At 62.5% G+C, this 57,091-nt stretch carries 53 protein-coding genes (2 of these 53 running past the window's edge); 28 read left to right on the forward strand and 25 right to left on the reverse strand.

All coding sequences use genetic code 11. The annotated features are described in order from the left end of the window. The 4 genes from EM6_RS07690 to EM6_RS07705 all read left to right on the forward strand — a co-directional run. Positions 1 to 628, forward strand: the 3' portion of a protein-coding gene (locus EM6_RS07690; RefSeq protein WP_126421610.1) for an electron transfer flavoprotein subunit alpha/FixB family protein. The gene continues 305 nt to the left of window position 1, outside the view; 628 of the gene's 933 nt are visible here — the last part of the coding sequence; its start codon lies beyond the left edge, outside the window; the stop codon is at positions 626 to 628. Between the two features lie 260 nt (positions 629 to 888). Next, positions 889 to 1,767 (forward strand): 3-hydroxybutyryl-CoA dehydrogenase, encoded by an 879-nt coding sequence (locus EM6_RS07695; protein ID WP_126421612.1) that lies wholly within the window; start codon positions 889 to 891, stop codon positions 1,765 to 1,767. A gap of 7 nt (positions 1,768 to 1,774) precedes the next feature. Further along, on the forward strand, positions 1,775 to 2,233 hold the full coding sequence (locus EM6_RS07700) for a hypothetical protein (RefSeq protein ID WP_126421614.1): 459 nt from the start codon (positions 1,775 to 1,777) through the stop codon (positions 2,231 to 2,233). Then, a complete protein-coding gene (locus EM6_RS07705) occupies positions 2,230 to 3,408 on the forward strand; it encodes a DUF418 domain-containing protein (RefSeq protein ID WP_126421616.1) in 1,179 nt (392 codons plus the stop codon). The genes EM6_RS07700 and EM6_RS07705 overlap by 4 nt, the downstream gene beginning before the upstream one ends. Before the next feature lie 21 nt (positions 3,409 to 3,429). Here the strand turns inward: EM6_RS07705 and EM6_RS07710 are convergent, their stop codons facing one another. The 7 genes from EM6_RS07710 to EM6_RS07740 all read right to left on the reverse strand — a co-directional run bounded on the left by EM6_RS07710 (position 3,430) and on the right by EM6_RS07740 (position 15,465). Next, on the reverse strand, positions 3,430 to 4,263 hold the full coding sequence (locus EM6_RS07710; RefSeq protein ID WP_126421618.1) for a chorismate mutase: 834 nt from the start codon (positions 4,261 to 4,263) through the stop codon (positions 3,430 to 3,432). Between the two features lie 234 nt (positions 4,264 to 4,497). After that, a complete protein-coding gene (locus EM6_RS07715; protein WP_126421620.1) occupies positions 4,498 to 5,550 on the reverse strand; it encodes a DUF2125 domain-containing protein in 1,053 nt (350 codons plus the stop codon). Positions 5,551 to 5,709: 159 nt separating this feature from the next. Beyond that, positions 5,710 to 7,383 carry a 2-isopropylmalate synthase gene (gene leuA, locus EM6_RS07720; RefSeq protein WP_197723567.1) on the reverse strand — a complete coding sequence of 558 codons (1,674 nt, stop codon included), beginning with the start codon at positions 7,381 to 7,383 and terminating at the stop codon, positions 5,710 to 5,712. 200 nt (positions 7,384 to 7,583) lie between these two features. After that, positions 7,584 to 10,490 carry an ATP-dependent DNA helicase gene (locus tag EM6_RS07725; RefSeq protein ID WP_420000738.1) on the reverse strand — a complete coding sequence of 969 codons (2,907 nt, stop codon included), beginning with the start codon at positions 10,488 to 10,490 and terminating at the stop codon, positions 7,584 to 7,586. 71 nt (positions 10,491 to 10,561) lie between these two features. Further along, complete coding sequence (locus tag EM6_RS07730) at positions 10,562 to 11,383, reverse strand: TIGR02186 family protein (protein ID WP_126421622.1); 822 nt, start codon at positions 11,381 to 11,383, stop codon at positions 10,562 to 10,564. A gap of 9 nt (positions 11,384 to 11,392) precedes the next feature. Next, positions 11,393 to 12,313 carry a sulfite exporter TauE/SafE family protein gene (locus EM6_RS07735; protein ID WP_126421624.1) on the reverse strand — a complete coding sequence of 307 codons (921 nt, stop codon included), beginning with the start codon at positions 12,311 to 12,313 and terminating at the stop codon, positions 11,393 to 11,395. 89 nt (positions 12,314 to 12,402) lie between these two features. Continuing rightward, positions 12,403 to 15,465, reverse strand: coding sequence for a tetratricopeptide repeat protein (locus EM6_RS07740; protein ID WP_126421626.1), 3,063 nt, complete (start codon positions 15,463 to 15,465; stop codon positions 12,403 to 12,405). Between the two features lie 209 nt (positions 15,466 to 15,674). On the opposite strand from EM6_RS07740, the gene EM6_RS07745 reads away from it, so the two are divergent. Continuing rightward, complete coding sequence (locus EM6_RS07745; protein WP_126421628.1) at positions 15,675 to 15,908, forward strand: hypothetical protein; 234 nt, start codon at positions 15,675 to 15,677, stop codon at positions 15,906 to 15,908. 218 nt (positions 15,909 to 16,126) lie between these two features. Here EM6_RS07745 and EM6_RS07750 read toward each other — a convergent pair whose 3' ends face one another. Beyond that, a complete protein-coding gene (locus EM6_RS07750; RefSeq protein WP_126421630.1) occupies positions 16,127 to 16,957 on the reverse strand; it encodes a hypothetical protein in 831 nt (276 codons plus the stop codon). A 338-nt stretch (positions 16,958 to 17,295) separates the two neighbouring features. On the opposite strand from EM6_RS07750, the gene EM6_RS07755 reads away from it, so the two are divergent. Further along, the gene (locus tag EM6_RS07755) at positions 17,296 to 17,868 is read left to right on the forward strand and encodes a PAS domain-containing protein (protein WP_126421632.1); all 573 of its coding nucleotides are present in this window, start codon (positions 17,296 to 17,298) and stop codon (positions 17,866 to 17,868) included. Between the two features lie 14 nt (positions 17,869 to 17,882). On the opposite strand, the gene EM6_RS07760 is transcribed toward EM6_RS07755, so the two are convergent. Beyond that, on the reverse strand, positions 17,883 to 18,821 hold the full coding sequence (locus EM6_RS07760) for an IS110 family transposase (protein ID WP_126421634.1): 939 nt from the start codon (positions 18,819 to 18,821) through the stop codon (positions 17,883 to 17,885). A gap of 381 nt (positions 18,822 to 19,202) precedes the next feature. Between EM6_RS07760 and ppk2 the strand changes: the two genes are divergently transcribed. Next, positions 19,203 to 19,961: a polyphosphate kinase 2 gene (gene ppk2 / locus EM6_RS07765; RefSeq protein WP_126421636.1), complete on the forward strand. Its 759-nt coding sequence runs from the start codon at positions 19,203 to 19,205 to the stop codon at positions 19,959 to 19,961. A 158-nt stretch (positions 19,962 to 20,119) separates the two neighbouring features. On the opposite strand, the gene EM6_RS07770 is transcribed toward ppk2, so the two are convergent. From EM6_RS07770 to EM6_RS07780, 3 genes are read right to left on the reverse strand one after another with little or no spacing between them, the layout of a single operon-like run. Beyond that, entirely contained in the window at positions 20,120 to 20,329 is a 210-nt protein-coding gene (locus tag EM6_RS07770) for a hypothetical protein (protein ID WP_126421638.1), read from the reverse strand. A 12-nt stretch (positions 20,330 to 20,341) separates the two neighbouring features. Next, positions 20,342 to 21,640, reverse strand: coding sequence for an isocitrate lyase (aceA, locus tag EM6_RS07775; RefSeq protein ID WP_126421640.1), 1,299 nt, complete (start codon positions 21,638 to 21,640; stop codon positions 20,342 to 20,344). Next, a complete protein-coding gene (locus EM6_RS07780) occupies positions 21,637 to 21,816 on the reverse strand; it encodes a hypothetical protein (protein ID WP_126421642.1) in 180 nt (59 codons plus the stop codon). Before EM6_RS07780 ends, aceA begins: the two co-directional genes overlap by 4 nt. Positions 21,817 to 22,014: 198 nt before the next feature. Between EM6_RS07780 and EM6_RS07785 the strand changes: the two genes are divergently transcribed. Then, on the forward strand, positions 22,015 to 23,448 hold the full coding sequence (locus tag EM6_RS07785) for a helix-turn-helix domain-containing protein (protein ID WP_126421644.1): 1,434 nt from the start codon (positions 22,015 to 22,017) through the stop codon (positions 23,446 to 23,448). 42 nt (positions 23,449 to 23,490) lie between these two features. On the opposite strand, the gene araD1 is transcribed toward EM6_RS07785, so the two are convergent. Continuing rightward, positions 23,491 to 24,513 carry an AraD1 family protein gene (gene araD1 / locus EM6_RS07790; protein ID WP_126421646.1) on the reverse strand — a complete coding sequence of 341 codons (1,023 nt, stop codon included), beginning with the start codon at positions 24,511 to 24,513 and terminating at the stop codon, positions 23,491 to 23,493. Between the two features lie 315 nt (positions 24,514 to 24,828). On the opposite strand from araD1, the gene EM6_RS07795 reads away from it, so the two are divergent. Further along, entirely contained in the window at positions 24,829 to 25,614 is a 786-nt protein-coding gene (locus EM6_RS07795) for a FadR/GntR family transcriptional regulator (RefSeq protein WP_126421648.1), read from the forward strand. 112 nt (positions 25,615 to 25,726) lie between these two features. Here EM6_RS07795 and mtgA read toward each other — a convergent pair whose 3' ends face one another. From mtgA to EM6_RS07810, 3 genes are all read right to left on the reverse strand, one after another. Next, entirely contained in the window at positions 25,727 to 26,422 is a 696-nt protein-coding gene (gene mtgA / locus EM6_RS07800) for a monofunctional biosynthetic peptidoglycan transglycosylase (protein WP_126421650.1), read from the reverse strand. Between the two features lie 124 nt (positions 26,423 to 26,546). Continuing rightward, entirely contained in the window at positions 26,547 to 27,533 is a 987-nt protein-coding gene (locus EM6_RS07805) for a WD40 repeat domain-containing protein (RefSeq protein WP_126421652.1), read from the reverse strand. Positions 27,534 to 27,737: 204 nt separating this feature from the next. Continuing rightward, on the reverse strand, positions 27,738 to 28,904 hold the full coding sequence (locus EM6_RS07810) for a CobW family GTP-binding protein (RefSeq protein ID WP_126421654.1): 1,167 nt from the start codon (positions 28,902 to 28,904) through the stop codon (positions 27,738 to 27,740). A gap of 265 nt (positions 28,905 to 29,169) precedes the next feature. Here EM6_RS07810 and rplU point away from each other — a divergent pair, with 265 nt between their 5' ends. The 7 genes from rplU (at position 29,170) to rlmH (ending at position 34,192) form a co-directional block, all read left to right on the forward strand. Beyond that, positions 29,170 to 29,688: a 50S ribosomal protein L21 gene (gene rplU / locus EM6_RS07815; protein ID WP_126421656.1), complete on the forward strand. Its 519-nt coding sequence runs from the start codon at positions 29,170 to 29,172 to the stop codon at positions 29,686 to 29,688. A 26-nt stretch (positions 29,689 to 29,714) separates the two neighbouring features. Next, positions 29,715 to 29,984 carry a 50S ribosomal protein L27 gene (rpmA, locus tag EM6_RS07820; RefSeq protein ID WP_126421658.1) on the forward strand — a complete coding sequence of 90 codons (270 nt, stop codon included), beginning with the start codon at positions 29,715 to 29,717 and terminating at the stop codon, positions 29,982 to 29,984. A gap of 549 nt (positions 29,985 to 30,533) precedes the next feature. Then, positions 30,534 to 31,166 (forward strand): GNAT family N-acetyltransferase, encoded by a 633-nt coding sequence (locus EM6_RS07825; protein WP_172961163.1) that lies wholly within the window; start codon positions 30,534 to 30,536, stop codon positions 31,164 to 31,166. Positions 31,167 to 31,297: 131 nt separating this feature from the next. Then, positions 31,298 to 32,350 carry a GTPase ObgE gene (gene obgE / locus EM6_RS07830; protein WP_126421662.1) on the forward strand — a complete coding sequence of 351 codons (1,053 nt, stop codon included), beginning with the start codon at positions 31,298 to 31,300 and terminating at the stop codon, positions 32,348 to 32,350. A 74-nt stretch (positions 32,351 to 32,424) separates the two neighbouring features. Beyond that, a complete protein-coding gene (locus EM6_RS07835) occupies positions 32,425 to 33,099 on the forward strand; it encodes a nicotinate-nucleotide adenylyltransferase (protein ID WP_126421664.1) in 675 nt (224 codons plus the stop codon). A 144-nt stretch (positions 33,100 to 33,243) separates the two neighbouring features. Continuing rightward, complete coding sequence (rsfS, locus tag EM6_RS07840) at positions 33,244 to 33,612, forward strand: ribosome silencing factor (protein WP_041658436.1); 369 nt, start codon at positions 33,244 to 33,246, stop codon at positions 33,610 to 33,612. Positions 33,613 to 33,700: 88 nt separating this feature from the next. Further along, complete coding sequence (gene rlmH / locus EM6_RS07845) at positions 33,701 to 34,192, forward strand: 23S rRNA (pseudouridine(1915)-N(3))-methyltransferase RlmH (protein WP_126421666.1); 492 nt, start codon at positions 33,701 to 33,703, stop codon at positions 34,190 to 34,192. On the opposite strand, the gene EM6_RS07850 is transcribed toward rlmH, so the two are convergent. Next, positions 34,189 to 34,977 carry a hypothetical protein gene (locus EM6_RS07850; protein ID WP_126421669.1) on the reverse strand — a complete coding sequence of 263 codons (789 nt, stop codon included), beginning with the start codon at positions 34,975 to 34,977 and terminating at the stop codon, positions 34,189 to 34,191. The two genes, rlmH and EM6_RS07850, sit on opposite strands and share 4 nt — an antisense overlap. A gap of 1 nt (position 34,978) precedes the next feature. Continuing rightward, positions 34,979 to 35,263 (reverse strand): HPr family phosphocarrier protein, encoded by a 285-nt coding sequence (locus EM6_RS07855; protein WP_126421671.1) that lies wholly within the window; start codon positions 35,261 to 35,263, stop codon positions 34,979 to 34,981. Positions 35,264 to 35,519: 256 nt separating this feature from the next. On the opposite strand from EM6_RS07855, the gene EM6_RS07860 reads away from it, so the two are divergent. The 3 genes from EM6_RS07860 (at position 35,520) to EM6_RS07870 (ending at position 38,636) form a co-directional block, all read left to right on the forward strand. After that, complete coding sequence (locus EM6_RS07860; protein ID WP_126421673.1) at positions 35,520 to 35,978, forward strand: YaiI/YqxD family protein; 459 nt, start codon at positions 35,520 to 35,522, stop codon at positions 35,976 to 35,978. 89 nt (positions 35,979 to 36,067) lie between these two features. Continuing rightward, on the forward strand, positions 36,068 to 36,634 hold the full coding sequence (locus EM6_RS07865) for a hypothetical protein (protein ID WP_126421675.1): 567 nt from the start codon (positions 36,068 to 36,070) through the stop codon (positions 36,632 to 36,634). A gap of 106 nt (positions 36,635 to 36,740) precedes the next feature. After that, positions 36,741 to 38,636, forward strand: coding sequence for a M2 family metallopeptidase (locus EM6_RS07870; RefSeq protein ID WP_126422962.1), 1,896 nt, complete (start codon positions 36,741 to 36,743; stop codon positions 38,634 to 38,636). Between the two features lie 45 nt (positions 38,637 to 38,681). Here EM6_RS07870 and EM6_RS07875 read toward each other — a convergent pair whose 3' ends face one another. Continuing rightward, complete coding sequence (locus EM6_RS07875; RefSeq protein WP_126421677.1) at positions 38,682 to 39,683, reverse strand: isopenicillin N synthase family dioxygenase; 1,002 nt, start codon at positions 39,681 to 39,683, stop codon at positions 38,682 to 38,684. 279 nt (positions 39,684 to 39,962) lie between these two features. Between EM6_RS07875 and EM6_RS07880 the strand changes: the two genes are divergently transcribed. The 6 genes from EM6_RS07880 to pseI all read left to right on the forward strand — a co-directional run bounded on the left by EM6_RS07880 (position 39,963) and on the right by pseI (position 46,970). Beyond that, positions 39,963 to 41,705 (forward strand): S1C family serine protease, encoded by a 1,743-nt coding sequence (locus EM6_RS07880; protein WP_232037024.1) that lies wholly within the window; start codon positions 39,963 to 39,965, stop codon positions 41,703 to 41,705. Positions 41,706 to 41,884: 179 nt separating this feature from the next. Then, complete coding sequence (locus EM6_RS07885) at positions 41,885 to 42,553, forward strand: OmpA family protein (RefSeq protein ID WP_126421679.1); 669 nt, start codon at positions 41,885 to 41,887, stop codon at positions 42,551 to 42,553. A 57-nt stretch (positions 42,554 to 42,610) separates the two neighbouring features. Next, entirely contained in the window at positions 42,611 to 43,423 is an 813-nt protein-coding gene (locus EM6_RS07890; protein ID WP_126421681.1) for a WecB/TagA/CpsF family glycosyltransferase, read from the forward strand. 29 nt (positions 43,424 to 43,452) lie between these two features. Next, positions 43,453 to 44,499, forward strand: coding sequence for a UDP-N-acetylglucosamine 4,6-dehydratase (inverting) (gene pseB / locus EM6_RS07895; RefSeq protein WP_126421683.1), 1,047 nt, complete (start codon positions 43,453 to 43,455; stop codon positions 44,497 to 44,499). After that, entirely contained in the window at positions 44,496 to 45,689 is a 1,194-nt protein-coding gene (pseC, locus tag EM6_RS07900; protein WP_126421685.1) for a UDP-4-amino-4,6-dideoxy-N-acetyl-beta-L-altrosamine transaminase, read from the forward strand. Before pseB ends, pseC begins: the two co-directional genes overlap by 4 nt. Positions 45,690 to 45,908: 219 nt before the next feature. Beyond that, positions 45,909 to 46,970, forward strand: coding sequence for a pseudaminic acid synthase (gene pseI, locus EM6_RS07905; protein ID WP_126421687.1), 1,062 nt, complete (start codon positions 45,909 to 45,911; stop codon positions 46,968 to 46,970). Positions 46,971 to 47,008: 38 nt separating this feature from the next. On the opposite strand, the gene EM6_RS07910 is transcribed toward pseI, so the two are convergent. Beyond that, on the reverse strand, positions 47,009 to 47,455 hold the full coding sequence (locus EM6_RS07910) for a hypothetical protein (protein WP_126421689.1): 447 nt from the start codon (positions 47,453 to 47,455) through the stop codon (positions 47,009 to 47,011). 256 nt (positions 47,456 to 47,711) lie between these two features. Between EM6_RS07910 and EM6_RS07915 the strand changes: the two genes are divergently transcribed. Both EM6_RS07915 and EM6_RS07920 read left to right on the forward strand, forming a co-directional pair. Next, positions 47,712 to 49,886: an FdhF/YdeP family oxidoreductase gene (locus tag EM6_RS07915; RefSeq protein WP_126421691.1), complete on the forward strand. Its 2,175-nt coding sequence runs from the start codon at positions 47,712 to 47,714 to the stop codon at positions 49,884 to 49,886. A 69-nt stretch (positions 49,887 to 49,955) separates the two neighbouring features. Further along, on the forward strand, positions 49,956 to 50,783 hold the full coding sequence (locus EM6_RS07920) for an alpha/beta hydrolase (protein WP_232037025.1): 828 nt from the start codon (positions 49,956 to 49,958) through the stop codon (positions 50,781 to 50,783). On the opposite strand, the gene EM6_RS07925 is transcribed toward EM6_RS07920, so the two are convergent. The 4 genes from EM6_RS07925 to moaA form a co-directional block, all read right to left on the reverse strand. Beyond that, positions 50,772 to 51,947 (reverse strand): Yip1 family protein, encoded by a 1,176-nt coding sequence (locus tag EM6_RS07925; protein ID WP_172961164.1) that lies wholly within the window; start codon positions 51,945 to 51,947, stop codon positions 50,772 to 50,774. The genes EM6_RS07920 and EM6_RS07925 overlap by 12 nt on opposite strands. Before the next feature lie 70 nt (positions 51,948 to 52,017). Next, positions 52,018 to 53,241, reverse strand: a complete 1,224-nt coding sequence (gene glp / locus EM6_RS07930; protein WP_126421697.1) for a gephyrin-like molybdotransferase Glp — start codon at positions 53,239 to 53,241, stop codon at positions 52,018 to 52,020. Then, positions 53,238 to 53,804 carry a molybdenum cofactor biosynthesis protein B gene (moaB, locus tag EM6_RS07935; RefSeq protein WP_126421699.1) on the reverse strand — a complete coding sequence of 189 codons (567 nt, stop codon included), beginning with the start codon at positions 53,802 to 53,804 and terminating at the stop codon, positions 53,238 to 53,240. The genes glp and moaB overlap by 4 nt, the downstream gene beginning before the upstream one ends. A gap of 1 nt (position 53,805) precedes the next feature. Beyond that, positions 53,806 to 54,819: a GTP 3',8-cyclase MoaA gene (moaA, locus tag EM6_RS07940; RefSeq protein ID WP_126421701.1), complete on the reverse strand. Its 1,014-nt coding sequence runs from the start codon at positions 54,817 to 54,819 to the stop codon at positions 53,806 to 53,808. Between the two features lie 255 nt (positions 54,820 to 55,074). Here moaA and EM6_RS07945 point away from each other — a divergent pair, with 255 nt between their 5' ends. Beyond that, the gene (locus EM6_RS07945; protein ID WP_126421703.1) at positions 55,075 to 56,685 is read left to right on the forward strand and encodes a carboxylesterase/lipase family protein; all 1,611 of its coding nucleotides are present in this window, start codon (positions 55,075 to 55,077) and stop codon (positions 56,683 to 56,685) included. A gap of 46 nt (positions 56,686 to 56,731) precedes the next feature. Here the strand turns inward: EM6_RS07945 and EM6_RS07950 are convergent, their stop codons facing one another. After that, positions 56,732 to 57,091: the 3' portion of a GNAT family N-acetyltransferase gene (locus EM6_RS07950; protein ID WP_126421705.1), read on the reverse strand. 66 nt of this gene lie beyond the right edge of the window; 360 of the gene's 426 nt are visible here — the last part of the coding sequence; its start codon lies beyond the right edge, outside the window; the stop codon is at positions 56,732 to 56,734.

Below are 57,091 nucleotides of genomic sequence, written 5' to 3' on the forward strand. Positions count from 1 at the left end.
CGCCGCGCTCGACGTTTCGATCATTTCCGACGTCATCGAAGTGGTGGCGGGCGACACCTTCGTGCACCCCATCTATGCGGGTAATGCGCTGGAAACCGTTAAGACAGTGGACGCCAAGAAGGTGTTGACCGTGCGTCCGACGGCCTTTGCGCCGGTGGCGGCGACAGGTGGTTCGGCGGCGGTCGAAGCCGTGGCCGTTCCGGCGGTGACGCTGAAAACGCGCTTTGTGTCGGACGAAAAGGTCGTCTCGGATCGTCCCGAACTGGGTGCGGCCAAGGTGGTGGTGTCCGGTGGCCGGGCGCTAGGTTCGGCCGATGAGTTCAAGGCCGTGCTGGAGCCCCTGGCCGACAAGCTGGGGGCCGCGGTTGGCGCCTCGCGCGCAGCGGTCGATGCAGGCTATGCCCCCAATGACTATCAGGTGGGGCAAACCGGTAAGGTCGTGGCGCCTGAGCTCTACATCGCCGTCGGTATTTCGGGCGCTATCCAGCACCTGGCCGGTATGAAGGACTCCAAGGTCATCGTCGCCATCAACAAGGACCCGGAAGCCCCGATCTTTCAGGTCGCCGATTTCGGTCTGGTCGAAGATTACAAGACCGCCGTCCCGGCTCTGGTCAAGGCGCTGGGTTAAACGCTGTTCTATACCTCCCTGGCTATGCCGGGGAGGGGGACCGCACGAGCCTGCGAAGCCGGTGAGATGTGGTGGTGGGGTTTCTTTTTTGAACTTCGTCACTGTGTAAAGGGACGTATAGCCAGATACCCCACCACCACGCCTTTCAGGCGCGGTCCCCCTCCCCAACAAGTTGGGGAGGTATAATTTTTTCTGGGCCCTTGATTACCCGGTGGGGCGGTTTAAGCTCCTGCCCTAATAACAAGTACCGCGGGTTCAAAATGACAGAGATCAAAGTCGTCGGCGTTATCGGGGCAGGGCAGATGGGGTCGGGCATTGCGCAGGTGTGCGCGCAGGCAGGCTACGACGTCTTCCTCTACGATCAGCAGGCCGCCGCCATCGCCAAGGCGATCGAAAAGATCAACAAGGGCATCGCCCGGTCGGTCGAAAAGGGCGTCATCACGGCTGAGACAGGCGCCAATGCGGTCAAGCTGGTCAAGCCGGCGGCTATGGCCTCGGAACTGGCCGACTGCGATCTGGTCATCGAGGCGGCGACCGAAAACGAAGACATCAAGAAGGCCATCTTCCAATCGGTGTCCGAACACCTGAAACCCGAAGCCATTCTGGCGTCGAACACCTCATCCATCTCGATCACGCGACTGGCCACGGCTTCGGATCGTCCGACGCGCTTTATCGGCCTGCACTTCATGAACCCGGTGCCGATCATGAAGCTGGTCGAAATCATCCGCGGCATCGCCACCGAGACCGACACCTATGAGGCGGCAGTGCGCTTTGCCGAAAGCCTCGACAAGATCACCGCCAATGCGCAGGACTATCCGGCCTTTATCGTCAACCGCATCCTGATCCCGATGATCAACGAAGCCATCTACACCCTGTACGAAGGGGTGGGGACGGTCGAAGCCATCGACACGGCCATGAAGCTGGGGGCCAATCACCCGATGGGGCCGCTGGAGCTGGGCGATTTTATCGGTCTGGATACGGTGCTGGCCATCATGAACGTGTTGTATGACGGCCTGTCGGATTCCAAGTACCGCCCCTGCCCGCTGCTGGTGAAGTATGTTGAGGCCGGCTGGTATGGTCGTAAGACCGGGCGCGGCTTCTATGACTATCGCGGCGAAAAGCCGGTTCCGACAAGGTAGGTTTCGCGTGCTCACGGCCCGCCGCCCGCTGTTCCTGTGGTTTAGTCTGGCGCTGCTGGCGGCGGCGATCCTGCACGCCTGCGTGTGGTTCGCGGCGCGCGTCTTTGCGGCGCAGGGCCTTCTGGCCGCCAGTGAAGGCGCGCGTCAGATGGGCCTGTCCCTGTTCTGGATGGTGTGCGCGACGTCCCTGTGGCTCATTCAGGGGCCGAAGAACCGCCTGCACGCGGTCGGCCATGTGATCGGCTGCGCCTTCCTTGTCTGCTCCTTGGGGTCGGTCATGGCCTTCAGCAACCTGACCCTCAGCCAGAATTTCGAACTGAGTTTCAGCAATCTGCTGGTCTTTGCGCTGGTGGCCGTGCCGATGGTCGCCAGTCAGGTCCTGCTGGCCGTGCCGTCCGCCGTCGTGTTCCAACTGATCCTGCTCAAGAGCCCGCCGCAGGTCGCAGCCGAGGCCCCCGCCGCATGAGTGCCAAGCGCTATCCCGCCCTTGACTATATTCGCGGGTTCGCGCTGCTGGGCATATTGATCGTCAATGCCCCGGCCTTTGGCTGGCCGCTGGAGGTCTATATGAACCCGGCGCGTGCCACGATCCCGTTGAGCGACCCCGACCGTCAGGCGTGGTGGGTCATCCATACCTTTTTCGAGTCGAAATGCCTGACCCTGTTTGCCATGCTGTTTGGCATCAGCCTGTTTCTGGTCGGGCAAAAAGACGACCCGGCGACTCCGGTGACGCAGACCGTGCGCTTTCGGCGTCTGGTCTGGCTGGCCCTGATCGGCGTCGGCCACGGCGCGGCCATCTGGGTCGGCGATATCCTGCTGATGTATGCCCTGTGCGGCCTGTTCTATATCCTGACCGTTCGCACGCCGCATCTGTTGCGCTGGGGGATTTTCGCCTGGGCTCTTGGCGGCCTTATGGTGGTGGGGGCCGGGTTTATCCTGAGCTTTGTGCCGCGTGAGCAACTGGGCGAGGCCCTCAGCGGCAGTGACGGCCTGAGCTTTGCCGAAACGATCCGCCTGATGCAGGGGACGTTTGCCCAATCCCTGCACGCCAATTTCGTCATGTGGGCGATGAGCATATTCTCTCAGATCGCCGTCTTTGCGCCCAAGGTCATCGGCCTGATGATGATTGGTCTGGGCCTGTTCAAGGTGGGCTATTTCGAGGCGCGCCGCACCCTGTGGCATCTGTTGGCGATCATTATAGGCACGGTGGCGCTGGGGGTCATAGGCTGGCAAAACCTGATCATCCTGCGCGAAAACTTCCCCGAGCCGGAAATCTATGGCTCGCACCGCGCGGCGGCGGAGTTCCTCAGTCTCTTCGTCAGTCTCGGCTATGCCAGCGCCCTGATGCTGCTGAGCCGCCTGCCGGTGGCGAAGGGCGTGACCGCCCTGCTGAGCCCGGTGGGACGCATGGCCTTTACCAACTATCTCAGCCAGTCGCTGATCATGACGGCGATCTTCTATGGCGGGCGTGGGCTGGGCCTCTACGGGCAAGTATCGCTGTCGCAGATGGTGCCGATTGTGGCCAGCATCTGGGTGTTTCAGATCGTGGTCAGCAGTCTTTGGCTGCGCGCGTTCCGCTATGGCCCGTTTGAATGGGTGTGGCGCTGCCTCAGCCACGGGCGCTGGGTGGCCCTTCGCTGAACTCCGTTTCCGCACGTCGCTCTAAATCCGCGGCGACGTTCCGATCACGCCGGACAGCGACCCCAGCGCCTTTTCGGCCTTGGGGTCGAGGCGGCTATCATCTTCCTGCACAAACCCGGACAGGCCAAACAGCTTCATCCCGCCGGTCGAGCCCAGCCATTCGGCGGCCAGCCCGCGTTGCCCCAGAAGCTCGGTCAGGACGGCTTCGGACAGACGGCTGTCCGTCACCCAGTAACTGACGTCATCGCCCGTCGGTTCGGGTTTCAGGGCGGCAATGGCAAAGCCCTTCGGGCGTTCCGGTGTGCGTTCCGGCAGGGCGCAGATGACCCGCACCTGCGGCTCGGCCAGCAGGCGCGCCCACCAGGCGCCCGCGCGCGGATCAAGGCTCAGGATACCGATATGGCGGGGGTCGCGGGCGGCGGCGATGACCTGCACCGGCTCGGCCAGACCGGCCTCAGAGGGGGCGGCGCCAAAGCGTTCGCGGCTCCATTTGACCAGTTGCGCCGACGAGTCACCCGCCCAAAAATCAAGGTGAAGACCACCCTGATCCTCACCTTGAATGCGCAGCGATTCCGAGATCAGTTCGCGCCAAATAGCGACCACGGCCGCATCCGAAGCGGCCACGCGCGGCTTACCCGTCAGCTTGCGCAGCAGCATGGCTTCGCGGTCAGGGCGCAGCAAGCAGGCATTGGCGTCACCGCCTTCGCGCACCTTGGCCGCTGCAATGTCACGCGCCAACGCCGAACGCTCATCGACCAAACGCAGAAGCTCGGCATCAATCGCGTCGATCCGTAGTCGCAACTCAGTCAGCGACAGGGGTGACGGTGGGGTTTGCGCGCGGGCATTGAGGGCCAAGCTCGGTCTCCGTGACCCGGTGACGGCATTGCCGGTGGGGTCTTTTCAAAACTATACACAGCCGTCCCTTTGGTTTCCAAAGATACCAAAGTGTAGCTCTGCCAATTACAGTACAAAACGATATTTTTTACAATATAAAGCGGAATGATTTCTCATGGAAGCATTCCGCTCAAGCCGCCATTGAGGCGGCGGCCAAGGTGGCGGAGACCGCACCCGGCGAGGGGCAAAAAAAGTCTAGCGAATAACCGGTGCCGCCGCCACGCGCAGCGGCCCGACATAGACCCCACCCTCACGGAAGACGAAATCGAGCTTCACCGGCTTGTCCGCCGTCATTTTTGTGCCGACAAAGGCGCGCGCCAGCGGTTCGTATTCCGCCGAGATCAGCCCCGCCCCCAGCAGAAACGCAAACGGGTCGCCCGTGCCCTTGACCTCCAGCCCCAAAGGCCCGCTGAGCGCCAGATTGGGGTCGAGCAACAGGGCCTCGGAGCGGCCAAACACCTCAAGCTCCCCCACATGCAGAGAGGCCTGTACCTGACGCACGGCCCCGCCGGCCTCGCGCCAGCCGTTCAGATCGCCACGGAATTTGGAGGCCTGCGCCATGCGCCCCTGAAAGGCCATGTCGAAATTCTGCCCCTGCCCCAGCCGCCCCAGCAGGCTCTGCGGATGCGCCTGAGCGCCCGACGCGCGCCAGATGAAATCGACCGTATCCACCCCGTCCTTCGTCGGCGTCACGCGCCCTTCAAGGCGCTGGGCGCTTTGCAGGACGAAGGGGTGTTCGGGTTTCGACGGCGTGAAGGTGGCGTTCAGCCCCTCAAGGCCAATGGTCTGTAACGGCTGCGTCCAGCCCGACACGCTGACGCGCAGGGCGTCACCGGTGACGGCGACCTGCCCCAGATCGCTCTGATCCGCCCCCTGCCCGCGATAGAGCGTCAGGCCTTTGGTGGCGACAAACATCCATTTGTCGAGCGCGAAGGCCGAGGCCTCGGCCTCCAGCGCCGGAACCGCCAGCCCCTTGCCATTGGGCGCGATCAGCCGCACGTCTTTGAGCTGAAGGAACATGCGGAAGGGATAACCCTGCACCCGGAACGGCGCGTGGGCGACTTGATAGCCTTTTGACGTCAGAGTCTTCGCCTGCTCGGCCAGCCGGGTTTCAATCTGATGCGCCGTGTAAAACCAGTAGCCGCTCCACAGCAGCGCCGCGATCAGGAACAGCCCGATAGGCAGGAACAGACCCAGCCGCGAGTGCTTATTTTTGGGTTTGGCAACGTCAACCTGATTTTCGGCCATGAGGGCTCCGTTCAACCCCCTCTCCCTTGAGGGAGAGGGCTGGGGTGAGGGGGAAACCGGCGCGGGGAAGCCCCCTCACCCGGCCCTTACGGGCCTCCCTCTCCCTCAAGGGAGAGGGGGTCTTACCTGTTAACCCAAACTTACAAGGCCTGAGGCGTTTTACAAGGCATTCGCCGCCGAAAGGATCGCCTTGACCGAGGCCGTGGCGCTATCAACGTCCATGCCGACACCGAAGACCTTACGATCATCGGCGGTACGGCATTCGACATAGGCCACGGCCTTAGCGTCCGTACCCCGGCTCAGCGCGTGTTCGTGATAGTCGAGCACCTCGATCCCCAGCGCATAGGCGGCATTCAGCGCATCGACGGCGGCGGCCATCAGGCCATTTCCGCGCCCGGTGACCGGAGTTTCGATGCCGTCATGGATGATGCGCCCGGCAAACAGGCGATCAACCCCCGCCCGGCGCGCCCCGGAGTCGATATATTCGACCAGCTCGTATTTCGGTGTGCCCTTGAGGTAGTAGGCGTCCTCAAAGGCGTGCCAGATGTCGGCCGCCTGCATCTCCTTGCCCGTGGCATCGGCGATTTCCTGCACCTTGCGCGAAAAATCGACCTGAAGGCGACGCGGCAGTTTCAGCCCCTTGTCCTGCTCCAGAATCCAGGCGATGCCGCCCTTGCCCGACTGTGAGTTGACGCGGATGACGGCCTCATAGCTTTCGCCCAGATCGGCCGGGTCGATGGGCAGGTAGGGCATTTCCCACACGCCGTCATTGCGCGTCTCATGCACCGCAAAGCCCTTCTTGATGGCGTCCTGATGCGAGCCGGAAAAGGCCGTGAAGACCAGTTCACCGGCGTAAGGGTGGCGCGGGTGCACGGGGATATTGTTGCAGTGGATGACCGTATTGACCACCGAGCGGATGTCCGAAAAATCAAGCTCAGGGCTTACCCCTTGCGTATAGAGATTGAGCGCCAGCGTCACCAGATCGACATTGCCCGTGCGCTCGCCATTGCCAAACAGGCAGCCTTCGATGCGGTCGGCCCCGGCCAGAATCCCCAGCTCCGCCGCCGCAATGCCCGTGCCCCGGTCGTTGTGCGGATGCAGCGAGATGATGGCCGACGAGCGGCGCGTCAACTGACGGCAGAACCATTCGATCTGATCGGCATAGATGTTGGGCGACGAGACTTCGACCGTGGCCGGCAGGTTGAGGATGACCGGCTTTTCAGGCGAGGCCTCCCACACATCCATCACCCGCTCGCACACCTCGACCGCAAAGTCGGGCTCGGTGGCCGAAAAGGTTTCCGGCGAATATTCAAACGACCATTCGGTGTCCGGTTGCTTCGCCGCGCAGTCCTTGATCAGTTGCGCCGCCTTGACCGCAAGCGCCAGCACGTCCGATTTTTCCAGCCCGAACACCACGCGGCGGAACAGGGGCGAGGTGGCGTTATAGAAGTGGATACAGGCCTTTTTGGCCCCTTTCAGCGACTCAAAGGTGCGCAGGATCAGGTCTTCGCGCGCCTGCACCAGCACCTGAATGGTCACATCGTCGGGGACGTGATCTTCCTCGATCAGCTTGCGCACAAAGTCGAATTCGATCTGGGATGCCGAAGGGAAGCCGACCTCGACCTCCTTGACGCCGATCTGCATCAGCGTCTTCCAGAAGCGCATCTTCTTTTCGACGTCCATCGGGTCGGCCAGCGCCTGATTACCGTCGCGCAGATCGGTCGATAGCCAGCGCGGCGCCTTTTCGATGGTCTTCGACGGCCAGGTCCGGTCGGACATGTCGAAGGGGAAGACGAAGGGGCGATACTTGCTGGCGGGATTTTTGAGCATCATGTCAGGTTACTCTGCACGGCGATTTTGCGCGCACTCTTAGGCCGTGCCGGACGGGGGGTCAATGCAGTGTGTGACTGAAGCCCTCCCCACCACCATTCGCTTCGCTCATGGTCCCCCTCCCCAGCAAGCTGGGGAGGTATAGAACCGCACGCGCCCGCGATCGGCGGCGAGAGGCGGTGGTGGGGTGTCTTTCTTTATCCTTATTCCCGCGGCAGGAAGCCCTCAATCGCCGTAACGGCTTCGGTCAAGGTACAGCGCTGCACCACCACCCCGTCGGGCAAGGACGCAAACAACCGCGTAGGGGCCGCCGAATCGAGCATCACAAACACGCCCCGGTCATCGGCGCGGCGGATCAGCCGCCCAAAGGCCTGCGCCAGCTTGGCGCGCACCAGTGCGTCGTCATAGAGTTTGGCCCCGAAATGCGCCCGCCGCGCCTTGTGCAGGGCGTCCGGGCGCGGCCACGGAATGCGGTCAAAGGCGATCAGGCGCAGGGCCTGACCCGGCACATCGACTCCGTCGCGCACCGCATCGGTCCCCAGAAGGCACGAATGGCGCTCAGAGCGAAATACGCTGATCAGGTCCGAAACATCCAGCGGATCGACGTGCTGGGCATAGAGCGAAATCCCCGCCTCTCCCAGCGGCCGGAACAATTGCTCATAGACGGCCTTGAGGCGGCGAATGGCGGTAAACAGGCCAAGCCCCCCGCCCCCGGCCGCCAGAAACAGCGCCTTCATGGCGGTGGCAACGGCGCGCGGATCATCGCGCGGCACGTCGGTGACGACGAACAACCGCGCCTGCGCCTCGTAATCAAACGGCGAGGCGATGCGCAGTGACTTGGCCCCCATCGACAGGTGCGCAGCGCCGGTGCGTTGCCGCGCCAGAGCAAACGGGTCTTCGTCAGGCTGTTCGGCCAGCGCTTTATCCGACAGGGTGGCCGAGGCCATCAGCACCCCGTGCGCCGGTTTCAGCACATAGTCGGCCAGCGGCACGGAGGGATCGACAAAGTGGCGGTGCAGCCCCACATCGGCCAGCCGCCCACCGTGCGTGATGGTGGCGAACCAATCGACATAGGGCGAAGGTTGCGTCGGGTCTTCGTCCTCGGCATAGGCCAGTTGCTGCAACAGGCTGCGCCACGCCGGCAGCGTCATGCGCGCCCGCCGCTCCAGCCCGCGCAGAGCCCCATCAAGCCGCGTGCGTTCGGCCAGATCGATCTCTTCCTCGCCCGTCAGAATGTCCTCAATGGCACGCACCAGGGCCAGCAATGGCGCTTCGATGGCTTGCAACGCCTTGGCCGCCGCCGAGGCCGCTTCGGACACTTCGGGCAGGCAGGGATGGGCTTCGCATTCGGCATTATCAGCTTCGGGGCGATAGCGGCTCTTGCTGGCGTTTTCCTGCCCCCGCACCTCGATCTGTTTCAGGGCGGCGGCCAGCAGGGCCTCAATGGGCCCAAGCGGGGCCATCATCTCGCCCGACTGGGTGCGCGTGGTCAGGCGCTGCGACCAGCCTTCGGACGGCAGCAGGTGCGCCGCGCGGATCAGGTCTTTCAGGGCGTTTTGCGCCACTTCGCGCGTCGCCAGAAGGTCGCCCAGCCTTTGTTCCAGCCCGCGTGAGCGCCGCCCGCGCCCCTCATTGCCGCGTATCCAGCGGCGCAGCTCATAGGCCTCAAAACCCGACAGCTCCGACGAAAAGGCCCCGTCAGCGGCTTCGAACACGTGGTGGCCTTCGTCGAAGACCAGCCGCGACAGGCCCGGCGCTTCGGGCTCCACCGTCACCTCGCCCTGTTCGGCCTTGGCGGCTTCGCGCAGATCATAGGCCGCCTGCGCCATGACCAGCGCGTGATTGGCGATGATGATCTGCGCCGACTTGGCCTTACGGATCGACTTTTCGACGAAACAGGTGCGGTAGTGGGCGCAGGCGCTGTAGATACATTCGCCGCGCCGATCGACCAGATTGGCCGGATTGAGCGCCCCGAACAGGGCCGCGGCCGAGCCTGCGGGCAATAGCGACGGCAGCCAGGTGGGAAAGTCACCGCCGACAATATCGCCATCGCGGCTATAGACGATCCAGCGCGCCACCAGAGCGGCGACGATCGCCTCGCCCGGCCCTTGCGTCAGCGGGGCCAACCGCTCCTGCCAGTTCAGCAGGCACAGATAGTTCTCGCGCCCCTTGCGGATGGCCACCTTGTTTTCGCGCTCCCCCTCCGTGTCAAACAGGGCGCGGGTGTCGTTATAGATCTGCTTCTGCAGGGCCTTGGTATAGGTCGAAACCCACACCCGCCCCTGCGCCTTTTCGGCCCACAGGCGCGCCGGTGACAGGTAGCCGAGCGTCTTGCCCGTGCCCGTCCCGGCCTCCAGCAGCAGCATGTTCGGCTGTTCCGAGGCCCACTTAGGCGCAAACATCTCGCGTGTTTTCAGCGCAAAGGCCTGCTGTTCGGGGCGACCTTCCTGAAGACCGGCGCGGTGCAGATTGTCCTTCAGGCCTTTCAGCACCTCGTCTTCGCCGAGGCTAACCTGACGCGCATCGCCAGCGGGGGCCTGCTCCTCCCATTCTTCGAGCAGCGACCACACCTCCAGCGGCGGCGGCGCGACATAGCCGTCTGGCACCGGCTTCTGGCTCAGGGCCGCGTCCACAAACGGCGCCCAGACCCAGCCCTGACGCTGCATGAATTCCAGCGACGAGCGCGCCATCAGCCGAAAGGCCAGAGGCGCGTCGGACAGTTCCCGCGCCAGAGCCAGCGCCACCTGATAGACGACGGCGGCCTGCGCCTCGGCCCCTTCCGGCTCGCCATAGCCCATGGCCAGCGCCAGACCGGCCACGGACGGGGCGGCAAAACGCGCCGGGCGCACAAAGGCAAACAGTTCCAGAAGGTCGAAATGCTTCGCTTCGCGGAAAGAGCGCTGACCGAACAGGCGCTGCCGCATCAGGGGGGCATTGACGATCAGCAGGGGTTCGCGCCCCCAGGCTTCGCGCGCTTCCGGGGCCCCGATGCGCCGCGACACGTGCCCGTCGCTGAACGCCCCGCTTGACGGCAAAAGCGCAAAGCCCTGCGCCGGTAAGTGCGCGCGCAGGGATGCCACCGCGTCGGCGGACGGCGTCTGATCGGCAATGTCGGGAAACTCGGGACTCACCGAGCCAATGTAGTCGTTAAAGGCGGCAATCCCAAGACCTAAATGCCACTCTACCCCCGCCGGAACAACCGTGACGCCAGCGCGCCCATGCCCATGCTCATAAAGACGCAGGCCAGCCCGTAAAGCCACGCATGGCGGTGCGCCACCGTATAGACGAAGCGTTCAAACCCGACCTTTTCCACCGTCAGCTTTTTCTCGCTATAGCCGACCGGCTGACCGTCGCGGAACAGCCAGACCTCCGCCGTATAGTCGCCAATCGGCGCTTCCGAGGGCAGGGTCACTTCGGCGCGAAACAGGTTCTTATCGACAAAGCGCACGCCCAACGGGTTGTCATTATACAACCCGGCCTTCGATTTCAGCCGGATGACCGCGCGCCGCCAGTCGAGATAGTCGTCTTCGATGCCATTGACGACCACATCCTTGACGCCGTAGCGCGTCACCACCTTGTTTTCGCGCGAGGTGTCCATGGCGATATAGTCGAGCCCCAGCCCCAGAAGCCGCCGGTGCGAAAAATCGGTAATGCGGTCCAGCGGTTGCGACGAGGCCGCCATATAGTAGCCGGGCGCGCCTTCGAAGACGACGGGACGCGAATTGAGCCACACGGCCCCGGCCTTGACCTTGCGGATCAGGCGCATCGAGGCCTGTGGCCCGCGGATGATCACCACCACGTCGGACGGCTGATCTTCGGGTTGAAACACGGCCCCATAAAGGATGACCTTGGCCCCCTGAAACGAGGAGGAGACCTCGATACGGTTCTGGGTCAGGTCGGTGGACAGAAGATCAGCCGACACGCCCGCCGCCGGTTGCGTCTCGATATAGGGCACCGGGGGCGCGGGGGCGGTGACGTCGGGCGGCAGGGAGGCGGCGACCATATCCCGCCCCTATCCGTTTGTGGGGGCCAGAATGAACGGGTCTTCCGGCGGCACGAACAGGGTAAAGCCCATCTGCAAACCGGCCATTAAAATAATAATGGCCAGTACCACCCGCATCTGTTCGGCGCGGAATCGCGTGGCGGCGCGGATACCCAGTTGCCCGCCGATCACCCCGCCGATCAGCAGGATAAAGGCCAGCACCGCATCGACCGTATGGTTGCGCACGGCCTGCAGGATCATGGTGACCAGAGTCGTAATGACGATCTGAAACAGGCTGGTGCCCACAACCGCCGAAGCCTTCATACGCAGCAGATAGATCATGGCCGGCACGATCAGAAAGCCGCCACCCACCCCCATCAGCGCCGCCAGAAGACCGACGACAAAGCCAATCGCAATCGGGGGAATCACCGAGATATACAGGCCCGACACCGGAAAGCGCATCTTGTACGGCAGGGCGTAGAGCCAGCCGGGGCGTTTGACCTTGGGGCGTTCGGCAGGCAGGCCGTCGCGCGCCCGCAACAGGGCCCGCAGGCTTTCATTGAGCATCATGCCGCCGATGGTCCCCAGCAGCAGCAGGTAGAGGATGGCGACCATCAGGTCGGCCTGCCCCAGGAGGCGCAGCAGGCGGAAGACTTCGACGCCCGCAACCGCCCCGGCGATACCGCCCACCGCCATAACGCCGCCCATGCGGTAATCGACGCTGGCTTCACGGCCATAGCTCATGACGGAAGAGGTCGAGGTGGCCAGCACGTGACCGGCCTGAGACGCCACGGCAATCGACGGCGGTATGCCCAGCGCCACCAGCACCGGGGCCATCAGAAAGCCGCCCCCGACACCAAACAGACCCGACAGAAACCCCACAACCACACCCAGCCCGGCCATCAGCCAGACATTCACCGACATCTCGGCGATGGGCAGGTAGATTTCCACGTCAGGGCCTTTCGGATAACCAGATTTCCGGCCATGCCAAGTCTGTCACAGACGGCCGGAGGGGGCCATATCTTATTGGCCCCGCAAGGTTAACGCGCCGCTAAGCTGGTGTCGTCTGTTTTGCTTTTCAGGGGCGTGAAGGCGCGCGCGGCGGTCTGCGCCGTGGCCACCTGTTCCGGCTTCAGACGCGCCCGCAGCTCCTTGAGCATGGACTCGGCTTCGCGGTCGCCATTATTGGCCGCAATCGACAGCCACTTATAGGCTTCCGGGGCGTTTTCCGGGATGGCGGTGCCCTGCATATACATGACGCCGATACCGAACTGGCCATCGCGCACGCCGTATTCCGCCGACTTGCGAATCCAGCTCGCTGCCGCATTGTAATCGAGCGGGCCGCCTTCGCCATTATAGTTCATCAGACCAAACTTATACATGGCCAGCGGATAGTCGGCCTTGGCCGCGCGTTCGGCCCACTGGCGCGCCTGCGCCTTGTCGGCCACGAGCAGCCCGTCCCGCCCACCGTCATAGAGGGTGCTCATCTCGTACTGCGCCACCGGATAGCCGAGATCGGCGACGGTACGCATGGCCTCAACGGCCTTGGGGTCGTTGGCATCCAGGGCCAGAGACGCAGCCTCGTACATGGCCTTGAGACGCTTCATATCCTGCGCCTTCGGCTGGGGCGTGGTGATCGCCGCGGCCGCCAGGGTGGGCTTTTGCGCCGCCGGTTCGTCCTTGTCACGGAAGGCGTAGTAACCGCCGACCGCCCCTGCCGTCACGACGATGGCGATGGACGAGGCCTTGAAGGCATTCAGCAGGGTCTTGCCCTTGGCCTTTTCGGCCTTGGGCTGGGCCTCGCGCGTGCGCGAGGTGCCGAGTTTCAGCCCCAGAGGTTTCTTGGTGTCAGCCCCTTCGATCGAGGCGCGTACCGCCGCCCGTGCCGCCGCCAGCGCATCGCGCGTGGACAGGGGGGCCGCGTCTTCGTAAGGCGCACCCGACAGGGTCGCGGGAGCCACCTTGCGCGACGCATCGACGTCGGCAAAGGGGTCAAGGTCGAAATCGTCGGTAAAGGGGTCAGCGGCGGCACGCGCCGCGCGCGGCTTCAGCGGGGCCTGCATGTCGCGGCCATCGTCTTCGCTCAGAGCGCCCTGCGCCCGCGTTTCGGCGATCAGGGCCTCGGCAAACGGATCAGAGGCCGGGCTTTTGGCCGGCTCAACGATATCGGTAAAAGGATCGTCCTCAAACGGATCAGCGCCAAACTGCGTCACCGATTCCAGCAGACGCCCGGTCAGGTCATCGTCTGACGACGCGCGCCTGACCTCTGTCTGGATCACCGGTTTCGGGGCGGCCTCAGCGATCGGCGCGGGCGCTTCGTCTTCGAAGCCGTGCTCAAAGGCCGAAAACGGCTTTTGCTGCAATTCGGTCGGCGCAAAGAGCGGCGCCTGCGGGGCGTCGCGTTCGGCTTCGCGCAGCAGAGTCTGGGTCTGGGCCTGCCCCAGACGGGCGTCGATCTTGTTGCGCGCCTCGTCGAGCAGCTTTTGCGTGCGCTCCTCGCTCTGGCGAATGCGCTCGGCAATGTCGGAATGGACGCGCTGATGACGGGTATCGAGTTCTTCGCCGACGCCTTCCAGCACCTGAGTGGTGCGCTTTTCGGTCTCGACGATCTTGCGCGTCAGACTTTCGGAAATGCGGGCGATTTCCCCGCTCAGGCGCTCAAGCGCGTTGGCGTGGGTCGCGTCCGCCGCTGCAAAGCGCGACTCAACCTGATCGTTCAGGCGCTTCATATCCGCGGCCATGTGGGCGACCGCCTCATTACCCGATCTCTGCACGGCCGCCACCTTACGATTGAGGTTATCGGCAATTTTCAGGACGTCCTGCCCCAGGGTCTCAATGGCGCGGGCCTGACGCGACTCAGCCGCCGCCAGACGCGATTCGACCACTGCCAGCGTCTCCTCGGCGGAGCGCTGCTGGCTGTCTTCCAGAAGGCGCATGACTTCAAAGCGCGACTCTTCGACACGACGGGTCAGGTCGGCCGACAGACGGCTCAGCGACTGCACCGATTCCGGGTCGGTCACATCGCCTTGCGCCTCGGCGCGGTTCAGGCGCGCATCCAGCGCCGTAAAGGCCTGCTCCAGCCCCCGCATGGCGGTGGCGGTGCGCGCTTCGGCGGCTTCCAGACGTTGCGACAGTTGCGCGGCCACACGGTCCACCAACGCCTGCGCCGCCGCGTCGGGGTCGCGCAGTTCAAGCTGGCTCAAACGGTGCGACAGGCCGACCAGATCACCGCGCACATCCTTGAGCACATCGCGTGAGCGGACGTCGTTTTCATAAAGCTGATTGGCCAGACGCCCGACGGCGGCTTCGACCGTTTCAAACGCCGCCTGCGCCGGATTGGCCTTCAGTTCGGCCTCCAGACGCGCCACACGCTCACGCTCCTCGCGCAGGTGGCCAGACAGGCCCTCCAGACGCTCGGCCTGCGCATCGACCAGACGCTCCGCCGTTTCCAGACGCTCAGACAGGGCCTGACGGTCGGCATCGCCACGCGCCAGCCACTCACGCGAATTGGCCACGCTGTCGAGCACTTCACGCGCCGTATCGCTCATGCGCGCTTCGGTTTCGGCCACCGTCTCGGCCAGCGTGCTTTCGGAGCGCTCCAGACGGTTGAGCAGCGCCTCAACGGCCTGAGACACGCCGCGCACGGCCGAGGCCGAGCGCAGTTCAGAGTTTTCTAGGCGCGACCCCAGGGTTTCCAGCACGCGCGTCACCTTACCGATATCGCTCCCCGACGCCTGACCCAACGGCGCTTCGTCGTAATAGGCAGGGGCCACGGGGGCGCGGCGCTGACGCTCAGCGGCCATGGAATAGGGGGCCGGACGACGCGCCGGCGAGGGCTGAGGCGCCACATCGCGCGGCGCGTACATATCGTCGTCGTAGTCGTCTTCGACGTAAACGGGCTCAGGGGCACGACGGGTGCGCGGGGCCGGGTTACGGGCCGCGCGCTGACGCTCACGGCGGATCGCCGCATCGACGTCTTCGCCCTTGAGAATCATCTGATTGAGCCATTCGCCCAACGTCATGCCAGAGCGGTGCGCCAATTCCTTGGCCACTTCTCTCGCCTTGGCGTCGATGCCTTTTACGCTCCAAGGCGTGCCGCTCATCCGAATCCCCTATCAACCTTTGCGGTAAAGGCTAATACGCATCATCTGGGGTGTAAACCTTTTGTTAACCCCAATATCTGGGAGAACACTATTCTTCTGTGGAAGATGCGCCGAAACGAATCGCTTTTCTGGCGAAGCCAGTCCCTGCATACCGCTTATCCACAAAAAAACGCAACACCTCTTGCGCGTCTGCGCCTCAGGAGGCCCATATGCCGGGCATGGACCTGAACTTGCCCCTGACCCTCACCCTGCTGGCTGTATTTGCCGGACTGACCGTCCTTTCCGGCTGGCTGGGGGCGCGTCCGCCCGACCTGCGCAAGGAAAATCCCCGGCTGATCCCGTGGCGCTTCGTGATGCTGCTGGCGGCGACGGTCAGCATCTTCCTAATCATCCACGCCCTGACCGTGCTGGGCCTAAAGACCGATCCACCGGCACAGTATTGACGTCGATTTTCGGCCACGAAAATCACGAAAACGGTGGCGGAGTCTTACCCTAAAGGGCTCGTCTGTCGAGGCGTCCGCACCGTCCTCTTTTCCAGCTTTTCGTGTTTTTCGTGGCCAATTCTCTTCCCGACGATCGGGCATGAATAAAGCCCCGGCTCTGACGAGGCGGGGCTTGGAAGATTTCAGTCGCGTTTCTGGTTATAGAAAGCTGTGTTTGTTTACTGGACAAACCCGCCGACGCCGCCGTCGAAGACCATCGTCGAGCTGTAAGAAGCCGACGATTGCTTCACGACTTCGCGCTGGGCCATATAGTTTTCGGTGGTGGTCAGGGTCAGTACCTTGATACCGGCGCCGAACTTGCGCAGCAGCGAGCGCTCGTTACAGTCGCGGGCCGCCAGTTGCACCTTGCAGCGGACCTGACCGCCTTCGTGCCACAGGGCCTCGCTCTTGCGGCAATCGTAAGACTTGCCTTCGCCGCCGTCCTTGTCGCGCAAGGTGTAGCGCATCTTGGTCCCGGCGATGCAGCGATAGACTTCGCCGGCATAGCTGCCCGCCACGTCCTTACCGCCAAAGACCTGAGAGGCCGGATGCGGCACGCCCTTATCGTCGATGCAGGCGGCTTCGATAATCATCAGGCGGGTCGAACTGCGCGAGGCCTGATAGGATTCCATGGCGCGCGTTTCGCCGCCTTCGACGTTGAGGCCCATGGTCGAGGGGATGCCCTGCGCCTGCGACCAGTTGCCGTAGCCACCGCCGTAATAGACCGCACCCGAACCAGAACCGTTGAAGGCGCCAGGACCATAGGCGCGCGCACTGGCATTGGCATTGACGTTCACATTGACGTTGACATCGACATTGCCGCCACCGCCGCCACCGCAGCGACCACCGCCGCACGGCATGTTGGGCTTACCCGGATGGGTCGGCGGGCTGGGCGGGGCCGGCGGCGTGCAGCCGCTGTTGCAGCCCGCACCGGCCAGAGCCGCGCTGGCCGTCATCATCATGCCGAACCCGACCACGGCGGCAAGGGTTTTTGCAAAGCTAACGCGCATATCACGCTCCTGAGTGTCTGGGGCAGGCCGCCGTAATACAGGCCCGGCTGCCGCTGAATGATCTGTGGTCCGCAACGGTCCTAAAATGCGCCAGTCTGGCACAAACGGGACCCGTTCTGCCGTCGTCTGAGCAAGATCCGTACCGGACCGCTGAGACGGCGGACAAAAAGGCTTTCTGTCGTCGTAGCACAGGTGTCTTGCGGTAGTATTAAGCGCCTGACGCGAAAAGAGAACCGCTTTCCCCCTGCGGGTGCGCCGGACCGGTTTTTTTCGGCTCTGCATCGGTGTGGGGCCAGACAGGCCGGATTCTTGCTGTGTACACCTCAGAGGAGGCCGCCATGGCTCACAATGACACAAGGACATTTCTCAGCTACTGGCAGGCGCTGCGTCGCAAGGCCGGTCAGACGCCGCTGCGTTCAGACCTTGACCCGATTCATCTGAATACCCTTCTGCCATCCGCCTTTATACTGACAGCGCGCGACGGCTTTCGCTTCCGCCTGATCGGTGAGCGCGTCGAACGCCTGCATGGCACGCACCTCAAGGGGCGCGGCTTTACCGAACTGTTTGGCGAAGCGCACGCCGCGCTTGTGGTGGCCAGCCTGACCCTGGCGCGGCAGCGCGAAGAGGCGGTGTGTCTCAAGGTCCATGTGCCGCTTGAAACCATGGACGCTACGGGTGAACTGATGCTAGTGCCGCTGCGCAATGACAAGGGCCTTGTCGATCGCTTTGCCGGGGTCTATGCCCTGCATAGCGGCTGGCCGCGCCACTTTGCCAGCGTCCACCCGCTCGATATCGAGGCCCCGCTGGCCGACAAGCTGAGCCTGCTCGCGGCCCAGATCGAAAACACCCAGACCACAGCCCCCAATCGCCAGACGCGCCTGATCGTTCTGAACGACCGCCGCGTGGCTTAGAGTATCCGTTTTGATCAAGCGGATTTTGGTGTCCATTTTCGCTTATTCCGCAGGAGTGCGTTAGCGAGGATGATGAGCTTTCGCATGACGGCAGTGATGGCGACTTTTGGTGGTTTTCCTGCGGCTTTGAGTTGGTGGTATTTGGCCTTGAGATTTGGGTTGAAACGGCAGGCGACGAGAGCAGGCATGTAGAGGGCTTGGCGGACGATGGCCCTGCCGCCGGCGATGAAAGCGCGTCCGTTCCATCGTCCGGACTGGCGGGTCATGGGGGCCAGTCCGGAGAGTGCGGCGGCAGCCTTCTCATCGAGTTGACCGAGTTCCGGCATCTCGATAAGGAGCGTAAAGGCCGTGATCTGCGACACGCCAGGTATCGAGACGAGGATGTCGAACCTGGCGCTCAGGGAGGCATCTGCGCCGATCATTGTCATGATGGCGTGGTCCACGGCCTTGAGCTGGCGCTCGACCTGAGCGAGCCTGTCGGCATTGTGTCTCTTCAAGAGCGGGCTTGTAAGGTTGTTGGCCCTGTTTTTTGTGGCGGTCCTGTCCTTGATCAGGGCCAGCCGTGCGGCGTGTAACTCTTTCAGATCATTGTGGATTTGAGGGTTGGCTTTCAGAGTGCGTGGTTCAAGCAACTGGCCGTAACGGGCCAGCAATTCAGCGTCGATCCGGTCTGTCTTGGCCAGCCTGCCTGTGGCTTCACAGAAGCGACGGGCAAGGCGCGGATTGACTTTGGAGAGCGGCAATCCTTGCGCCATCATGAACTGCTCGAAGGCTTTGTGGTAGGGGCCTGTCGGCTCATAGACAATCCGCGCCACGCCCTTTTCGGTGATCCACCTGACAATGGTGGCAAATCCCTTGCGGTCATTACTGACCCTCAGGGTTTGACCGTCTGGCAGACTGTGCAGGTCGATATGGTCTTTCGAGATGTCTGCACCGATGGTATTATCGTTCATCTTTTCTGATCTCCTATGCTTGTCATCCGAGCCAAAAGCTCCGGTATCCGTTCAGGACGATTGGAAAAGATGGGGGCGATCAAACTCTAAACCGGTCCGGCCTTCCTAAGAAGGCTGACCTGCGGAATCACGATCCGTCCCCCATCGCCGGAGACGGATGGCCGTCCTCTCCGGCGCTTCTTTATCGCACCAAGAAGCACAGAAATCATAAGACAAGCGCATTCCGAAAAGTGTGAAACGGTTTTCGGAATCAAATGCGCTACAAAACAAAATGTTAGAGCGACATTTCGATTCAACCTGAACGAAATGCGCTCTAAGCGGGATTTGCTGTTGAAATTTTTGTCACGGCGGGTGAGCCTCTCTGTCTGAGAAGGAGCGCCCATGACCGAGGACGAATACGAAGCCGAACTGGCCCGCTTGCAGGTGGCTCTGGTCGATGCCCAGATCTGGGCCGTGGCCGAGGGCAAGAAGATCTGCCTTGTTTTTGAGGGCCGCGACAGCGCGGGCAAGGACGGGGCGATCAAGCGCATTACCGAGCACCTGTCGGTGCGGCAGACGCGCGTCATCGCCCTGCCCAAACCATCTGATCGTGAAAAAAGCCAGTGGTGGTTTCAGCGCTATGCCGAGCACCTGCCCGCCGCCGGGGAATGGGTGATCTTTAACCGCTCGTGGTACAATCGCGCCGGGGTCGAAAAGGTGATGGGCTTTTCCACGCCGCAGGATCAGGAGATTTTCCTGCGAGATGTGACGCCGTTTGAGACCATGCTGGACGATGCCGGGATCATCCTGATCAAGCTGTGGCTGGATATTTCCAAAAAGGAACAGAAAGAGCGGCTGGATGACCGGCGCTCCGATCCACTCAAGCGCCTGAAGGTGTCACCGCTCGATGCGGTGGCGCAGGAGAAATGGGACGCCTATTCCGCCGCGCGTGATGAGATGCTGCGCCGCTCACACCACGCGGGCGGCCCGTGGACCTGCGTCAGGACCGACAAGAAAAAAGAGGCGCGGCTCAACATTATCCGCCACGTCCTGCACAATCTGGGCTGCCCGGCCTATACCCACAATGTGCCCACCCCCGATGCGGACATCGTTTTCGGCTACGATAAGGTCATCGCGGGCGAAAAGGCCTTGTTTAGCTAAAGCGGTGTCGCAAAGCGTGAGCGCTCTTGAAAAAACATTACTATAAAACAAATATTTAGATCACACCCCCGCAAAACGCCGTAACAAAACAAACGCCAGGGCCAGGTTTCGACGGATCGGACGAAACCCGGCTCAGATGCGTAGGGTTGGGGATGCTCCTACTCGTACCCGTGGGCCGCCTCATTGATGGTCAGGGTCGGCATACGGGTGAAATCGACCTCGACCGGCTGCGCCAGCTTGAGCCGATAGGTGCGCAAAACGTGTTCAAGGCGACGCCGGGTTTCCTGCGTGGCGGCCGCATCCGCATTGAGGTTCAGCGGCGCGAGGCAGAAGTCGATAATGGCATCCGGACGGGTATAGGTGGTCATAGCAATACTCCTTTATTCCGCTGGCGTCATTTCAGCGGCGTGAAACTGAGCGGTTTCGGTCGAGTCCTTCAGCGCGGTGGTCGAGGACCGCCCATTGGTGATGGTCATGGCGATCTTATCGAAATAGCCGGTGCCGACCTCACGCTGGTGACGGGTAGCGGTATAGCCCGCCGCCTCGTTGGCGAATTCGCGCTGCTGAAGCTCGGAATAGGCCGCCATGCCGCGGTCGCGGTAACCGGAGGCCAGCTCGAACATGCCGTTATTCAGCGAGTGGAAGCCGGCCAGGGTTACGAACTGGAACTTATAGCCCATAGCCCCTAACTCGCGCTGGAACTTGGCGATCGTCGCCTCGTCCAGCTTGGCCTTCCAGTTGAAGGACGGCGAGCAGTTATAGGCCAGCAGCTTGCCCGGATGGACCTTGTGCACGGCCTCGGCAAAGCGGCGCGCGTCATCGAGGTCCGGGTGCGAGGTTTCCCACCACAAAAGGTCGGCGTATTTGGCGTAGGCCAGACCGCGCGCAATGCAGTGATCAAGCCCCGTCCCGGCCTTCAGGCGGAAGAAGCCTTCCGGCGTGCGGCTGTCGCGGTCGATGAACGGATGGTCGCGCTCGTCAATGTCCGAGGTGATCAGTTGCGCCGACTCGGCATCGGTGCGCGCCACAGTGAGGGTGGGCACGCCCATCACATCGGCCGCCAGACGCGCCGCGATCAGGTTGCGCTCATGCGCCTGGGTCGGGATCAGCACCTTGCCGCCGAGGTGGCCGCACTTCTTTTCCGAAGCCAGTTGGTCCTCGAAATGCACGCCCGCCGCCCCGGCCTCGATAAAGGCCTTCATGATCTCAAAGCTGTTGAGCGGCCCGCCGAAACCGGCCTCGGCATCGGCGACTATGGGCGCGAACCAGTCGCGTTTCACGCCACCCTCAGAATGCTCGATCTGATCGGCGCGCTGAAGCGTGCGGTTGATGCGGCGGCACAGTTCCGGGGCGGCATTGGCCGGGTACAGCGACTGATCCGGATACATGGCCGAAGCCGTGTTGGCATCCGCCGCCACCTGCCAGCCAGACAGGTAAATGGCCTTAAGCCCGGCGCGCACCATCTGCATGGCCTGATTGCCGGTGACGGCCCCCAGCGCATTGATAAACGGCTCCTCGTGCAGGAGTTGCCACAGGCGGTTGGCCCCGCGCTCGGCCAGCGTATTGTGCACAAGGACCGAACCCCGCAGCTTTTCGACCTCCTGCGGCGTGTACGGACGGGTAATGCCGTCGAAGCGCCCCTTGGGGGCATTGGGCACAAGTTGCTCGAAAGTGGTCATGACAGGGTCTCCGTATCCCGACGCTCAGGCCGGGGTGTGGTGGGATTGAGGCTTTCGCGATGGGCCATCAGGGCGGCCTGACGCGACAGGACGGCCGCCGCGCCAAAGGAGGACGCATAGACGGCCACAAGGTCGAACGGGCTCAGGAACGGTGTAAAGATGGGTGAATTTGTCATAATACGTCTCCTTTCCGGCGGCCGGGCCGCGCTGTTGATGGGACGATTAAGCGCCGAAAATCAGCGAAACGGGAGGGTTTGGTGGGTAAATGTCGCGTCATTTGGCAAAACGCGACCTTGTTGGTTTTGTGAATTTGTGACTAAATGACTCCCGCTCCTTGTGCCTATGGCTCCACCGCCGGAAGGAGAAAGGCCCTCATGTCTGAACTTGATCGCAAACTCTTCCTGGGCGGCCGCCTCAAACGCCTGCGGCACGACCTGAACCTGACCCAGACGCGCATGGCCGAAGACCTTGGCGTGTCGCCCTCCTATCTCAACCATCTGGAGCGCAATCAGCGCCCGGTGACGGCGCAGGTGCTGCTGAAGCTGGCCTCGACCTATGATCTCGACATGCGCAGCTTCACCTCCGAAGCTGATCCGTCGGGTGAGGCCGATCTGGCCGAGGTGCTGAGCGATCCGCTGTTCAAGGACCTGCATGCGCCGCGCCGCGAAATCGCCGATCTGGTCGCCGCCTCTCCCACGGTGGCCGAAGCCATGCTGCGGCTGTACCGCGCCTATAAGGAGCGCAAGGTGCGTGAGGTGATCGACCTCAGTTCGGCGGAAATCCTCAACGAACATTCGCCCGCCGACTGGACCCGCGATCAGGTGCAGGCGGCCAATAACCACTTCCCGGACTTCGATGAACGCGGCGAGGCCTTGTTCGAGGCGCTGGGCGGTGATCCACACACGCTCGAAGCCGCCGCCGAACGCCGGCTACAAAGCGAGTTCGGCATCGGGGTGCGCTTCATGCCGGCCTCGGTCATGCTGATCTATCAGCGGCGCTACGATCCACACCGGCGCCGTCTGATGCTGTCGGAGACGCTGGCCCCCTCCTCGCGCGTCTTCGCCATCGTCTATCAACTGGCTCTGTCGCTATACGGCGCGGAGCTGAATGCGCGCGTCGAACGCGCCAAGGCCCCGGACCTCGCCTCGGCGCGCCTGTTCAAGATTGCGTTGCTCAACTATCTGACGGCGGCGACCCTGATGCCCTATGGCCGCTTTCATGAGGCGGCCGAAGCCTGTGGCTACGATCTGGAGCTTTTACGTGCCCCGTTCGGCGTCAGTTTCGAACAGGCGGCGCACCGCCTGACTACCCTGTCGCAGCCCGGCCGCCGCGGCGTGCCCTTTTTCATGATGCGGATAGATTCCGCAGGCAATGTCTCCAAACGCTTTGCCGCGGGAAAGTTTCCCTTTTCACGCTTTGGCGGGGCCTGCCCGCGCTGGAACCTGCATCAGGCCTTTCAGTCGCCGGGCCGCATTCTCACCCAGGTGATCGAAACCCCCGCAAGCCCAAGCGGCGAGAGGTCGCGCTATTTCACGCTGGCGCGCACGCTCGACCGGGGCCTGCGCGGCTGGGACGGCGGGGCCTATAGCGAGCAGGCGCTGGGGCTGGGCTGTGAGCTGAAATACGCCGACAAGCTGGTCTATGCGAAGGGGCTCGACCTCAGCAACCCGGCAGCGGTCGAAACCGGCCCCATGTGCCGGCTGTGCGAACGCCCGAACTGCCGCGAACGCGCCGCCCCCCCGGTGACCAAGACCCTGTCCGTCGATGAGTGGATCAAGTCAGCCACGGCGTTTCCGTTTGCGGGGTAATCATACCTCCCCATGCCTTCGGCATAGGGAGGTATAGGGCGCTTAAAGCCGCACCACCTTTGCGGTGTTGGCCAGAGGCTCCGTGGTTTTGAGGGGGTTTCTGAGCGGGTGGACGAAGGGGCGGGCGTCGATTTCGAACACGTCGCCGGCTTGCGTCTTCACACCGTCGGCAAAGCTCGCCGTCGCCGTGCCGAAGCAGTGCACGTGCACATCGCCCGGCACGCGGAACAGCTCGTACTTGAAGTGGTGGTGTTCCAGATTCTCGAACGTGTGGGACATGTTGTCCTCGCCGGAGATAAACGGCTTTTCCCAGATCACTTCATTGCCGCGCACGATCTTCGACGTGCCTTCGACGTGGCTCGGCAGGTCGCCGGTCAGGATCTCGACCCCCAGAGAGGCCGGGCGCAGCTTGGAGTGGGCCAGCCACAGATAGTTCTGCTTTTCGGTCACGTGATCCGAGAACTCGTTGGCCAGCGCAAAGCCGATGCGATAGGGCTGAGAGTCCTCGCCGATGACGTAGATACCGGCCATTTCCGGTTCTTCGCCGCCGTCCTCGGCAAAGGCCGGCGACACCAGCTCGGCGCCCGGTCCGACCAGCGCGTAACCATTGCCCTTATAGAACCATTCCGGCTGCGCCCCGGCGGTGCCCGATGCCGGCTTGCCGCCCTTCACGCCCATCAGGAACATGCGCATCGAGTCGGTCAGGTTCTCTTCGCCGCCCCCGTCTTTGGTAGCCTCTTTGGCCTTGGCGTGCATCTTGTCGCGGCCCTCAGCCGAGCCTAGGTGCGTCAGGCCGGTCCCGGTCAGGTGCAGGTGCGCCGGGTCCGGATGGTCGATGGGGGCCAGCACGCGGCCTTCGGACAGGGCCAGCGCGATATCCACCGCCTCACCCAGACCCTGCTGCGCCACCTGATCGGCGATCGAGCGTTTGGCGGCGATGGCGGCCCTGGCCAGCTCATAGGTCGTGGTCACGCCCAGAATGACCTTAGCCGAACCGTCATCTTCGGCAGCGGCCACACCGCGCGTCCCGTGGGCATCGACAAACTGGATCAGGCGAAGGGTCATGACGAACTCCCAACAATATTGCTCTTAAAACTCAGACAATTGATTGTGACTTAGGCCTGCCTTTGCCGTTTGTCAAATCGTGTTTATGATCAGACTCGTTTCTATCGGCTCGACAGGATTTTACGAGCCCGCTTTAAAGCGCCTCCCCTGATTTCAGGGGAGGTGGATTCGATGCCTTTGGTATCGAAGACGGTGGGGTTAATACCGACGTATAACCCCCCTCCGGCTTTCAGCCGGTATCCCCCCTGACATCAGGGGGGAGGCTTTAAACCGGCTCCGTCCGATGACCGAGGAATAAAACACACAGGGCCCTGCATGACCGATACCCGACCCGCCGCTACGTTTGACCGCTCCCCGGCCACCGAAAGTTCCGCTTACGGCGTGCATTTCCAAGGCCGCCTGCACGGGGCGCTGGCCCACCGGCTAGGGGTGGACATCCTTAAGGGCGTCTATCAGCCCGGCGAGGTCCTGCCCAATGAGATTGACTCGTCTTCGACCCTCGACATCTCGCGCTCGGCCTATCGGGAGGCCATCCGCATTCTGGCCGCCAAGGGCATGGTCGAAAGCCGCCCCAAGGCCGGGACGCGCGTCACGGCGCGGCGCCGCTGGAACGTGCTCGATCCGGAGGTGCTGGGCTGGATGTTCGAGACGGAGCCGTCGGAGGACTTCATCAAGGGCCTGTTTGAGCTGCGCCTGATCACCGAACCGGCGGCGGCCGAACTGGCGGCGCTGCGCCGCACGGACGAGCACCTGCGCCTGATGGACAAGGCGCTCGACCTGATGGAGGCCGAGACCCTGGCCACCGAAGCCGGACGCAAGGCCGATCTCGACTTCCACGACGCCCTGATGCACGCCACGCACAACGAAGCCCTCGCCTCGCTGAGCCATTCGATCGGGGCGGCGGTCGCCTGGTCCACGCGCTTCAAGCAGCGCCATCAGGCCCTGACCCGCGACCCGATTCCCGACCACCGCCGCGTGTTTGATGCCATCAAACGACAGGACTCAGGCGCGGCCCGCTGGTGCATGGAATCGCTCATCCGCATGGCCCTCGACGACACCCAGCGCTCCATGCAGACCCAGTACCTCGAACCGAGAGGGTGAGAGGGCACGAAAGGTACGAAAGTCGGTGGGGGGCGTGGGAAGACGAAACACGTTCCGTGCGAAATTTGAGAAAGCCCCCACCACCAACCTGTTGGGAGGCATTAAGAACGCCCTATTCCAGCACACAGGTCCCGATGCCGTTGCGGCGCACCACCCCGGCATTGGCGCGGATTTTGCCTGAGCGGCCCTTGACGTACTTGCCCGACTTGGCCGCCTTCCATTTCAGCGGGCTGGGCAGGATCGCCGCCAGACGCGAGGCCTCGGCCTGGGTGAGATCGTCCGCCGACTTGCCGAACCAGTATTGCGAAGCGGCCTCGGCCCCATAGATGCCGGGGCCCCATTCGGCGCTGTTGAGATAGACTTCCATGATGCGCGACTTAGGCCACATCGTCTCGATCAGCAGCGCATAGTAAGCCTCAACCCCTTTGCGCACATAGGAGCGCTGCGGCCACAGGAAGGCGTTCTTGGCGGTCTGCTGGGAGATGGTTGAACCGCCGCGCACCTTGCGCCCGCGCGCATTGTTGCGCTGCGCCTTCTCGATAGCGTTCATGTCGAAGCCATAGTGCGAGCAAAACTTGGCGTCTTCGGCGGCAATCACCGCCACCTTGAGATTGTCCGATATGCGTGAGGCGGGCACCCATTCGTGGTGGTAGCCCTTGCCCTCGAAAATCCGCTGCACCATCAGAAAGGTGATCGGCACGGGCAAGAACCGATGCACGGCGACCGACGCCACGCTGAAGGCAAAGCCGCCCACGATCACAAAGACGAGCAGTCGCCCGATGCCGAATTTCGCCTTGGCCCCCGCCACTGTTCGCTACTCCACGGCCCTCGCAAGACGAGAGCTCAAAAATGCCAATCCGGACGCAGAGCCGCCTCAAGTCCGGATTGTCGATACCCACCCATAATCGGGTCCCGCCGTCAGGCGGAGCGGATTATGAAGCCTCAAATACCCACAGGTTGCCGTCTTCGTCACCAAAGATCAAGCGGTTGGCCTCATTCGAGATAGCCAGCGCCGTGATGGGCGCACCCTTTTCGCGGCGAATCCAGTCGATCCCGGTCGATTGCAGTTCAGCCAGCCACACACGCCCGTCTTCGAGCCCGGCCGCCAGCAGCGTGTCTTCGGGGGCGCCGGCGACGACCGACACCATGGTCGATTCTTCGGCGTTGATTTCCGACGCTTCTTCGCCCATCGGCCCGTTGGCCTTCAGGAAGGGCCACACCACCGCACCATTGGCCCCGGAGGTGGCCAAAAGCTTGCCCTTGGCGAAAAAGCCCATCGACTTGATCTTGGCCGGATAGCCGCCCATGCGCATATCCTTGGCATCGCTGATGCGCCAGCCGTGCAGGGCGTTTTCCTGCATGGCGGTCATGACGAACTTGTCGTCGGGCGAAATGGCGATCCTGGTGTGCGAACCGGCCCATTTGAGCAGGGTTGGCTTTTGCTGCGCGATACGGGAAAACCACACGGCCACGCCATTATAGGTCGCCGCATAAAGCTTGCGCCCCTTGGCATCGAAAGTGATGTCCGACAGGCTGGACGTGTGCTCAAAGATCACGGCCGTCTTCTTCTGTGCGTCATAGACGTGCACCTTTTTGCCCGCAGCAGCGGCAATCAGCAGCGCCGCGTCGCTGACGGCCAGGGCATCGAACCACGCGCCCTTGGCGGCAAAAAGCTCGACCGGACCGGACTCCTTCGTCGTCCACACCACGCGACCATCATCACCACCGGTGACGATACCGACGCCCGACGGGTGGATGGCGGCGCTTAAGATGCCACCATTGGGGTGGGCTTCGAAGGTGGCATCGGCGTCGGGAAACACGACGCGCCCATCACCGAGCGCCGCGACGGGCTCATCGGCGGAATCGAACAGGGCGGCGACGACGTATTCGTCGAAATGTTTTTCATAAGCGAAGGGCATATCTGATCTCTCATACTCCCCCAGCTTGCTGGGGGAGGTGGATTTTGCCGAAGGCAAAAGACGGAGGGGGCTTACACGGGAGGAGGGGCAAAAGCCAGAGCTTGCCGTTAGATCGCAAGATACCCCACCACCACGCCCTACCGGGCGCGGTCCCCGGCTCCGGCCGCCCGGCTCCCCAGCAAGCTGGGGAGGTATAAATTTGGCTTACTGCGCGATGCACGCCTCGAAACCGGCGCGCAGGGCGGCCTCATCGAGGTGGCGACCGATAAACACGGCGCGGCTCAGGCGGTGTTCGCCCTCTTTCCACGGCTGTTGCAGTTCACCTTCGAGGATCATGTGCACGGCCTGAAACACCAGACGCTTCTCCTCGCCCTGGATGCTGAGGATGCCCTTGGCGCGCAGGATGTCCTGCCCCTTTTCGGCCAGCAGCTTATCCAGCCAGCGGGTGAATTTCACCCCATCGACCGGCGCTTCCGACGACAGGGAGACCGAGCGGATTTCATTGTCGTGGATGGGGTTCAGATGACCGTGCGCGTGATGAGAGTGGTCATGGTCATGATGGTCGTGGCCGCAGTGTTCATCATGCACGTGACCGGGCTCACCATGCGCCGGGTTATGGCCGTGGTGGTGGTGGTGGTGCCCGTGATCATGCCCATGATGATGGTGATCATGCCCGTGGTCATGATCGCAATGGTCGCCGCAATCGGGGCCATGCTCATGGTGATTGGCGACCGATTCCATCTTGTCGAGATCGAAGCGATGCTGGTTCAGCAGGCTTTTGATCTCCACGCCTGAACGTTCGGCGCGCTCAATAGTGGCCAGCGGGTTGAGGCCACGGATGCGCGCTTCGACTTCGTTCAGTTCTTCCGGCGTCGCCAGATCGGTCTTGTTGAGGATGACGTGATCGGCAAAGGCGATCTGTTCCTTGACCACGCGGTCGGTCTCCAGCGCCGAACGGAAGTGTTTGGCATCGACCAGCGCCGTCACCGAGTCGAGATAGGTGCGTGCCTTGACCTCTTCATCGACAAAGAAGGTCTGCGCCACCGGGCCGGGATCAGCCAGGCCCGTGGTTTCGACGATAATGGCGTCAAAGCGGCCCTTGCGCTTCATCAGGCCCGACAGAATGCGGATCAGATCGCCACGCACCGTGCAGCAGACGCAGCCATTGTTCATTTCGAACACTTCTTCGTCGGCCCCGACGATCAGATCGTTGTCGATGCCGATTTCGCCGAACTCATTGACGATGACCGCGTATTTTTGCCCGTGGTTTTCGGACAGGATGCGGTTCAGAAGCGTCGTCTTGCCGGCCCCCAGATAGCCGGTGAGGACGGTAACGGGCGTTTTGGCAACGGAAGCGGCGGTATCGGCCATGGGGATTACCTGACAATCTATATAAGGGGCTATATAATTTGAGGCTTAAGTAGGCTTTTGCCGGGGGAAATCAAGCCTCGCGCGGACCGGGTGTCAGATTCCTGCGGCACGGGCATAAACAGGCGTTGACTCACTGAGCAAAAACTATATAAAGCGCCCCTCTCTTCCGAGGGTCCTGCCCTGCGGAAAACCTGAAATTTTGCGCGAACCATTGGTTTTTATACCGGTCGGGTTTGCCAGTCACTAAAGCTTAGAGGCTAAACCGATGTATGCGGTAATCAAGACCGGCGGTAAGCAGTACCGCGTTGCGGCGGGCGATCTGCTCGTCGTTGAAAAGCTGGAAGGCGACGCTGGCGCTGCCATCCGTTTCGAAGAAGTGCTCCTCGTCGGTGACGAAGCCGGTGCCGTGGTTGGCGCGCCGCTCGTTGAAGGCGCTGTGGTCGAAGGCACGCTGATCGAAACCCGCAAGGGCAAGAAGGTGAAGATCTTCAAGAAGATCCGCCGTCAGGGCTATCGCCGCACCACCGGCCACCGTCAGCCGGAATCGGTTATCCGCATCACCGCGCTGAACGGCGCGGGCAAGTCGGCAGCCTGGGAAGGCACCGTCTCGCTGGTGACCAAGGCTGAGCTGGACGCCCGCGCTCGCGGTCTGGCCCCGAAGGCTCTGGCTGAAGCTGTTGAGGCTCCGGTCGTGGAAGCACCGGTGGCTGAAGAGGCTCCGGCCCCCAAGAAGAAAGCCGCTCCGAAGAAGAAGGCTGCCGAAGCCTCTTCCGAAGAAGCGTAATCGCAACCGTTTAGAGGAGTTCAACAATGGCTCACAAAAAGTCCGGCGGCTCGTCGCGTAACGGCCGCGATTCAGAATCGAAGCGCCTTGGCGTAAAGCGTTTTGGCGGTGAAAGCGTCCTCGCGGGCAACATCATCGTCCGTCAGCGCGGCACCAAGTTCTTCCCCGGTGACAATGTCGGCCTTGGCCGCGACCACACCCTGTTCGCCACCGCGAACGGCAATGTGAAGTTCACCACCAAGCGTGACAACCGTTGTTACGTGTCGATCGTGCCGCTCGCCGAAGCGGCCGAATAAGCGACCTGATACAGATGCTTCAGGTCGCGCTTAGTCACTAAGCCGATCTGGACATAGCCTTTGAACGGGGAGTCCGGATCAGTTTCCGGGCTCCCTTTTCTTTTGGAACAAGCGTCGAAAAAAGGGGATACCGGTTTTTCGGGCCCCGCTTGCGACCACCCAAAAGAGGCCCCTTCTCTTGTTCCCCGTTCGTCAGGCCCCATCTGGGGCGCAGTGGCCTCGTTTAGGTGTCACCGCGTCAAAGGTATTTGCGAAAAGCTTATTTTCGCAGGGGCACGGGCGGCGGAAATTTTATGCGGTCTGTGTCACCTTCGGACCACATAAAAACCGAAACCTCCCGACATCCTAAATTGGGTCTGAAGACCATCGGACCCATCGCACGCCGGCGTCTTTCCCGAAAGCGAAAGCCGTCCTTCGTCTAAGTCATAAGAGCGTATTTCGTTCAGATTGAAGCGAAATCTCGCTCTAATGGTTTGTTTTGTCGCGCATTTGATTCCGAAAACCGTTGCACACTTTTCGGAATGCGCTCTAAAGGAACGGGGTATCATCATGATCATCAGAACACCCGAAGCCCATGGATTCACTGGCTCTCATCCGGCTGTGGCTGGCCTCAAGCGCGAAGACCTGCGCGCCGGCCGCAGCGGTTACGCCGTGCAGACCAAGCGCCTTTATCTCAGCCCGCTGTGCCTGGATGATGTGGACGATGTAAAGGCGATCTTTGGCCATCAGTCGGTGGCGCGCATGACCCACGCCATCGCTCATCCGTTCCGTGAGGCCGATGCGCGGGCCTATGTCGAAAAGGCGCGGCACAATTCCTCGCCGCGGCTGCCGGTGTTTGGCATCCGTGACGCTGACGAAACCCTGATCGGGGTGGTCGGTCTTGAGCGCACGACCTGCGGGCAGCCGTCAGGCCTGCATCAGTTCGGCCCGTCCGTCGGCATCTGCATTGCCCCCGAACATCAGGGGCAGGGCTTCGGTGTCGAAGCCCTGGAAGGCCTGATCGGCTATGCCGAACGCTTTGGCGGTCACCGGGTGCTGCACGCCGCACACTTTGCCGACAATGCGGCCTCGGCGCGGATGCTGGCGCGGGCGGGTTTCCTGTACACGGGCCGCCGCACACCGGAAACCTCGCTGGCCCGTCAGGGCCCGCATGAGGCTCTGCACATGATCCGGCTGCTTTAATGATCAAATTGAGCATAAGGCCTTTCGCAAAAATTTGATCTTCCCTTCAACTTGGTTCACAAAGGCGGCTTCCGCTCCCCGGCGGTAGCCGCCTCGCTTTTTGATCACCTCTCGCCCCTGATACCTCCCTCATGAAATTCCTAGACCAGTGTAAAATCTTCATCCGCTCGGGCAATGGCGGCGCGGGCTCCGTGTCGTTCCGCCGCGAAAAGTTCATCCCGAACGGCGGGCCGGACGGCGGTGACGGCGGCAAGGGCGGCTCGGTGTGGGTTGAGGCGGTCGAAGGGCTGAACACCCTGATCGACTATCGCTATCAGCAGCATTTCAAGGCCAGCACCGGCACGCACGGCATGGGCCGTCAGATGCACGGCGCCAATGCCGAAGACCTCGTGCTGCGTGTGCCGGTCGGCACTCAGGTGTTTGAGGAAGATCACGAAACCCTGATCGTCGACCTCGACACGCCGGGGCAAAAGGTCATGCTGCTCAAAGGCGGCAATGGCGGCTGGGGCAATACGCGCTTCAAAGGCCCGGTCAATCAGGCCCCCGACTTCGCCCTGCCCGGTCAGGACGGCGAAGAAAAGTGGATATGGCTGCGGCTGAAACTGATCGCCGATGCCGGTCTTCTGGGCCTGCCCAATGCCGGGAAATCGACCTTCCTCGCGGCGTCTTCCGCTGCGCGCCCCAAAATCGCCGACTATCCCTTCACCACCCTGACCCCCAATCTGGGCGTCATTGATCTGGGGGCCGAAGAGCGTTTCGTGATTGCCGACATTCCCGGCCTGATCGAAGGCGCTTCGGAAGGGGCCGGGCTCGGCACGCGCTTTCTGGGCCACGTTGAGCGCACCAAGGTGCTTATCCATCTGGTCGATGGCACGCAGGAAGACCCGGTCAAGGCCTATAAGGTCATCCGTAACGAGCTGGCCGCCTATGCCGAAGACCTGGCCAAGCGCCCGGAAATCGTCGCCATCAACAAGGTGGACTCGCTCGATGCCGAGGCGCGCAAGGACCTCAGCAAGAAATTGAAGAAAGCGTCGGGCCAGACGCCCTACCTCATTTCCGGCGTTACTGGCGAAGGCGTGCGCGACCTGTTGTTTGCTGCCCATGCCAAAATCGTCGAAGGCGAGAAGGCCGAAAAGGCCGGCGACTCGCCCGCTCCTTCCACCTACGATCCGTGGGATAGATAAGGCGTGCTGTGGGGCGTCTCAGCGATCAGCTTCCCTTCCTCTTCCCCCGCTGTGCAGGGGAGGAGCGCTTAAGCATGTGGTTCGCCGGTCCAGCCCCCCTCTTCCATACGCTGAGCCACGGTGCCTTGCGGCCGGGATTCCATCTCGAACGCGGCATGAAGATCGGCCTGTTCGGCGGGTCATTCAACCCTGCGCACGAAGGCCACGCCCATGTGGCCGAAACGGCGCGGATGCGTCTGGGGCTTGATCGCATCATCTGGCTCGTCTCACCGCAGAACCCGTTGAAATCGAAGCGCGATACGGCCCCTCTGAGCGAGCGCATCGCCGCCATCCGTCCCTTTGTCGGGCCCAAGGACATTATTTCGGATTTTGAAACCCGCATCAGCGCCACCTATACGCTCGATACCCTGCGCGCCCTGAAAGCCCGCTATCCGGGGGTACAGTTCGTGTGGATTATGGGCGGGGATTCGCTGGCCAGCTTCCACCGCTGGCGCGGCTGGGTGCAAATCGCGCGCATGATCCCCATTGCCATCGTCTCGCGCCCCGGCGTCCTGATGAAAAGCCGCCTGTCGCCCACGGCCCGCCGCTTTGCCCACTATCGGCGCAAAGAGCGCGAAGGCCGCATCCTCAGCGGGCTTCCGGCCCCGGCCTGGGCCTATCTCAAAGGGCCACTACACAATATCTCTTCGACGGCCCTGCGCGCGCAACGCAAGAAGGCCGCCGAGGGGGAAACCCCGCCCTCATTATAAAAGTGGCGGCGGCTGCATTACTAACCGTGACCTTGGCCCCTGTCTGTGCTAGGGTGAGGTCAACTTATCCACATATGGAGTAAAACCCTGTCTCGTCAGCTTGCGCAAGACGCGCATTCGGAACCCGCCGCCCCCCCGGCGGACATCGACCAAAGTACCGCCGATTTCGAGGAAACCTCGCTCGAAACCCTCATCCTGAACAAGCTGGATGATGATAAGGCGCAGGACATCGTGTGCATCGACCTGCGCGGCAAAAGCTCGGTGGCCGACACCCTGATCATCGCTTCGGGCCGTTCTCACCGCCACGTCGGCGCTCTGGCCGATCACGTCATGCGCGCGCTGAAAGACGCGGGCTTCGGCAAGGCGCGCGTCGAAGGTCTGCCGGCCTGCGACTGGGTGCTGCTCGATGCCGGCGACGTGGTGGTCCACCTGTTCCGCCCAGAAGTACGCAGCTTCTACAATATCGAAAAGATCTGGTCGGTATCGTCGAACCACACGGTCGATAGCCACTAACCTCTTTATACCTCCCCAGCTTGCTGGGGAGGGTTTCGACTATCTGCGATTTTGGGGGCCTCGCGGCTCCCTTTTCATTTAGCGCTCCATGAAACTTATCCTCGCCGCCGTCGGCAAGCTCGGCAACACCCCGGAAAATACCCTGACGCGCGACTATCTCAGCCGCGCCACCCTGAGCGGCCGTCCGCTGGGCCTGGGTCCGGCGGAACTGCTGGAGATCGAGCCGAAAAAGACCGCAAAGTCTCAGGACTCCGCGCTCAACAAGGCGCGGGAAGCCGAGGCCATTCGTGCGGCCTTGGGCGACGGCGTGTGCCTGATCACCTGCGACGAACGCGGCGAGCTTCTGACCTCGCGTCAGATTGCCCAGCGCGTCGATAAGCTGAAAGATTCCGGGGAGCGCAAGTTGGCCTTTCTGATCGGCGGGGCCGACGGGCTCGATGCCGAACTGGTTAAATCGGCGCGCTTTTCGCTGGCCTTCGGGCCGCAGACCTGGCCGCACGCCTTGGTGCGGCTGATGCTGGCCGAGCAGATGTACCGGGCGACGACGATCCTCGCCGGATCACCGTACCATAGAGATTAAAATAGCTTTTCTGGCCGCTTCTGAAGCGTGCAATAGCCTTCTTCGTACGCCCCCGGCCCTTCCTTGATCAGGGTCGAGCCCCCCAGCGGCAGCTTGCCGTCGGTGCGTCGCGCCAGATAGGCCCCCGTATGACGATCCAGCGTCACGCGCAACTGCGCGCCGCGTTTGGTGCGCGCATTATAGAGGTCGTAATAGTTGGCGCTGATCGTCACGCGGCAATCGAGCGTTTCGCAGGCCGTGTCCTTCAGCAGGCTCTGATGACGCGGATCGGCCATCACCATTTTGAAGCGCGCCGTATTTTCCGGAAAAACGTCGGACAGCGCCACTTCCAGATGGAATTGCCCTTTCGAGATCAGCCCCTTGGGGCCAACGACCTGGGTTTCGCACCTCAGATCGTGGGTGACGCTGGGGCTCAGTGGCAGGGCCTCAGGCGGTTCGGCGGGCTCAGGCACCGGGGCCACCGCGATCACCGGCGGTGGCGGGGGCGGCGGAGGCGGCACGGCGTGCGTCACCGGAGCGACTGGCATCGCCACAGGCGCAGGATGGGCGTCGGTTTTGGCCACCGGGGCCCCCTGTAACTGCGCATAGGGGATCGGCCCCTCCGGCAGTTTGGGCGCAGGCGCGACGGCCTTGGGCTTGGGTTTCGGCTTGGGGCGTGGCTTGGGCTTGGGCCTTGGCGCGCTCTCGTCCCCCACCGGTCCCGACGCGCCCTCGCCATCGGGCGGCTCGGCATAAGCGGCGCTGCTCAGCAGCGCACAGGTGAGGAGGAGGGCGAGGCGTTTCATGTCAGGACTCTTCCCCGAAGCGGTCGGACACCAGCGCCACCAGCGCCTGGACGGCGGCCTGTGCCTGTTCGCCCTCGGCCTCGATGTCGATAAAGGTACCTTTGGACGCCGCCAGCATCAGCAGGCCCATGATCGACTGCGCATCGACGCGCGACTCGTCTTTGAGCACGTAAATCTGTGCGTCGAACTGTGCCGCGGTCTTGACGAACTTGGCAGAGGCGCGGGCGTGCAGCCCCTTGTCGTTGACGATTTCGACGCGCGCCGTGATGGGAGTGGTGTCGCTCATGGGGCCCTGTACCGGTAGTGCGGCGATTTTTACCGCCTCTGTCTTAGCGGGGCGTTAACACCTGTTTACCCTAAGCGCAAATCCCTCTGGTGCCCTGACTTTGAAACACGTATGCGCCCGATACCGCCCTTTGTCGAATTTCAGATTCAGCCGGACGCTATAAGAAATCTTCGCTCAAGCGCTCAAAAATCCACCCTCCAACCCACAGGGGGAGTATAAGGAGCGGCAAACCACGCCTGCTTTTCGGAAACCCTTTTTGCCCATCACCCTCTATATCGATGCCGATGCCTGTCCGGTGAAGGACGAAACCTACAAGGTCGCCGGGCGCTATGGGCTGCGCACCGTCGTGGTGTCGAACAGCTTTATCCAGATCCCCAAATCGCCCCTGATCGAACGTATGATCGTCGATGCCGGTCCGGACATTGCCGACGACTGGATCGCGGATCAGGCGACCGCGCACGACGTGGTCATCACCAACGATATTCCGTTGGCCGGACGGGTGCTGGCCAAACAGGCCTATGCCATTGCCCCCAATGGTCGCGCCTTTACGCCCGATTCCATCGGCGCTGCCCTGTCGCAGCGGGCCCTGATGGAGCATATCCGCTCGACTGGTGAAATCACCGGCGGGCCGTCGCCCTTTTCCGCCGCCAACCGCTCGCAGTTTCTGCAAACCCTCGATCAGGTGGTGGTCAAGGCGCGCCGCCTGAAACCCTGAGCGACCGGTCTGAGATCAAGCTCTTGACCCAACAGTAAAAAATGCGCAGCCTGCTCTCGGTTTCTACACGTTTCCAAGGGAGGGGGAACATGGCCTCATCAATCGAGTCATTCGGTGTCGTCGGTTATCTGTTTTATGCCTTCATAGCTTTTGGTATGCTGTTCTGGTTATCCTCTCTTCGAGGCGTGATATTTGGACCGATAGGCTCCAAGCCGGTTGATCGCCGTTTTTATCTGCTTTTTTTCGTCGCTACGACTGGATGGCTCGGGACCTTTGTTGCTTTTCTCGGCGAAGCTACATCGGAATCCGGTAATGTCCCCTCACATCTTTTCTTGACCTGCTGGGCCATCCTGGCCGTCGGCATCGGATTGGTGTTCAGCTTGCGATGGGAGATGCTCAATGCGCATATGCGCTACGAAGCCGAACACGGTTTTCCTCTTTGGCGTCCTCTGGCGAAGCTACAGTGGGCCATTTGGGAGCGTCAGCAGGCAGCGACGATCAAAGGCTTTCCACGCCTCGTTGGCGGTCTGTTCGCACTGATCGGCACGTGTATTCTTGGCTATGTGCTGCTCAATCACGAAACGACCTTCCCCGCACTGGCGCGGGAGTGGGCAGGGAGCTTCACCGCCGTCCGCACCCTGATAGGATTGTCCTGAAGCCTTAGCCAAAAGGGATACACGGTTTCATCCTCAACCGCTCTTGACGAATGGTTAAAACAGGCGTCACCCTCCGTCCGGTTTTTCCTTCAGGAGGGTATGGATGATGCGGCGTCTTCTGGTTTCCGTAGCAGGTCCGGCGCTGGTGGCCGGCGTGGTGTTATCAGGCTGTGCGACGGTGCCCGCCGCGGCCCCGATTGCCGACACCCCCAAAACCGAAGCGCCAAAGGCTCCGGCCCTGACCGAGACTCCCGCCCCGGCCTCCGCCGCCGCGCCGACCGCTGCCGAGGCCAAGGCCTATGTCGAAGAGGCGGAACAGAAGCTGGGTGACCTTGGTGAGTACGCCGCCCGCGTGCAGTGGGTGCGCGCCACCTACATCACCCACGACACCATGTGGCTGGAATCGAAAGCCAATGCGCAACTGACCGAAGAGGGCGTCAAATACGCCATGGGGGCGGCGAAGTTCAACGACGTGGCCGTCGATGAGGTCACGCGGCGCAAGTTGAACCTGTTGCGCCTGTCTCTGGTTCTGCCCGCTGCTGACCGTCCGGGGGCCGCCGATGAGATGGCCAAGCTCTCAACCTCGCTCGATTCCACCTACGCCACAGGCAAGTTCAGCTATAAGGGCAAGGTCTATACGCTGGACGACGCCTCGAACGTGATGGCCGAATCCCGCGACCCGGCCACCCTGCGCGCCATGTTCGAAGGCTGGCGCACCGTGTCTGTGCCGATGAAGGGCGACTATACGCGCCTCGCCGAACTGGCCAATGAAGGGGCGAAGGGGCTGGGCTTTGCCGACACGGGAGCCCTGTGGCGCTCCGGCTACGACATGCCGCCCGATGCCTTTGCGGCCGATACCGACCGCCTGTGGGGGCAGGTTGAGCCCTTCTACAAGAACCTGCACTGCTATGTGCGCAGCCGCCTCAATGAGAAGTACGGCGACGCGGTGCAGCCGAAATCCGGCCCCATCCGTGCCGACCTGCTCGGCAATATGTGGGCGCAGGACTGGGCCAACATCTATGACATCGTGGCCCCCAAGGGCATGAAGGGCTCGTCCTATTCGCTGGACAAGCTGCTGGTGCAAAAGAAGTACACGCCGGAAAAGATGGTGAAGACCGGCGAAGGCTTCTACACCTCGATCGGCCTGCCGCCCCTGCCCCAGACCTTCTGGGAGCGCTCGCAGATCACCCGTCCGAAAGACCGCGAAGTCGTCTGCCACGCCTCGGCCTGGGACCTCGATAACCGCGACGATATCCGCATCAAGATGTGTACGCAGGTCAATGCGGAGGACTTCTATACGGTCCACCACGAACTGGGGCACAACTATTATCAGCGCGCCTATAAGGATCAGCCCTTCCTGTTCAAGAACGGTGCCAATGACGGCTTCCATGAGGCCATCGGTGACTTTATCGGCCTGTCGTCGGTGACGCCGGTCTATCTCAATCAGATCGGCCTTCTGGACAAGGTGCCGGGGGAGGAAGAGGACATCCCCTACCTGCTGAAAATGGCCCTGCAAAAGGTGGCCTTCCTGCCGTTCGGCCTGATGGTCGATCGCTGGCGCTGGGAAGTCTATTCCGGCAAGATCACCCCGGCGCAGTATAATACGCGCTGGTGGGAGCTGGTGCAGCAGTATCAGGGCCTTGTGCCGCCGGGTGTGCGTCCGACCGACGCCTTCGATCCGGGGGCCAAGTATCACGTGCCGGGCAATGTGCCCTATACGCGCTACTTCCTGGCCCACATCTATCAGTTCCAGTTCCAGCAGGCCGCCTGCGACCAGATCGGCTGGAAAGGCCCGCTGCACCGCTGCTCGATCTATGGCCATAAGGAGGTCGGCCAGAAGCTGAACGCCATGCTGGAAATGGGTCAGTCGAAGCCGTGGCCCGAAGCCATGGCGGCCTTTACGGGTCAGCGCGAAGGCGATGCTTCGGCCGTGGCGGCCTATTTCAAGCCGCTCAATGAGTGGCTGATCAAGCAAAACGCCGGGCAAAACTGCGGGTGGTAAGATACCCTCCTCCCTGTGCCGAGGCATGGGGAGGAGGGCTTTCGGCTACGCCAGCTTGATTTCCCGCAGGCGTTGCTGGAGGAAGTCGTGGGCCGTGATCGACTGACCGGCATACTGGTCCGGGCGGTCTTCGGAGATGCAGCCAGGCAGGGTCTCGATCAGGTAGGGGCTCTCAAAGTGCAGGAAGAAGGGCATCGAATAGCGTGAGAAGCCCTTGCGCGCTTCGGCCGGATTGACCACGCGGTGGATGGTCGAAGGCAGGACGTGGTTGGTCAGGCGCGACAGCATGTCGCCGATATTGATGACGATGGCCCCCGGCGGCGGCGTGATGGGCAGCCACGAGCCGTCACGATCCAGCAGTTGCAGACCGGGTTCTTCGGCTCCCATCAGCAGGGTAATGGCGTTGATGTCGCCGTGCGCCCCGGCGCGCACCGACGCGCCCGCCTCGGTCACCGGCGGATAGTGCAGCATCCGCAGGATGGAATTACCGTACTTCACCTTGTCATCGAAGAAGTCCGGCGCGAGTTTGAGGTGGATGGCGATGGCCTTCAGCACCTTTTTGCCCAGCCCGTCCATCTCCGCATACAGCGTCTGGAAGGTCGGCTTGAACTCTGGCACTTCGGCGGGCCACACATTGTCGGCCATATGGTCGCGATAGGGGTGATCGGCCGGCAGGTCACGCCCGACGTGCCAGAATTCCTTCAGGTCATGCGCCTTATAGCCCTTGGCCGTTTCGATGCCAAAGGCGGTATAGCCGCGCTGACCGCCGCCGCTGCGGCCATCATATTGCAACTTGGTTTCGACCGGCAGATCGAAGAAGTCTTTGGTCAGGGCATAGGCCTTATCGACCAGCCCCTTGTCGAGACCCGCGCCGTTCGGCTCAAACAGGCCCGACAACACCGCAAAGCCATAACGTTCAAACGACGCGCCCAGCTTGTGCGCAAAGGCGTCCACATCGCTGTCGTACAATGACAGCGGCACGGGCTCGATAGACGGCGCGGTGGACAGGGGGGCGGAATCGTAAAGCGCGGTGGGCGACGACATCATGCGGGAGGGCCTTTGGTCTTTGCAGGTGAAACGTTTAATATTTGCCCTTATGACGTTTGCGTGTCACCGACGCAAGCGGCCTGATGCCGCATCGGCGGGCGGGGACGCGGCGGCCATAACGAAGGCGCGCCCTTGTTATGCGAATAACTTTATCACAGTCGGCCTTTCATATACACTGTCAGGCGATTTTTCGATTGCGCCGGTCGCTCAGGTGTCGTTTTGATGCCGTGAAGCGATTCTTTGCGTAATCGTGGTGTTTATATCGGGTCCGGCGGCAAGGTGGGCAGGTCCATTCAGAGTATAGGTCGTGTTCTGGCGGCGGGGATAGTGGCCCTGACGGCGCTTGTCTGTGCGCCCGTTTCCGCTCAGATTCTGCCGCCGCCTCCGGCCGATGCCGAGCCGCTGGCCGCGATTGACCCGGCCCTGCAACCCGTCAATTCGACCAAGGCCCTGAGCGCTTCGGAACAGTCGGTGGTGCGCGTTCTGGTCGTCTATCGCGGCTATGGCGGGGTGCCGCTCGATTCGGTCGGCATGGGGTCGGGCTTTGTCGTGGCACCGGGCTATATTGTCACCAACTACCACGTCATCGAAACGCCGCCCGAAGCCACCTCGGCTGAAATCTATATCGTGCCGCACAAGGGCACCGGTGCCGCCTATCAGCAGGTGACGCTGGTCAAGCCGTGGCTGGAGGGCGATCTGGCGCTGTTGCGCGCCGACGGGCTGAAAATCCCGCCACTCAAACTGTCTCTGGTGCCGCAGAAGAACCAGCGCATCGTGGCCATGGGCTATCCGGGCATTACCGACCGCCTGCTGAAGCGCGGCGGCACCGAGCTGCTGGAGCCCGCCGACGCCTATGTGACGCAAGGCTCCATCGCCCTGTTTGCCTCGACCAATCCGGACGGTTCGCGCGTCGATACCCTGTTCCACACGGCGCCGATCAACCCCGGCAATTCCGGTGGTCCTTTGATGGATGAATGCGGTCAGGTGGTGGGTGTCAACACCTGGTCGGCGGTATCCACCCTGTCGGAAACCGGCGATATGGACGTGCCGGCGGGGCAGTATGTGGCGACCCACGTGTCGGCGCTCTACACCTTCCTGCAATCGACCGGCGTGTCGGTGCAGACCACCTCTGAGCCCTGCTACGCCAAGTCGGAAGACGAAATCATCAAGGATGATGGCCTGTCACGCGCGCTGGCCGCCTATCGCGATGCGCAGGCCAAGCGTCTGGAGGAACAGCGCAAGGCCGAACAGATGAACGCCCTGATGGATCAGTTGCAACTGGGCGTTCTGGTCCTGTTGTCGGTGCTGGTCGTGGTGCTGATCGCGTTGATCATCCGCCGTCGCCATCCGCCGAAGCCGAAGACACCGCATACCGAGGCCGAGGCACCGCACGCCGACACGCATCCGCATAAGACCAAAACCGAAAAAGTACACCACAAGCACCCCTTCCCGTGGGGCTGGGTCGCGCTGGCCGTGTTTGTGGTGCTGATCGCCGCCGCCTTTGTCCTGCGCGAAAGCCCGGTGGTACAGAAGATGTCGCAAAAGGCCGAGGTCGATGCCGCCAAGGTCGGGCCGGTGCGCCTGACCTGCGATGTGGACCTCAAGGCCTCGCCCAAGCCGCTGGCCGGCGTCGGGCCGACGGATTTTGAATTTGATGCGGCCCATGCCTGCGTCAATGGCCGCACGCCTTACGAAGTGCAGGCCAATGGCACCCTACTGCGCTTTACCGTGTCGGACTCCGACCCCACGGCGGCGCGGCTTGAGCTGTCGCGCGATGGCCTGACCTTCAAACGCAGCGACTATCGCCTGACGCCCGAACAGCACCGCGACTATGTGGCTCAGCGGGCGGCTCTGGGGTCACTGCGCTGCGCATCCGGCAAGGATGCGGGGCAGGCCGAGGCGCTGAAGGACAATATGCGCAAGGTGCGGCAACTGGCGCAATCCTTCCTCACCTTCGCACCGGAAACCGAAACCGTGTGGAAGTGCCGCAAGGCCCCGGACCCGACCGCGCCCAAGCCCTGATCCACACCACCCTTACGGCTTTCTTACAGGCGCGCGCCTGAAATTTACCGGATTTGCGGTCAATCCTTATTTCCCGAATATTGGCTGTTTATGGGCTTCATCCTAGGTTCATCCGAAAGTGTTTAATGGGAAACAACGGCGCCTGTCGCCGCAACGCACAGCACACTGGAGAGACAACTATGCGTAATAAGGCTCTGATCGCCCTGGCGGGTGTCGCCTTGATGACCGCCGCCTGCACCACCACTGACCCGGTCACCGGCGAAGTCGTGCGCGACAACACCAAGACCAATGCCCTCATCGGGGCCGCCGTCGGCGCAGGCCTCGGCTACGCCACCAACACCAACAAGGGTGAGCAGGGCCGCAAGAACGCCGTCATCGGTGCCGGTATCGGCGCTCTGGCCGGGGCGGCCGTCGGGCAATACATGGACAAGCAGCAGGCCGAACTGCGCCGTGAGCTGGCCGGGACCAATGTCACCGTGACGCGCAATGGCGACAACATCATCCTCAACATGCCGTCGGACGTGACCTTTGCGTCGGGCAGCGCCTCGATCGACGCCAGCTTCTACCCGGTGCTGAACGACGTGGCGTCGATCCTGAACAAGTACCCGTCCACCTATGTCGATATTGTCGGTCACGCCGACTCGACCGGCTCTGACGCCATCAATGAGCCGCTGTCGGAAGATCGCGCCAACTCGACGGCGGCCTACCTGACCAGCCGCGGCGTGGTCAATCAGCGCCTGTTCGTCGCCGGCATAGGCTCGCGTCAGCCGATCGCCTCGAACGCCACGCCGGAAGGCCGTGCCAAGAACCGCCGTGTGGAGATTACGCTACGCCCGGTGCAGGAATAGGGTTCGTTAACGCTTTTTAGTAGCGGTATCGCAACGGCTCTGAAATAGACTGGCGGCATGAAACCCTCATGCCGCCTTTTGCCTGTGCATCGTGTCGCCCTGATGGGGGCGCAGATGGACGTCGTGACGCCCGATATGGTCATGGACTTTATCGCGGGCACACGCGGGCGGCAGACCATTATCGCCAACCACAATCTGCACAGCCTCTACCTCTTTCAGAAAAGCGCCGAGATGCGCCGCTTTTACGCACAGGCCGACCTGATCGAGATAGACTCCACCCCGCTGATCCTGTGGGGCAAGCTGATGGGGCACGAGATGAGTCGCGTCCATCGCTGCACCTATCTCGACTTCCGCGAAGACTTCTGGGCGCGCGCTGCGCAAGAGGGCTGGCGCGTGTTTCATGTCGGCGGGGCCCCGGAACATAACGGCCTTTCGAAAGAGGCCATACTGCGCCGTCACCCGCGCGTGAAGCTTGAGGTGCGCAGCGGTTATTTCGACGTCAAGGGCCCCGAAAACGACGCCCTGCTTAAGGACATTGCCGCGCATAAGCCCGATGTGCTGCTGGTCGGCATGGGGATGCCGCGTCAGGAGCTGTGGATTCTCAATGCGCTCGACCGCCTGCCCGCCTGCGCCATCCTGCCGGTCGGAGCGGCCTTCGATTACGAGGCCGGGGTGATGTACACGCCGCCGCGCTGGGCCGGGCAGTGGGGTATTGAATGGCTGGTGCGCTTTGCCCACGAACCCAAACGCCTGTTCAGCCGCTATTTCATCGAACCGTGGACGCTGATCCCCTGCGCCCTGTCCGATCTGTTCCGTCGTCGCCGGGCACCCGTTAACCAATATGAAAGCGGCGCGCGCCACAATCCCTGACTGACGCTGCGACAGCGTGAGGGTGTGTCATGAGTGACCTTTTGCGAGAATTTGCCCCGGTCGGAGACCCGGTTCAGGGCAAGGTGGTGCTGATTACCGGCGGGACGGGCAGTTTCGGGCGCAAGCTCGTGGAGACGCTTCTGAGCCGCTACGACCCGCGCAAGGTGATCATCTTCTCGCGCGACGAATTGAAGCAGTACGAAATGCGTCAGGCGCTGGAAGAACGCTATGACGCCGACAAGCTGTCGAAACTGCGCTTTTTCCTCGGCGACGTCCGCGACCGGCAGCGGCTGGAGCTGGCCTTTCGCGGCGTCGATGTGGTGGTGCACGCCGCCGCGCTGAAACAGGTGCCGGCGGCCGAATACAATCCGTCCGAATGTATCGCCACCAATGTCAACGGTGCCGAAAACGTCGTCTGGGCCTGTCTGCAACAGCGGGTGCAGCGCGTGGTGGCGCTGTCCACCGATAAGGCCTGTTCGCCGATCAACCTTTATGGCGCGACCAAGCTGGCCTCGGACAAAATTTTCGTGGCGGCCAACAACCTGTCGGGCGATATCGGCACGCGCTTCTGCGTCGTGCGCTATGGCAATGTGGTCGGCTCACGCGGGTCGGTGGTGCCCTATTTCAACCGCCTGCTGGCGCAGGGCGCGACCGAGCTGCCCATCACGGATGTGCGCATGACGCGCTTCTGGATTTCGTTGCATCAGGGCGTCGATTTCGTCCTGTCGTGCCTTGAGACCACGCGCGGCGGCGAAATCTTCGTGCCCAAGATTCCGGCCACCACGGTATGCGATCTGGCCACGGCCATGGCCCCGCAGGCCAGCCACAAGGTCATCGGCATCCGGCCGGGCGAAAAGCTGCACGAGATCATGATTTCCGCCGATGATTCGCGCTCGACCTGGGAATTGCCGGATCGTTATTTCATCGAGCCGGAATTCGTCGAATATGCCCGTCAGCCCGCCACGACCACCGGCGCGGTTAGGGTCGATGAGGGCTTTGCCTATTCCAGCGACATCAATCCCGAACGCCTCGATGTCGAGGGTATTCGCGACCTGATGAAGGCCTATCTCGCGTGACGACCACCCCGTTCCTGCCCTATGGACGCCAATCCATCGCCGACAGCGATATAGAGGCGGTGGTTGAGGCCCTGCGTTCCGACTACCTGACCACCGGGCCGATGGTCGAACGCTTTGAGCGCGAACTGGCGGCCACGGTCGGGGCCAAGGAGGCCGTGGTCGTATCGAACGGCACGGCGGCCCTGCACCTGTGTATCCTGACGCAGACCCTGACGCCCAAGGATGTGGTGATCGTGCCGTCGATCACCTTCGCGGCCTCGGCCAATTGCGTCGCTTATTGCGGGGCGCAGGTGATTTTCGCCGACGTCGATCCGCTGACCGGCCTGATTACGGATGAGACGTTTGACGCGGCTCTGTCCCTGATCGGCCCGTCGCAGCGCTTTGCCGGGGTTATCCCCGTCCACTACGCCGGTCGTCCGGTCGATCTGGGCCATATCTCCGCTGTGGCGCGTGCGCGTGGGGCCTTTGTCATCGAAGACGCCTGCCACGCGCTGGGCAGCACGGGGCCGCAAGGCACTATCGGGGCCTGCGCGGCCTCGGACATGGCTAACTTCTCCTTCCATCCGGTCAAGACCCTGACCACCGGCGAAGGCGGGGCCATCACCACCAATGACGAAGCGCTGGCGCGGCGTCTGCGCCTGTTGCGCAGCCACGGTATCGAGCGCGATCCGGTCCGCTTTGAAGGGCTGGGCTATGGTGATGGCGACGACACTGGCCCGTGGGTCTATGAGATGCAGGCGCTGGGGTTTAACTACCGCCTGCCGGATATCAACTGCGCGCTGGGCGTGGCGCAACTGAAGCGCCTGCCGGGCTTTATCGAACGGCGTAAGGCGCTGGTGGCGGCCTATCAGGCGGCGCTGGCTCAGACCAATCTGCCCGTCTCATGGACAGCCCCGGCGGCGGGCGATGATCCGGTGTTTCACCTGTTCGCCCCCGGCATCGACTTTGCGGCGGTGGGTAAGACCCGCGCCGAGGTGATGGCGGCCTTGCGCGACCGCGGCATCGGCACGCAGGTTCACTATATCCCCGTGCACCGTCAGCCGTACTGGCAAACGCGGCAAGCGAGCCCGCGCGACCTGCCGGGCGCCGATGCCTTCTACCGTTCCAGCCTGTCGCTGCCGCTCTACCCCGACATGGCCGACAGCGACCCGGCGCGCGTCGTTGCGGCGCTGAAAGAGGTGCTTAGATGAGTTGCCTCTTTTCATACGCCCCCAGTTTACTGGCGGGTATAGCACAGCGAAAGTATAGCTTTCGCAAGCGATGGGATGCGAAACCAGCGGTTTCGCAGACGGTGGGGGGCTCACAGTGGTACACATTGAGCGCGGGGCTTCCGCTTAAGCACCCCCACCACCATTGGCTCCGCCAATGGTCCCCCTCCCCAGCAAGCTGGGGAGGTATAAGGTAGAGGCATGACTCCAGACACTTCACCCGAAATCAGGATCTCCGGCCGCAAGATCGGCACGGCCCACAGCCCCTACATCATCTGCGAGCTGTCGGGGAACCATAATGGCTCGCTTGATCGGGCGCTGGCGCTGGTCGATGCCGCCGCTGATACGGGCTGTGACGCTATCAAGCTCCAGACCTATACTGCCGACACCATCACGCTGAAATCCGACCGTCCGGAGTTTCAGTTGAAGGGCGGCCTGTGGGACGGCTATTCGCTCTATGACCTCTATGAGGAAGCCCATACGCCCTGGGACTGGCACCCGGCTTTGTTTGAGCGGGCCGCCCAACGCGGCGTGACGATGTTTTCGTCGCCCTTTGACGATACGGCGGTCGATTTTCTCAATGATCTGGGCGCGCCGGCCTTCAAGATCGCCTCGTTTGAGCTGATCGACCTGCCGCTGGTCGCCTATGCCGCGTCAAAGGGCAAGCCGCTGATCATGTCCACGGGCATGGCCAATCTGGCCGAAATCGAAGCGGCGGTGGCCACGGCGCGTCAGTACGGCACGGGTGAAATCGTGCTTTTACACTGCGTCAGCGAATACCCCGCCGACATCCGCGACGCCAATGTGCGCGTCGTCCCCGATCTGGGGGCGAAGTTCGGCTGCCCGTCGGGCCTCAGCGACCATACGTTCGGCACGGCGGCTTCGGTGGCGGCGATTGCGGTCGGCGGCTGTGTCATCGAAAAGCACTTCACGCTGGCGCGCGCCGATGGCGGGCCAGATTCAGGCTTTTCATTGGAACCGGCGGAATTCACCGCGCTGGTGAAGGACTGCAAGGACGCCTGGGCGGCGCTGGGGCACGTCCATTACGACACGCTGGGCTCTGAGCGCGGCTCGAAGACCTTCCGCCGCTCGCTCTATGTGGTTGAGGATGTCAAGGCGGGGGATGTGTTCACCAAGGCCAATGTGCGCTCCGTGCGTCCGGGGCTGGGCCTGCCACCCGCGCGCCTGTGGGACATTCTGGGCAAACCGGCCACCCGTGACATTGGACGCGGCGAACCGCTCAGCGACGATATGGTGGGGTAAGCCGCCCCACCCCCTCCCCTGACGGAGAGGGGGTAATTTTACGAACTGTCGTCATCCTCGGCGGTAAGCAGGGCGTCGATCTCCTCATCGGACATCAGCCCGCCCAGCATCTGCAACATCTCTTCGATCTGCTCACGCGACATGCTCGGCTGAGGTTTCAGGGCCAAAGCGCGGGCGGCGATCTCAGCCTGAGTGTGCGCCATCGTCTGGGCATCTACGGGGCCAAGTGATACCGCCGGTCTGGGCGCGTCACGACGCGGGGTCGCTTCGACGGCGTAGCGCCAGCCGCGCCCTTCGGCGGCATCGACGCGCGCATAGAGGCGTTCGATCATCAGGGCGCGACGAATACCTTTTTCAATGTCTTCGCCGGTTTCGGGATCATCGAGCTTATCGAGACCGATCAGCATACGGTCGGCAAAGGCGCGCAGACGCTTACGCCGGTCTTCGGCGGACAAGGGGCGTGAGGGGCTTTGCGTCTGGGTCATTTGACGAGCATAGACCGCGCCAAAACAGGGGGGATAGATTTTATTTTCGGGTGCAGGGGCCGTGCCCCGGCCCCTCGCTTCCCGCTAGATCATTATGATTTCTGGTAGAAATATAATGATCTAGATTTTTGTTTAGCCCCTCGCCGGGCGGTGGCTCCGCCACCTTGGCCGCCGCCTCAATGGCGGCTTGAGCGGAATGATTCCAGTAGAAATCATTCCGCTATACCTCGCCTGTCCGGGGCGATAGACTGGCCCTATGAACAAACCGAGCAAACCCGTCGTCGGCGGTGGCGCCAAAAAGGTGCTGTACGCCCTGAAAACCGCCACGCGCATCGGCCTCGACAATACGGCCAAGGCGCTGACGGCCAAAAATGCCTGCAAGGCCTGCGCGCTGGGTATGGGCGGGCAAAAGGGCGGCATGACCAATGAGGCGGGGGAATTCCCCTCGGTGTGCAACAAGTCGATTCAGGCGCAATCGACCGATATTCAGCCGGGCATCCCGCCGGAGGTGATCGACCACAGCCTGTCGGACCTGCGCGAACTGGACGGGCATGAGCTGGAGCATCTGGGGCGGCTGGCCTTTCCCATCTATAAGGCGGCGGGCTCGGACCGCTATGTGCCCGTGGACTGGGACTTTGCGCTCGATCTGGCGACGCAGCGGTTTGCGGCGACGAAGCCTGAGCGCAGCTTCTTCTATTCGTCGGGGCGTTCGTCGAACGAAGCGGGGTTTGTGCTGCAATTGCTGGCGCGGCTCTATGGCACCAACAATGTCAACAACTGCTCCTACTACTGCCATCAGGCGACGGGGGTCGGGCTCGACAGCACCATCGGCACCGGCACGGCGACGGTGGAGATGGAAGACCTCGACCGCTGCGACTTCATTCTGGTTATCGGGGCCAATCCGTCGTCCAACCATCCACGCTTTATTCACAAACTCAAAGGTGTGAGGGATCGCGGCGGCGAGGTGGTGATCATCAACCCGGCCAAGGAGCCGGGGCTGGTGCGCTTTGCCTTGCCGAAAAGCGTGAAGTCGATGGTGTCGGGCGGCGACTGGATCGCCTCTGACTATCTGCAACCGCGCATCGGGTCAGACCTTGCCGTGCTCAAGGGGCTGATCAAGGCGGTACTGGACAGCGGGGCACAGGACGACGATTTTATCGCCGATCATACGGAGGGTTTTGCGGCCTTGCGCGCCGATATTGCGGCCACCGACTGGACGGAGATCGAGGCGCGCGCGGGTCTGACTCAGGCCGACATCGAACGGGTAGCGGGTCTTTATGCGCGGGCCAAGTCGGCGGTGATCGCCTGGGGCATGGGCATTACGCATCACCTCAATGGCGTCGATAATGTCGAATATATCGCCAATCTGTGCCTCGTGCGCGGGCAGATCGGGCGGCCGGGGGCGGGGCTCCTGCCCCTGCGCGGCCATTCCAATGTGCAGGGTATCGGCACCATCGGCGTCAAGCCGGTGCTGGCCGCCGAGGTGATGGCGCGCATGGAAGAGACACTGGGGGTTACTCTGCCGCGCGAAAAGGGGCTCGACACCATGCGTGGCATGGAGGCGGCGCATCGCGGGGAAATCGACGCCGCCCTGATCATGGGCGGCAACCTGTATGAGGCCAATCCCAACAGCGCCTTTGCCGAGGCGGCCTTTGCGCGGATCGGCTTCAAGCTGTTCCTGACCACCACGCTCAATCGCGGCCACATCCACGGCCACGACGACAGCGAAGCCCTGATCCTGCCGGTCACGGCGCGCGACGAGGAGTGGCAACCGACGACGCAGGAATCCATGTTCAACTTCGTGCGGCTCAGCGATGGTGGCATCTGCCGGCTGAAATCGGTGCGGCCGGAAACAGAAATCCTGTGTGAGCTGGCACGGCGACTGCTGCCCGACAGTCCGGTCGATTTCGAAGCCTTCAAACAGCATCGCACCATACGCGAAGCCATTGCGCGCATCGTGCCGGGTCTGGAGGATCTGGCGGATATCGACATTGCCAAACGCGAATTCCATATCCGCGGCCGCATCCTGCACGCGCCGGCGTTCAAAACCGCTTCCGGGCGCGGGCGCTTTATCGTGCGCGACCTGCCGCCGGTGCCGGGGGCGCTCCTTCTGACCACCGTGCGCTCAGAGGGGCAGTTCAACTCGATCATCTATGAGCGCACGGACAGCTATCGCGGTATGGACCGCCTAGACGTGATGATGAATGCCGAAGACATGGCCGGGCTGGGCCTTAGCGATGGCGATGCCGTGGTGGTGGAGTCCGAACACGGCGTGATGAACGGCGCGCGGGTGCGGGTCTTCGATCTGGCGCGCGGTTCGGTCATGGCCTACTATCCGGAAGCCAATGTGCTGACCGGCACGGCGGTCGATCCGCGCAGCCGCACCCCGTCCTTCAAGGCGACGCCTGTGCAGGTGCGAAAAAGCACCTGACCGCCCCTTGTAATCCGGCTGTCACCGTCCCTAATGATAAGGGGTGCAGAACGGACGGATGGGGACTTTATGAAAACGTTGATGAGGTGGATCGGACGGCTGCTGATGGCGCTGGTTCTGATGGCGGGTCTGGCCTATGCGGGGGCCTGCGGCTACCTGTTTGTGGTACAGCGCGACAAGCTCTATCTGGCCCCGCACGCCGATATCCGGCCCAACCTCGCCGAAGTGCCGGGCATTCAGGACCTGCGGCTTAAAACGCCGGATGGCGAGACGCTTCAGGCCTGGTATCTGCCGCCCAAACCGGGCAGGCCCATCTATCTGCTGTTTGCGGGGCAAGGGCGACGGCTGGACGAACAAAGCCACCGCCATATTGCGATGTCGAAACGTGGCGACGGCTTTCTGGCGCTGGCCTATCGCGGCTTTTCCGGTTCAACGGGTAAACCGACCGAAGACGGATTGTTCATGGACGGGCTGGTCGCCTATGACTGGCTGAAAAAGGCAGGCTATCAGCCGCAGCAGATCGTCATTCACGGCCATTCGCTGGGCTCAGGCGTGGCGACCTATGTGGCAACCCAGCGCCCGGCCAAGGGCCTGATCCTCGAAGCCCCGTTCACGGCGGCGTCTGACGTAGCTCAGGAGCGTTACCCCTACGTCCCGGTGCAGTGGCTGATGCTGGACAAGTTTGCCAACCGCGACCGTATCGGCTTTGTGCATATGCCGATCCTGATTGTACATGGCGACCGCGACGACATGATCCCCTTTGCGCACGGTGAGCGCCTGTATGCGCTGGCCCCGCAGCCCAAGACCTTCAAACGTATGGCGGGCGAAGGCCATTCGACCCTCACCCGCGCCGGCATCTATGACGTTTATGACAACTGGCTCAGCTCACTTCACTAAGCTCAGCGCCTGACCTTCGTTGATGGCGGCCACGGCGGCCTTTAACGTCGCCATATCGGCCTTGCCGCTGGCTTCGATCACCAGACGCTCACCGATGACCACGGAATAGCTGCCCGACTGCGCATCGCCGTCCCACTTTTCGCTGATGATCCGACCCTTGTCCGAGTGGACCTTTTCGTAGCTGTTGCCACTCTGGCTGGACGACGACACGTTCATCGCCGTACCAAAGGCCGCCAGCGCCCCCATGGCCCCGATATCAGACACCTTCAGCTCAACGCGCTTGTCGCCCTGCGCATAGACGGCGTGCGCTTCGGAGGCCGAATAGCTGCCCGTACCGCCGCCGGAGGCCCCGGCCTCGCTCTTGGCCGCGCCGATGAAGGTGGCGGGCAGCAGGGCGTCGAGCTTGGCCGGCTCCACCGCCGGGGTGGCCTTGCCCTCTTCCATGGCTCTGGCCGCGGCCTCCATCTTCTTCGCGGCCGCTTCGAGGTCATTGCCATTGACCTGCACCGAGCCGTTGGGCGTATCGACCTTCATCTGACCGGTCAGGTTCGGCGCCCCGCCCGCCATCATCCCCGTTGCCATAATGGCTCCGGTAATGCCGCCGATGATCAGTTGAATGACGATCATGGCCACGACAACCACCGCCGTGTAGCCCATGCTTTTTTCCTTGGGCGACTGCATCAGGCGCGGCAGACCGGTGTACAGCAGGTAGAGACCATAAAGCCCCAGCAGACCCAGCGCCCCCAGCAGCGGCAGCAGGGCGAAAATCCCCGCCAGCCACCCGGCCGTCATCGCATAGGCCGCGACCTTGAAGGCCTGCACATCGTTTTTGACGCCGCCAAAATTGGGGGCCAGCGCGTTGATGACAAAGGCCGCGATATAGACCGACACGATCGACAGCACATAGCCCACCACCGCAATGATCAGGCCGCTGACCACCGGTAACTTGCTGCTGATGCCCATAAAGGACATACCGACCAGACTGTTGCCGACAAAGCCGGCAATGGCCGGGATAGCCGCCAGAATCATCACATAGCCAGTGGTCAGGGCGGCCTTGCTGGTCGGCTCGCTGGCGATTGTTTCCCACTCCGGCGACGGACGCAGCAGGATGCCCTTGATGCGCTCCAGAAGCGGCGGGCGGGCGGTGGATTCGACGGTGGACATGGCAACTCCCCTGAGCAGTGAACGGTGCCGCATAGTCGGTCAGCCCGCGTCGGGGGTCAATCGCGTGTTTTCAGTATCTGTCTAAAGGCACATAGGTCAGCAGATCGCCCGCCTTGATCGCTGGCGCATGGGGCAGGCGGCGGATCAGCACGTCACTTTGGGCAAAGACGGCGATCAGCGACGAGTCCTGATCGGCAAAGGGCCGCAGGGCCGGGCAGCCCTTGTCGTCCGTCACAATGCGTCCCCTCAGCCAGGTTTCGCGCGGGCCATTGGCAGCGATATCGACGGCGGCAGGTAGACACAGGGGCGTCTCTCTTGGCGGCTGGCCTAACGCCGCCTCGATCCACGGCTTGAGGAACAGTTGCGCGCACACCATGCTGGAGGCCGGATTGCCGGGCAGGCCCAGCACGCGGCGACCGTCGCTGAGCGCACCCGTCCAGGTCGGCTTACCCGGCCGGATATTGACGCTGCCGAAGTCGATCTGAAGCCCCAGCCGCTCCAGCGCCGGTTTGACCAAATCATAGTCGCCGACACTGGCCCCGCCGATGGTGACGATCAGGTCGGCCTCGGTGTCTTTCAGTGCGTCGTGAATACCGTCCAGATCATCGCTTTCAACGCCAATAAAGCTGGCCTTCGCCCCCCACTGACGGCACATGGCCAATAGCGCAAAGGAGCCGGACTCAAAAATCTGATCCTCGCGCGGCTCGCTTCCCGGCGCGACCAGTTCGTCGCCGGTCGAAAGGATAGCGATGCGCGGGCGGCGCGCCACTTTTAGTGTCTTCTGACCGGCCGCCGCCGCCAGAGACAGCCGCCAGGCATCGAGGCGCACCCCCGCCGACAGCAGCTCATGCCCGGCCTTGAAGTCCTGACCTCTGGGGCGGATATGCGTCTTGGGGTCGTTCCAGCCGTCGGGCTCGATAAACACGCCCATATCGGTGACGCGGACGTTTTCCTGAATGACCACGGCCTTCGCCCCGTCAGGGACCGGCGCGCCGGTATAGATGCGCACGCATTCGCCCCATTCGACACGGCCCCCGAAGCGCCGCCCGGCGGCACTTTCACCGATCAGGCGCAGCGGCGCGCCCTGCGCCACCGGGTCGGTCAGCGACTTGCAGATGGCATAGCCATCCATGGCCGAGGCATCAAACGGCGGCTGATCGCGCGTGGCGATGACCGGCTCGCTGAGGACACGGCCCAGCGCCTTCGACAGGGCGACCTTGCGCGTCTGCGGTGCCGGAGCCGCCGCGCGCATAAACGTAACGGCCTCATCAACGGGGATACCCTTGCGCGTCATTTTTCCAGCAGCCTCGGCATCAGTTCGACCATGTTGCACGGGCCGTGGCGCGAATCGAGCTGCCAGCGGATGACCTTGTCCCAGCCATCCTTGCACGCGCCGTTCGACCCCGGCAGGCAGAAGACGAAGACGCCGCGGATGATCCCGGCCAGCGCCCGCGATTGCAGGGTGGACAGACCCACGGTCTGAAAACTGACCATATGGAAGATGGTCGAAAAGCCTTCGATACGTTTGTCGAACAGAGGCTCGACCGCTTCGGGGGTCACGTCGCGCCCGGTAATACCCGTACCGCCGGTCGAGATGATGACATCGACATTACCGGAGTCGATCCAGTTGGTGATGACCGTGCGGATATGCTCCTTGTCGTCGCGCACCAGCTCGCGCGCCGCCACGTGATGCCCTGCCGCCGTGATGCGCGCGTCCAGCAGGTCACCGGAGGTGTCGGTGTCGCGCGTGCGGCTGTCCGACACGGTGAGGACGGCGATATTGACCGGCTTGAACGACCGCTCGAAGTCTATGCGCCCCGCGCCGATATACGATTTTTCTTTATCCGTTAGTTCCATTCTATCCTCCGGTGACGGACATGGTCCGGCGCGGCGTGTAGGCGGTGTGCGGGGCCTGCGCCCCGATGAAAAAGTCGTGTGCCTTAGGCTTATGGCGCAGGGCCTCGGACAGGGCGGCACTGAGGGCGGCATTGCTGGCGTCTGCGCGCAGGGCGGCGCGCAAATCGACATGGTCGTCCTGACCCAGGCACATATAGAGTTGTCCGGTGCAGGTAATACGCACGCGGTTGCAGGTGTCGCAGAAATTATGGCTAAGTGGCGTGATCAGCCCCAGTCGGCCGCCGGTTTCCGCCACGTGGTAATAGCGCGACGGCCCGCCCGTCGTGTCGCTCAAAGGCGTGATGTCCCAGAAGCTTTGCAAATCGGCCATCACGTCGCGCAGGGACACGAACTGGTCTTCGCGCCCGGCGATCTCTTCGCCCAGCGGCATGGTTTCGATCAGCGAGATATCCATGCCGTTGGCGTGCGCAAAGCGGATCATCTCCGGCAGATGGGCACGATTATCCTGTTGCAGGGCGACCGTATTCAGCTTGACCTTCAGGCCCGCTTTTTGCGCCGTCGTGATGCCGTCCAGCACTTTTTTGAGGTCGCCACCGCGCGTAATGCGGCGGAAGGTGTCGGCATCCACGCTGTCCAAAGACACATTGATGCGCCGAATACCGGCCTCAGCCAGATGCGGCGCCGCCTCGGCCAGAAGCGTGCCATTGGTGGTCAGGGTCAGCTCTTTCAGACGCCCCGTATGCACCTGCGTGCCCAGACGTTTCAGGAAATCCAGAATTCCCCGCCGCACCAGAGGCTCCCCGCCGGTGATGCGCAGCCGCGTCACGCCCTGATCAATCAGGAACAGGGACAGGCGTTCAAGTTCTTCAAAACTCAGTAAATTTTCACGAGGGAGAAAAGTCTGTCTCTCTGACATGCAGTAGGTGCAGCGCAGGTCGCAGCGGTCCGTCACCGAAATCCGCACATAGGAGATGCGGCGATGATAGGCGTCGATCAGGGCGGGTTCGGAACGCATAGCCTTGCATAGCCGGAAATTCGCGGTCAGGACAAGGGTTTAGAGAGGGGAATGATCTCATGGATCATTCCCCTCAAGCCACCAGTGAGGCGGCGGCCAAGGCGGGGGAGCCGCCGCCCGGCAAGGGGCAAAACAAAAATCTGGATCATTAAGTTTCTACCAGAAATCATAAGGATCCAGATTTTTGGGCGGCTTTACATTTGCGTGTGGCGGGGCCACCTTGCGTCAAAATAAGAACCCACAGGAAATGCCCGCATGAAACGCCGTGATGCCCTTAAGGGCCTGTCCGCCCTGACCGTGTCCGCCGCCGTGACACCGGTATCAGCCGCAACGCCTAAGCCCAAATCCGTCACGGTCAAGACCACCAATGGTCCCGTGATCGGGCAGGTCCGGGCGGGCACGGCGGTGTTTCTCGGCCTGCGGTATGGCGAAACGACCGCCCCACCCTATCGCTTCCTGCCGCCGCGCCCACCACAGCCGTGGATCAAACCGGTCAGGGCGGATCGCTATGGTCCAGCCTGCCCGCAACCATCCACACCCGACACCTATGGCAAGAGTGAGGACTGCCTGTTCCTCAATGTGTGGACACCGGAGGCCTCAACACAGCAAAAGCGCCCGGTAATGGTCTATTTTCACGGCGGGGCCTATGCCAATGGGTCGGGCTCCGATCCGCTCTACGACGGCACAAACCTGTCGCAGCGCGGTGATGTGGTGGTAGTGACCGTCAATCACCGGCTTAACGTCTTCGGCTACCTCTATCTGGCGCGGCTGGAGCGACTGATTTTGGGGCAGCCAGGCCCGCTGGCCTTTTCGGGGAATTGTGGGCAGCTTGACCTCATTCTGGCGCTGCAATGGGTGCGCGACAATATCGCGGCCTTTGGCGGCGATCCCGGCAATGTCATGGTGTTTGGGCAGTCCGGTGGTGGGGCCAAGATCGCCACCCTGATGGCCACGCCGCAGGCCGAAGGCCTGTTCCACAAGGCCGCGACCATGAGCGGTCAGCAGGTGACCGCCTCCGGTCCCGGCAATGCTACGGCGCGGGCGAAGGCCTTTCTTGGGGCGCTGGGGCTGAAACCCGATGCCGAAGGGCTGAAGGCCGTGCAGACCCTGCCGTGGGAGATACTGGTCGCGGCGCTGAAGGTCACCGATCCGGTATTGGGCTCCGGCGGCGTCTATATGGGCCCGGTGCTTGATGAAGCCATTCTGTTGCGTCACCCCTTCTATCCGGACGCGGCGCCACAATCGCGGCACATCCCCATGATGATCGGCAATACGCACGACGAAACGCGCGGTTTTCAGGGGACTAATCCGGCCTTTCAGAACCTGACCTGGGAAGATTTACCGGAAAAACTGCCGCCCAATTACCGCGTCGATATCGACCCGTGGCGGGTCATCGACACCTATCGCAAACTCTATCCGCAGATGACGCCAACCGATGTCTATTTCGCGGCAACGACGGCGGGGCGGTCTTGGCGCGGGGCGATTATCGAGGCCGAAGAACGCGCCAAGGCCGGGGCCCAAACCTTTGTCTATCAGGTCGATTGGAAGACGCCAAAAGACGGCGGGCGGCTGGGCGCGCCACACACGATCGACATTCCGCTGGTCTTCCGCACCACCGCCGTACCGGAGGCCATCTCGACCGACAGCCCGCAGGCCCGGCGCATGGCCGACCTGTTCTCCGACGCCTTTATCGCCTTTGCGCGCAGCGGATCACCGCAGACCCCCGCCCTGCCCGACTGGACGCCCTACAGTCTGCCGGAGCGCCAGACCATGCTGATGGACCTGACGCCACAAATGGCCAATGACCCGCGCGGCGAAGAACGCAAGCTGTTTGAAAAGGTGCCGTTTATCCAGTCTGGCACTTAACGGATACCAACGGCCGAAGAGGCTGACCGCATCCGGCCGTTGAAAGTCACTGCGCCATAAACACAATCGGATAGGGATTGCCCGCCGCGTCGGTGTCGGAACGACCGGTCACCGCAAATCCGCACTTTTGATAGAAGGTGACATTGCCCGTCACCTGTTCGTTGACCTCGACGATCAGCGGGCCTTTCAGCACGCGGGCATGGGCGATCAGGGCGCGACCCACACCGCGCCGTTGCTGCGCCGGATCGACAAACAGCATGGCCAGCGTGTTTTGACCCGCCAGCACGCAAAAGCCGGCGGGGGCACCGTCGTCTTCGGCCACCCACACCTCGCCGTCCATCAGCCCGGCCAGCAGGTAGGGGCGGTAAAAGTCGATATCGCCCTCAGCAAGGAAATCATAGGCGGC

It is taken from the genome of Asticcacaulis excentricus (genome assembly GCF_003966695.1).
GTDB lineage: Bacteria > Pseudomonadota > Alphaproteobacteria > Caulobacterales > Caulobacteraceae > Asticcacaulis > Asticcacaulis excentricus_A.

Coding starts and splice junctions, on each gene's coding strand:
- EM6_RS07850 (WP_126421669.1), bottom strand. CDS start 34,977: ATGAAACGCCTCGCCCTCCTCCTCACCTGTGCGCTGCTGAGCAGCGCC.
- EM6_RS07760 (WP_126421634.1), bottom strand. CDS start 18,821: ATGAACGATAATACCATCGGTGCAGACATCTCGAAAGACCATATCGAC.
- EM6_RS07835 (WP_126421664.1), top strand. CDS start 32,425: ATGTGGTTCGCCGGTCCAGCCCCCCTCTTCCATACGCTGAGCCACGGT.
- EM6_RS07745 (WP_126421628.1), top strand. CDS start 15,675: ATGCCGGGCATGGACCTGAACTTGCCCCTGACCCTCACCCTGCTGGCT.
- EM6_RS07920 (WP_232037025.1), top strand. CDS start 49,956: ATGAAAACGTTGATGAGGTGGATCGGACGGCTGCTGATGGCGCTGGTT.
- EM6_RS07705 (WP_126421616.1), top strand. CDS start 2,230: ATGAGTGCCAAGCGCTATCCCGCCCTTGACTATATTCGCGGGTTCGCG.
- EM6_RS07945 (WP_126421703.1), top strand. CDS start 55,075: ATGAAACGCCGTGATGCCCTTAAGGGCCTGTCCGCCCTGACCGTGTCC.
- EM6_RS07750 (WP_126421630.1), bottom strand. CDS start 16,957: ATGCGCGTTAGCTTTGCAAAAACCCTTGCCGCCGTGGTCGGGTTCGGC.
- EM6_RS07870 (WP_126422962.1), top strand. CDS start 36,741: ATGCGGCGTCTTCTGGTTTCCGTAGCAGGTCCGGCGCTGGTGGCCGGC.
- obgE (WP_126421662.1), top strand. CDS start 31,298: ATGAAATTCCTAGACCAGTGTAAAATCTTCATCCGCTCGGGCAATGGC.
- EM6_RS07770 (WP_126421638.1), bottom strand. CDS start 20,329: ATGACCACCTATACCCGTCCGGATGCCATTATCGACTTCTGCCTCGCG.
- EM6_RS07855 (WP_126421671.1), bottom strand. CDS start 35,263: ATGAGCGACACCACTCCCATCACGGCGCGCGTCGAAATCGTCAACGAC.
- EM6_RS07780 (WP_126421642.1), bottom strand. CDS start 21,816: ATGACAAATTCACCCATCTTTACACCGTTCCTGAGCCCGTTCGACCTT.
- leuA (WP_197723567.1), bottom strand. CDS start 7,383: ATGATGCTCAAAAATCCCGCCAGCAAGTATCGCCCCTTCGTCTTCCCC.
- EM6_RS07755 (WP_126421632.1), top strand. CDS start 17,296: ATGGCTCACAATGACACAAGGACATTTCTCAGCTACTGGCAGGCGCTG.
- EM6_RS07885 (WP_126421679.1), top strand. CDS start 41,885: ATGCGTAATAAGGCTCTGATCGCCCTGGCGGGTGTCGCCTTGATGACC.
- EM6_RS07825 (WP_172961163.1), top strand. CDS start 30,534: ATGATCATCAGAACACCCGAAGCCCATGGATTCACTGGCTCTCATCCG.
- rpmA (WP_126421658.1), top strand. CDS start 29,715: ATGGCTCACAAAAAGTCCGGCGGCTCGTCGCGTAACGGCCGCGATTCA.
- EM6_RS07730 (WP_126421622.1), bottom strand. CDS start 11,383: ATGGTCGCCGCCTCCCTGCCGCCCGACGTCACCGCCCCCGCGCCCCCG.
- moaA (WP_126421701.1), bottom strand. CDS start 54,819: ATGCGTTCCGAACCCGCCCTGATCGACGCCTATCATCGCCGCATCTCC.
- EM6_RS07910 (WP_126421689.1), bottom strand. CDS start 47,455: ATGACCCAGACGCAAAGCCCCTCACGCCCCTTGTCCGCCGAAGACCGG.
- EM6_RS07915 (WP_126421691.1), top strand. CDS start 47,712: ATGAACAAACCGAGCAAACCCGTCGTCGGCGGTGGCGCCAAAAAGGTG.
- EM6_RS07695 (WP_126421612.1), top strand. CDS start 889: ATGACAGAGATCAAAGTCGTCGGCGTTATCGGGGCAGGGCAGATGGGG.
- pseB (WP_126421683.1), top strand. CDS start 43,453: ATGAGTGACCTTTTGCGAGAATTTGCCCCGGTCGGAGACCCGGTTCAG.
- glp (WP_126421697.1), bottom strand. CDS start 53,241: ATGACGCGCAAGGGTATCCCCGTTGATGAGGCCGTTACGTTTATGCGC.
- ppk2 (WP_126421636.1), top strand. CDS start 19,203: ATGACCGAGGACGAATACGAAGCCGAACTGGCCCGCTTGCAGGTGGCT.
- araD1 (WP_126421646.1), bottom strand. CDS start 24,513: ATGACCCTTCGCCTGATCCAGTTTGTCGATGCCCACGGGACGCGCGGT.
- EM6_RS07875 (WP_126421677.1), bottom strand. CDS start 39,683: ATGATGTCGTCGCCCACCGCGCTTTACGATTCCGCCCCCCTGTCCACC.
- aceA (WP_126421640.1), bottom strand. CDS start 21,640: ATGACCACTTTCGAGCAACTTGTGCCCAATGCCCCCAAGGGGCGCTTC.
- EM6_RS07715 (WP_126421620.1), bottom strand. CDS start 5,550: ATGGCCGAAAATCAGGTTGACGTTGCCAAACCCAAAAATAAGCACTCG.
- pseI (WP_126421687.1), top strand. CDS start 45,909: ATGACTCCAGACACTTCACCCGAAATCAGGATCTCCGGCCGCAAGATC.
- rlmH (WP_126421666.1), top strand. CDS start 33,701: ATGAAACTTATCCTCGCCGCCGTCGGCAAGCTCGGCAACACCCCGGAA.
- moaB (WP_126421699.1), bottom strand. CDS start 53,804: ATGGAACTAACGGATAAAGAAAAATCGTATATCGGCGCGGGGCGCATA.
- EM6_RS07795 (WP_126421648.1), top strand. CDS start 24,829: ATGACCGATACCCGACCCGCCGCTACGTTTGACCGCTCCCCGGCCACC.
- EM6_RS07925 (WP_172961164.1), bottom strand. CDS start 51,947: ATGTCCACCGTCGAATCCACCGCCCGCCCGCCGCTTCTGGAGCGCATC.
- EM6_RS07890 (WP_126421681.1), top strand. CDS start 42,611: ATGAAACCCTCATGCCGCCTTTTGCCTGTGCATCGTGTCGCCCTGATG.
- EM6_RS07810 (WP_126421654.1), bottom strand. CDS start 28,904: ATGGCCGATACCGCCGCTTCCGTTGCCAAAACGCCCGTTACCGTCCTC.
- EM6_RS07805 (WP_126421652.1), bottom strand. CDS start 27,533: ATGCCCTTCGCTTATGAAAAACATTTCGACGAATACGTCGTCGCCGCC.
- rplU (WP_126421656.1), top strand. CDS start 29,170: ATGTATGCGGTAATCAAGACCGGCGGTAAGCAGTACCGCGTTGCGGCG.
- EM6_RS07865 (WP_126421675.1), top strand. CDS start 36,068: ATGGCCTCATCAATCGAGTCATTCGGTGTCGTCGGTTATCTGTTTTAT.
- EM6_RS07785 (WP_126421644.1), top strand. CDS start 22,015: ATGTCTGAACTTGATCGCAAACTCTTCCTGGGCGGCCGCCTCAAACGC.
- EM6_RS07740 (WP_126421626.1), bottom strand. CDS start 15,465: ATGAGCGGCACGCCTTGGAGCGTAAAAGGCATCGACGCCAAGGCGAGA.